Origin of the sequence: uncultured Thiodictyon sp., from assembly GCF_903946935.1 — a bacterium.
Taxonomy (GTDB): domain Bacteria; phylum Pseudomonadota; class Gammaproteobacteria; order Chromatiales; family Chromatiaceae; genus Thiodictyon.
Map to the genome: position 1 here is coordinate 1 of NZ_CAJAXH010000015.1, position 56626 is coordinate 56626.

A 56626-nucleotide genomic window follows, 5' to 3' on the forward strand; every position below is an offset into this window, starting at 1 on the left:
AGCATCAACTACTGTTATGCTCGGGAAGCGTCCTTGCTGCTGTATATCACAAATTCAGAATTTTTTCAGCCACATTTTCTATGCGTGGCAGATTGGTCGATGCTATGCGATTTTCTTGTTATTTTTCATAAATATAGCGTGTACTAGCTCGAGACGGGCCGCCGCCGGGCTAGGCTGCCGCGGGCCGCTAGTGTGCTAGGCTGGATTAGGATACTAGTGTACTAGACTGAAATCGGTCCAGCCCCCACGCAACCCTTCCCGCCCATGGCTACCGCATCCCGCCGCCAAGACGCTACCCCGTTGAACTGGGGAAGCCTCGAGGATCGCGGCCAGGCTCAACGTTTCCCATCTGCGATCGGCAGATGGGAAAGGAAACGGAAACATCCACGGGACGACCGTTGAACCGGGTACGATGCGCTCCTTTTTCGTTAACGAAAAATTTACATAAGCAGCATGCGGAATAAAGCTTAACTCTGGCTTGTTGCCAAATGCAAGAAGTTTTTTTGATCGTGGCTGGGACGGGTTGCCATCGGGCTGGGGTGCCACCGTCGGCTGTCGGTGCGGCGGTCTTGATCATCCTAGAAAAAGCGGCTGTCACGCCAAGGCGCCAAGCTCGCCAAGGCTTTTCAGTGCGTTATCAGCGTTGCGCGAGTCGCCGGGAGGGTGATCTGGATCGTGGTTCTACCCGATCGTATTGCTTGGCGAGCTTGGCGCCTTGGCGTGAGCAATTCCCGGGTCGTTGGTCCGCGCAGCGGACCCTACGGGCGCGGCGCAAGCCGTAGGGTCCGCTGTGCGGACCAATCGCCTGGCCGAAACGATGATCAAGGCCGGAAAATCTGGCTTGTCTCTGGGCCGGTGTCACGCGCGGCCCCCGTTCAAGCCCGGCACAGTTCGTGGATCGCGATCTCCGGCAGACAGTTGAGTCGGGCCGCGACCACTGAGCTGCCGCAGCCCACCGAGGTGTAGCCGTTCATGTCCCCTTGGGACCAAGGGCCGGCGGCGAGGCGGCGCGGGCAGCGCGCGTCCCAGGTGAGTGCGTAGCCGCCGGGCAGGCAGATCTGGCCGCCGTGGGTGTGACCGCAGAGCATGGCCGCAAAGCCTGCATGGGCCGCATGGCGGTAGACCTCCGGGGTGTGGGAGAGCAGGAGTGAGACGCCGTCTGCCGGGATGTTGGCGGCCGCCTGCTGGAGGTTGTGAACCCGATAGTAGTGTGCGTCGTCGATGCCGGCCAGGTACAGGTGCGCCCCGTCGCGCTCCAGCGCCACCGATTCGTTCAGCAGGACCCGGATCCCCAGGGCCTCCAGCCCCGGTACCATCCGGATGCTGTCGTGGTTGCCGAGTATGGCGTAAAGGGGGCCGTGCAACTCTCTGCAAATGGCGGTCATGCCCGCCAGGGCCGCCAGGTAGGGGCCATAGGTGCGGGCGCGGTAGTCCCCGGTGAAGACGCACAGGTCATAGTTGAGATCATGCACCCGTTCGGTGATGGCGGCCGTGATGCGTGGGTCCATGTCCGCGTGCAGGTCGCTCAGGTGCAGCAGGCGCAGGCCCTCGAATGGCTGCGGCAGGTCGCGCAGGGCCAGGCGGTGGTGGGTGATTCGGATGGCGCTGGTGTTGCCTTGGGCGCGCTCATAGAGGCCCGCCAGCCGCAAGGACGTGCGGATGAATCCGTGGAACGAGTACCAGTTCTCCGGATAGAAAAAGTGCGCGCCCGGGCGGGAGAAGCAGAAGACCTCGTGGTCCTCTTCCAATCCCAGGCGTTGGCGCAGGTGGGTATGGCCAATGCGCTGGGCCAGCGCTTGCAGCTCGGGTGGGGTCTCTGCGTCGCTCGGCCCTGGGGGGCGTCGGGCACCATCTTGCGAAGTCGGGTCGATTCTGGCCATGGGTCCTCAGGCGGCTTGAACACTGAAGGTGGCGCCTCATGCAAGACCCAGGTCCGCGCGGATGACAGTTGGACGCGGGGTAGTCAGGGCGTCGGATGTTACTATAGACGGCCTATGAACACTCTGTTTCCCCTCTTGATCCTGGCGCTGATTGGCTGGTTTTGGCTGGACAGCCTGCGGGTGCGCGAACGCGCGTTGCATCTGTGTCGCAGCGCCTGCGAGCGCCGTGACCTCCAGTTTCTCGACCAGGCCGTGGCCCTGCGGCGTTTGCGTCTGGCGTGGGGTCGCGAGGGCGTCCGGCTGCGTCGGGTCTACCGCTTCGATTTCAGCGAGGAGGGTCTGGGGCGGCGCAGCGGCTATCTGGTGATGCGCGGCATAGGCTTGGAAGAGTTGAGCTTCGGCCTGCCTGATAGTCCCGCAGACACCTAACGAGGATGCCCCCCTATTTGACGATTTTCAACGTGGGGCCGCCACGTCCTTTCCCCTTGCCGGGGCCGGTGCCGTCGCCCTTGGGGCGTTCCGCCGCGCGCAGCGTGGGTACCGCGGTTGGGCCGGGGGGCGCATCGGCGGTGTCGGCGGCGACCGCCGGCTCGTCGGACGGGGGGAAGACCATCCCCTGATGGTTCTCGCGGCTGAAGATGCCGAGGATGGCCTCGCTGGGGAACTCAAGGTTACGGGTCACGCCGCCGAAACGCGCGCTAAAGCGTACCCAATCGTTGTCCATGACCAGCCCATGGACGGCGCTGGGGGCGATATTGAGGACGATCTGACCGTCCTCGGCAAACTCCATCGGCACCCGGGTGCCCGGGTACTGTGTATCCACCAGGACGTGCGGAGTCATCCGGTTGTCCAGAATCCACTCGTAAATGGCGCGCACCAGATAGGGCTTGGTAGAGGTCATGAACCCGTCTTGGTTGTTCATCCGCGACTCCGGGGGCGGCAGTTAGAGGTCAGCGACCAATTCCCGTTCGGCCTCGGTCAGGCTAGCGCGAAAGGCCTCCCAGGCGAAGATCCTGGTCATATAGTTGCGCACTGCCTTGGCCTGTTCCGGTAACTCGATCCCGAGTGCGGGCAGGCGCCATAAGAGCGGCGCGACGCAGCAATCCACCAGCGAGAACTCGTCGCTCATGAAGAACGGGTGGGCGGCAAAGATCGGCGCCGAGGTGATCAGGCTCTCACGCAACGCTTTGCGTGCCTTGGTTTTTTCATCTGCGGTTCCGTTGAAGCCGCGGCCCATCAATTGATACCAGTCGTGCGTGATGCGGTACATGAAGAGCCGCGCATTGGCACGCGAGACCGGGTCGACCGGCAGCAGCGGCGGGTGCGGGAAGCGCTCGTCCAGATACTCCATGATGATGCGCGACTCATAGAGGCGCAGGTCGCGATCGACCAGGGTCGGCACGGTGCCGTAGGGGTTGGCGTCCATGACCTCGTCGGGGAGGTGCTTGGCGTCTACATCCACCACGTCCACCGCGATGCCTTTTTCGGCCAGGACCATCCGGACCCGATGGCAATAAGGACAGAGGGGATCAGAGAATAGGGTCATTACAGCTCGTCTGCTCACGGGCGTCGCCGGCGTTCCATCATTCAGCGCCGAGGCGCGATCCGGCAGCGACCGAAGAACTTAAGGCGCCAACCCATCCAGGTTGCGCAGTGTGGTGTCGGCGGGTGGCTTGCCTCTGCGGCAGCCGCTGCCAAGGGTGACCCTGGCGTGGGCGAGGGGAGGGGGAATGCACGCGCCGTACTTAGAGCGGCAGTATACCGTGTCGGGCCGCGGCCCGAGGGCTTTTTACGGGGGGAACGGCGGGAGACGGCCCCCGGGAACCGGGGGCCGGGCGGGCAAAGTCCGCTAGCAGGCTGTCGGACTTAGTGATGCAACCGATTGAATGCAAAGAGTTTCCTCTTTTGCGCCAAAAAGTCGTTTTCCTGTTTAATCAATCGGTTACGCCATCAAGTCCGACAGGCTGCTAGTGGACGTCCTTCCAGTACTCTTTCTTCATCAGATAGGCGATGACGAAAAAGAAGCCGAGGAACACCAGCACATAGGCGCCGAGGCGCTTGCGCTCCTGTTGGATCGGTTCGCCGACATAGGCCAGGAAGGCGGTGATGTCACGAATCATCGCATCGTACTGCGCCGGCGGCAGGCTGCCGGGCTTGATCGGCTTGACGCCCTCCGCCACCGGGGTCGAGCCCGCGTGGTGTGACATGACGGCCTCCTGATCGCCCCCGAGGTCGCCCAAGACGTTGGGCATGGCCACGTTCGGGAACAGCACGTTGTTGACGCCGTAGGCCCGGGTCGGGTCGAGATAGAAGCTCTTGAGATAGGTGTAGATCCAGTCCGGGGTCCGCCAGCGGGCGACCAGGGTGAGATCGGGCGAGGCGACCCCAAACCACTTCTGGGCATCTGCATCGGTCATGGACCGCTTGATCAGATCGCCCGGCTTGGCGTCGCCGACCAGGAAATACTTGCGCAGGTCGGTGTCGCTGATCCCGATGTCCGCAGCCATGCGGTTATAGCGCATGTACTGGAGCGAATGGCAGCCCGAGCAATAGCTCATATAGTACTTGGCGCCCCGCTGCAGCGACGCCTGGTCGCGCAGGTCGATATTCGACTGTTGCAGTGCCGGCCCGCCGGTGTTGGCGAACCCCAGTACAGGCAGCAGCGCGAGGGCGGCGGTGGCTAACAGCTTTTTCATGCGGTGACCCTCTCCGGAACCGGCTTGACCTTGTCCAAACTGCTGTAGATCGGCATCAGCAGGAAGAACGCGAAATACAGAACGGTGAATATCTGCGACATGACGGTCGCCAGCGCACTCACGGGCATCATACCGAGATAGCCCAGCGCGACGAACGACACCGCGAAGATCCCCAAGGCGATCTTGGACAGCGTGCCCTTGTAACGGATGGACTTGACCGGGCTGCGATCCAGCCAGGGCAGCAGGAACATGATCAGGATCGAGGCGAACATCGCCGCTACACCGGGGAACTGCGAGTCATACATCGGCGGCACGGCGCGCAGGATGGCGTAGAAGGGCGTGAAGTACCACACCGGCGCGATATGCAGCGGGGTCACCATCGGGTTGGCCGGCTGGAAGTTTGCGGCCTCCAGGAAGACGCCGAAAAAGGCCGGGCCGTAGAAGAGGATGATGCTGAAAACGATCAGGAAGCCCGCGACACCAACCGTGTCCTTCACTGAGTAATAGGGGTGGAAGGGGATGCCGTCGCTCGGTGCCTTGTCGCTCCAGCGGTTGCCTTTGGGTCCTTTCTTGATCTCGATGCCGTCGGGGTTGTTGGAGCCGACCGCGTGCAGGGCCACGATATGGATGAAGACCAGGGCCGCCAGGATGAAGGGGACCACAAAGTGGAAGGCGTAGAAGCGGTTGAGGGTCACGTCGGAGATGACATAGTCGCCCCGCACCCAGGTGGAGATGTCAGGGCCATAGCCGGGGATGGCCGCGAACAGGTTCACGATGACCTGGGCGCCCCAGTAGGACATTTGCCCCCACGGCAGCAGGTAGCCGAAGAAGGCGCTGGCCATCATCGCCAGATAGATCACCACGCCGACGATCCACAACAGTTCCCGCGGCTTGCGGTAGGAGCCATAGAGTAGCGCCCGGAACATGTGGAGATAGACGACGATAAAGAAGGCGGAGGCGCCGGTGGAGTGCAGGTAGCGGATCAGCCAGCCCCATTCCACGTCACGCATGATGTACTCGACCGAGGCGAAGGCCTCTGCCGCCGAGGGCTTGTAGCTCATGGCCAGAAACAGCCCGGTCAGGATCTGCATGACCAGGACCAGGATGGCCAGTGAGCCGAAGTAGTACCAAAAATTGAAGTTCTTGGGGGCGTAATACTGGGCGAGATGCTCGTTCCAGACCTTGGTGGCCGGGAAGCGCTGGTCGATCCAGCCCATGAAACCGGTGGTGGTCGTCTCTTCGGCGCTCATTTAGGCAGCTCCTTGATCCTGACCCACTAGAATGGTGGTGTCATTGAGGTACTTGTGGTTCGGGATCACCAGGTTGGTGGGTGCGGGCACGCCCTTGAACACCCGGCCCGCCAAGTCAAACCGGGAGCCGTGGCACGGACAAAAGAACCCGCCCTTCCAGTCCTTGCCGAGATCGTCCGGCGCCATTTCGGGGCGGAAGGTCGGCGAGCAGCCCAGGTGGGTGCAGATGCCGATCGCGACCCAGATCTCGGGCTTGATGGACCGCGTCGGATTCTTGCAGTACTCCGGCTGCTGGGGGACCAGCGAGTTCGGATCGGTCAGCCGCGGGTCCAGGGTTGGCAGGGCGGCCAGCATCTCAGGGGTACGCTTGACGATCCAGATGGGTTTGCCGCGCCACTTGACGCGCAGCAGGGCGCCTGGCTCCAGCTTGCTGATATCGGCCTCGACCGGGGCGCCGGCGGCTCGTGCCTTCGCGCTCGGGTTCATTGATGCGATGAATGGAACGGCCACGAAGCCCGCGCCAACGGCGCCGACTGCTGTGGTCGCGGCGACGAGAACCCGTCGCCTGCTTTGATTTACGCCTGGTGCGCTCATTTCCGACTAACCCCCGGGTGGAGACAGGTGCTGCCGACTCTCCATAAGCCGACATCGCGCGTGTATGTAAGAATATGCGAAATCGCTGTAAAACCGACCGCACATTCTCCGTGATTCGGGCGCCGTAGGTCAAGGCAGAAACCTCAATAACTGCTCTTGCCCGCTGGTTGTTGTCCGGTGGGCATCCCGGGCGGCCGCGGTTGGGCCTGACCGACGGGGTCGGGTCAGGCTGGATTGTCGATTTCCACGTAACTGTGGTCCAGTGCGAACCGCTCCGCCAGGTGACGGCCCAGCGCCTGCACCCCATAGCGTTCGGTCGCGTGGTGGCCGGCGGCGAGATAACAGAGTCCGAGTTCCCGGGCGGTGTGGGTGGTCTGCTCGGAGATCTCGCCGCTGAGGTACGCATCGACCCCCAAGGCCGCGGCCGCCTCGAGATAGCCCTGGCCCCCACCTGTACACCAAGCGATGCGCTCCAGCGGGGTGTCCGAACCCGCCACCAGGGTTGGGGTACGCCCCAGCCGCGTGCCGACGTGCTGGGCCCACAGCGCGGGCGGGGTCGGCTCGCTCAGTCGCCCGGTCCACAGCACCCCATTGGCGAGGCCGGTCGGTTGTGCGTCCAGGACCCCGAGTTGGGCGGCCAAGCGGGCGTTGTTGCCCAGCGTCAGGTGTGCATCCAGGGGCAGGTGGTAGGCGATCAGGCTCGCGCCGCCGCGGATCAGGGTGCGGACGCGCCGCCCCTTCAGTCCGGTGAGACAGGGGTTCTCGCCCTTCCAGAACCACCCATGGTGGACCAGCAGGGCGTCGGCCTGAAGATCCAGTGCGGCCGTGATCAGGGCCAGGCTTGCGGTGACGCCGCTCACCAGCCGCCGGATGGGGCGCTCGCCCTCCACCTGGAGGCCGTTGGGGGCATAGTCGGCGAAATCGGCGGCGGCCAGTAGCTGGTCGCAGTAGGCGGTCAGGGCGTGTGGTTCGATCATCCGAGCCTCTTAGTCGGTCAATTTCCCTGATCGCCGCGCGCTGGCCTTGAGTCCGCGCGGGATGGGACAATGTACTTTGTCAAGTTACGGGGGCGGGTGCGATGTCGGTCCGCCCGAAGGTGCGAAATTCCGGCCTGCCGCCCTCCTGTTCGGAGGCGCTGTGCCTCCACGGGCCAAGGCCAACGTATGCATAATCCAAAATCCCCAATCCTGTTGTTCGCCCTCGTGGGCGCCCTATTGAGCGGCGGCTGCGCCCTGGATCCCGCGATCGGCGAGGTCGCTCCCGAACCCTTGCAACTCGTGCCCGCCTCGTCCAGCGAGATCGACCTAGTCAAGAATACCCCGCCCGTGAAGCCGAACAAGGACCTTCGTTACCAACTTCCCCCGGCGGAGCACCGGGCCTTGACGATCTTTATCGGCTCCCAGAGCTTCGAGTATGTGGAGGGCGATCAGGTCTTCCTGAGCGGGCCGGTTTCCACCGGCACCAAGGAGCACCCGACGCCCACCGGCGACTTTCGCGTGTTGAGCAAAGATATCGATAAGCGATCGGGGAAATATACCAATTATTTCAACGACAATACGCCGATGCCTTACTCGTTGCAGTTCCATGGCCCGTATTTTGTCCATGAGGGCTGGGTCCCCACCCCCACCGTTCCGGATTCGCACGGCTGTATCCGCTTGCGCACCGAGGATGCCCGGTTGTTGTTCGACCGCATCCGGATCGGCGATCGCATCCTGGTCAAAGGGTCGGGGGCCGCCCGGCTCGCCAGCGTCTCGCCGAACCACCCCACGGTGTTCTAGTCCCCGCTCCGAAATCCGGCAATCGCTCACGCCAAGGCGCCAAGCTCGCCAAGAAAGACAATGGGATGCGTTCGGTGTTCAATCACCCCCCGGGTGCGTCGCCGAGCGCCGATAAGGGTTGCAAAACCTTGGCGAGCTTGGCGTCTTGGCGTGACAAAACTGCTTTTTCTACGCTGGTCGATGACCGCGCGCTCTTGGTTTACGCGGCTTGGTCGCCGGTTCCAGGATCATCCCCCGCAGCCGGTATAGGATGTCCAGCGCGGCCTTTGGGGTGAGTTCATCCGGGTCGATCCCGCGCAGCTCGGCGTAGACCGGGTGCTCCGCCGCTGGTTGCGGCGGCGGCGCGACGTCCGCCGCGGGGTCCGGCAGGAACAGCGAGAGCTGCACCGCCCCCTGTTCGGCATGACGGCGGGCGGCGTCCTCCAGCTCCCGCAGGCGCCCGCGGGCGCGGTCGATCACCCCGGGCGGGACCCCGGCCAGGGCGGCGACCGCCAGCCCATAGCTCTGGTTGGCCGGTCCCTCCAACAGTGCGTGCATGAAGACGATGCTGGTGCCGTGCTCCACCGCGTCCAGATGGACATTGGCGATGCCGGGGTATTCGTCCGGCAAGGTCGTCAGCTCGAAATAGTGGGTGGCGAACAGGGTGTAGGCGCGGATGCGGTTGGCTAGTTCCACCGCGGCGGACCAGGCGAGCGAGAGCCCGTCGAAGGTGCTGGTGCCGCGGCCCACCTCGTCCATCAGGACCAGGCTCTGCGCGGTGGCGTTATTCAGGATATTGGCGGTCTCCTCCATCTCCACCATGAAGGTGGAGCGCCCGCCGGCCAGGTCGTCCGCCGCCCCGATGCGCGAGAACACTCGGTCGACCGGCCCCAGGGTGGCGGCGCGGGCCGGGACGAAGCTCCCGGCATAGGCGAGCAGCACGATCAGTGCGCACTGGCGCATATAGGTCGACTTGCCGCCCATGTTGGGTCCGGTGATGACCAGCATGCGGCGGCGGTGGTCGAAGGTGAGTCCATTCGCCACGAACGGGCGGTCGAGCACGCGCTCCACCACCGGGTGGCGGCCGTCGGCGATCTCGATCAGCGGCTCTTGCGTGAACTGGGGGCGCGCCCAGTCCAGGGCCTGCGCCCGTAGCGCCAGATTGACCAGTACGTCGAGTTCGGCGATGGCGGCGGCGCCCAGTTGCAGCGGCCCGAGCGCGTCGCGCAGGGTGGCGAGCAGCCCCTCATAGAGCGCCTTCTCCCGGGCCAGGGCGCGCTCCCGGCTGCCCAGGATCTCGTCCTCGAAGCGCTTGAGTTCGGGCGTGATATAGCGCTCCACGCCCTTGAGGGTCTGGCGGCGCACGAAGTCCGGCGGGACCTGATCGGCGCGCGCCCGGCCAAGCTCGATGTAATAGCCGTGGACGCGGTTGTAGCCGACCTTCAGTGCGGCGATGCCGGTGCGTTCCCGCTCCCGTGTCTCCAGGTCCAGCAGGAACTGGTCCGCGTCGGTCGAGAGTGTCCGCAGTTGATCCAATTCGGCATCGTAGCCCGGGGCGATGACCCCGCCGTCGCGGATCAGCATCGGCGGCTGGGGGAGGATGGCGCGCCCGAGCAGGTCCACCAGGTCCGGGTGCTCGCCGATCTGCGCTTGCAGGTCATTGAGCAGCGGGTCGTCGATGGCCGCCAACCGGGTTCCCAAGTCCGGGCACAGGGCGAATGAGTCGCGCAGGGCCGCCAGATCCCGGGGCCGTGCGGTGTTCAAGGCCACCCGGGCGAGGATGCGCTCCAGGTCGCCGATACCGCTCAGGAGCTCGCGCAGTGGCGTGCCCGCGGCGGTGTCGAGCAGGGCGGCGAGTGCCTGGTGACGCGCGCGCACCGCCGCTTGATCGCGCAGCGGCCGGGCGAGCCAGCGGCGCAGGAGTCGGCTGCCCATGGCGGTGGCGGTGTGGTCCAGCACCCCGGCCAGGGTGTGTTCGGGGTGACCGGACAGGCTCTCGGTGAGCTCCAGGTTGCGGCGGGTGGCCGCGTCGAGGATGACGGCCGCATCCCGGTTCTCCGTGGACAGGCCGCGCAGGTGGGGGAGTGCGGCGCGCTGGGTGTCGCGGACATACTGGAGCAGGCAGCCGGCTGCCCCCACCGCGAGGCGCAGTTGCGCACAGCCGAAGCCGCTGAGGTCGCGGGTACCGAACTGTTCGCACAGCAGCCGCTCGCCGCTGTCCGCATCCAGGTGCCAGGCGGGGCGGCGGGTGAGTCCGCGCTCCAGGCCGAGTGTCGCGGGGAGTCGGCTGTCCTCCGCGAGCAGGGTCTCGGCCGGTCGCAGGCGGGCCAGCTCGCTCCCCAGGGCCTCCTGGGTCCCCAGCTCCAGGACCGTGAAGCGTCCGCTCGACAACTCCAGTGCGGCCAAGCCGTAGCCGCCCTGTTCGTCCTCCGCAATGGCGACCAGCAGGTTGTCCTGGGCCGCATCGAGCAGCGCCTCGTCGGTCAGGGTGCCCGGGGTGACGATCCGCATCACGCGCCGTTCCACCGGCCCTTTGGTCTTGGCCGGGTCCCCGATTTGCTCGCAGATCGCCACCGAGACCCCTTTGCGCACCAGCTTGGCCAGATAGCCCTCGGCGGCGTGATACGGCACCCCGGCCATCGGGATGGGCTGCCCGGCCGAGGCGCCGCGCTTGGTCAGGGTGATGTCCAGCAGGCGCGCCGCCCGCTCCGCGTCCTCAAAAAACAGCTCGTAGAAGTCGCCCATGCGGAAAAAGAGCAGCATCCCCGGGTGCTCGGCCTTGAAGCGCAGATACTGTTGCATTACTGGCGTATGCTGTAGATTATTGTTATTAATTGAAATATTCTCCAATTATCTAACCCGCAGGCGGTTCGTCTGAAAAGATTCGCCCATAGTCGCGCCCGAACACCTACCCGGCGTAGTAAATCGCGATCTTGTTTAACACTTCCTCCCCCAGTCGGCTAGTGAAATGTTGACGGCGACGCACACAAGACGGCTGTTTTCTTGGCTGTAGCCTAAAGCTCGGCCGGTTACCGCGCCCTGTTCCCTGCCTCGCAAGTATCTGACCGTCATCGCCGCAGTGGTATGCCCGGCCAAGTGCCGGGCGTCGCGGCCCTGGCGCTTGGCGGGTAGGTCGTCGAGGTGGGCATCGGCGATTCCGGCCTGGTCGCGCACGTCGAAGCGCGCATGCCGAAATAGGAGCGGGTGCGGCCGTTGCGCTGGCCCAGGACGCAGAGCTTGCGGTTGCTGTGCAGGGCGCGCGGGTCGCCTGGGGACCGCGCTCGGGCAGGCCTGCCTGGACGCGGCCGAGCTGACCGCCGCCCTGGGCGGGCCGATCGCCGGCACCAGGGCACTGCCCTGCCAAATGACAGCATCCCGGCTGGGCTGGCCAATGTCGGCTATGGAACCGGGCGGGCGCTCAAGTAGGCGCTCGACCCCCTCGTCATCCCGGCCGCCGTGGCGATCGGCGGCATGGGCGCCGTGGCGGCCCTCGGCGGGCTGGCCGGCGGGGTGCAGAATACGTCGACGCAATATCTCGGCAACCGGGGAGTGAAACCAAATGGCGTACTCAAGAACGCGACAGCAGGAGCCTTTGGCGCCATGGCAGGAGATGGCGTGGTTCATAATCTTGGTAGTGACACTGTGGGGGAGTTGGTGGGTCGTCGCGGTGCTGGCATTTACGCAAGTAGTGGAATCGAGGCGTTTGCGCAGGATCAAGAGCGAGCGGATGGAGATGTTGTCTATGACCCCCGTCATCCGCAGCGACTCGCCGACGGTGGACCCGTAACCTATGACGACTGGCACCAGGCCGCGGCCAAGCCGGCGCCCCCCGCACCGCTCGCCCCCGGCGCCATCTTCGAGCGCATCGCCCCCGACGGCGCTGGCGAGCGCGTCGTCATCGACCGGCTCAACCCGAGCGACGACCCGCAGCAGGACGACCGGATCTTGCGGGGTGGTGCGGGCGCCATGGCCGTTACCGCGACGCAGTCGCCCCCGACCCCGTGGGAGCGGCTTCCAGGCGCGACGACACCGCCCCGACGTCCAACGCACCCTTCGGCCCCCATGCCACCCTGGAGGAAACCGCCGCCAAGGCCCGCGCCCTGACCGACCAAGAGGCCAGGGCGCAGGCCGCGCGCATGACCATCGACCCCGCGAAGGACGACATCCTCACCGCCATCGCCAAACTAGGCGGGATCAGCCGCACCATGGCGCGGGCGCGCAAGGCGCGCGCCAAGAGGCCGAGCGCGCGGCCCAGGAGGCGGCCGCTGCCGCCTCTGCCGTGCGTGCCGCCTGGGACGCCATGCAGGCCCCGCAGCGCCAAGTCCGTAGCTCGGGTTAGCGAAGCGTAACCCGACGGGCACCTAGAGCAGCTTGACCAAGGCCGCGATGACGGCCGCCTGAGCCAGCATCAGGCCCGCGACCCACTTGATCATATCCACCTTGGATTCGTTGATCGTGCTCTTGAGCCGATACTCCAGCTCGCTCAGGTCGCCTTTGGTGGACAGTTCGGCGTTGCTCTGGGCCACCCTGAAGGCTTCGGCGATGGCTTCGGCCTGGTTCTCGGGGATGCCGGACGCCTGGATGGTTCGCACGAAGAGATGGGTATCGAAGGTCACTGTGGTCATGATGAAATCCTCTGAGCCTTGACCGGAGTATAGGGTCTTGCCCGTTTGCTGCAAAACGCCCGGCGCCCTGAACCGTGAGCGTGTCGAACGGTCGACGGGCGTCCGGTCCTCAGTCATCCCGCGAAATCACCTGCCGCTTCTTCACCATCACCACCGCGGCGGACTTCGGCGCCGCCGCCGGTTTCGCCGCAGGTTCTCCAGCGCCACCGCGCCCCGCGCCGCCCGATCGATGGCGGCCTGCGCCGCCATGCGGCGCGGTGAGTTCAGAGCAGCATGATCAGTGTTGCCACGGCGGCCACCGCCGCTATCATCATGGCCCCGAGCTTGATGGTCAGGCGGTAGTCCAGTTCGCGGATCTCTGACTTGAGTACCGGTTCCAACGCCACGCGACGGGCTATCGTCGCGGTGCGGCCTGACGCGTCGTCGGCGTCGTCAGCGCACCGGCGCGCGACAGGACCTCTTGGGGGTCCACCTGACCTGAATAGCGATAGGGTAGGGTGAGTAGCCCGTCGGCGATGGTCGCCGTCCCCGTCAGGGTCCAATCCAGGGGTGTCTGCTTGGTGGCCAGGGCGGGTAGCATCTGGGTCACGCCAAGCAGGCTGCCAATCACCTCCACGTCGACCGACGCATCGCCCAAGGCGGGGATCTGACGGTCCAGCGCGCTCGCGCCCTGCGCCAGCTCCTGCCCTTCCAGTTTCAGCTTGTAGGTCATGGCCTTGATCGGCAGGGTCCGGTCGTTGGGGTTATGCACTGCCAGCGTTGCCACAAAGACCTGGCGTGCCAGGGTCAATTCCTTGAGCCGCAGCCCGGTCAGGCTCACCTCCGGTGCCTTCCAAGGCTGGGTCAGGGTGGCGCAGCCGGTGAGCAGCGCGGCGCACAGGAGTGCGAGGGCAAGGGCGGATCGTTGCATGGTCGGTCACTCCTCAGGCCAGAAAAATACGTTCCAGGGCGCCCCTGGACACATTCCCGCGCCGGTCTTGCGCTTCGATGAAATAACGCACATCGCCAGCACCGATCGGCAGGTCGGCGGTGAAATAGTCCGCCGTCACCGCGGCCCCGGTCTCGCAGGGATAGGGGCCGTGGTTGTGCATGGTCAAGCGCTGTTCCCCGGTGGCGGTGCGTAGCACCAGTTCGACCCGTGACAGCCCGCAGACATCGGCGACGAAGGCGTGGGCGACGCCTTGGCGCGGCGCATCGCGCAGACACCCCTGGCCCCAGCGCTGGCCGCCCGGATTCTCCGGGGTCACCCACGGCGGAAAGATCGTCGGACCCTGGCGGTCGTGGCCGGTCGCCACCAGCGTATCGAGCGCCGGCTTGAGCAGGCCAAGTCCCAGATTGGCGGCGTTGGTCACCTGCTGGTCCCAACCGTGTTGGCCGGTCCAATACCAGTAACAGCTCGTCTCGGCGGTCAACAGCAGGCGGATGGCGGCGGGGAGGTCCGGATGATCGGGCGCGCTCGCTTCCAGCGTATGCACGGCATTCTGGAAGGCGGTGAGCACCGCCCACGAATTCAAATCGGGCGAGTAAGGCCGATCATAACGGCTGAACCACTTCATGAATTGCGGGTCGCCGTTGTCGGCCCCGGCCCAGGAGCCCGGCTCGATATGGGACACCTGGGTGAGGTCGGGCGGGAAGCGTTGCAGATAATCCTCCACCGTGGTCAGCTCAAAGCGGGTGTCCTGCTGGAGCCATTCGACCAGCCGCGCGGTGTTGTGCCCGTAGTAGCTGTCGGCCCCGCCACCATGATTGTCGCCGTCCGAATGCAGCACGAAAAACGGCGGATGCGCCGGATCGAAGCTGCCGGTGCTGACGATCCGGTCATAGACCTGACCCAGCACATCCGGATATTGCAATGCACCGAAGCCGCCGCGCGCGTCCTCGTTGCCAATATAGCGCTCGGCTGGGACGGCGATGATCTTATGGAGCGTGCCGTCCGGGTCCTCATAGCCTACATATTCCGGCCGCAGCAGGCGTGGTGAAATCTTCGATCCGGCCCAGATATTGGTCAATTGCAACCAATCATCCACTGGCGGGTTGGCCTGCTCGGCGGCATTCGGCGGCAACATGCCCTCATTGATGCCGGCATAGGGGTAGTCGCGACAGGCGCGGAAGCGGTGGATCGAGTCATAGATCAACGCCGTTACGCCAGCCTCGACTAGGGCCGGGATCATGCGTACATGGAAGGCGGTCTCAGGCGGAAACAACACGCGCGACGCCTCGATGCCGAAGGTCTGTTTGATCAGGTCGCGGTGCGAGGCGATCTGGCGCACGATGTCTTGCGCCGGGATCAGCGGCATCAGCGGGTGAAAGAAGCCGAACGCGGAAAAGGCGATGCGCGGGTTATCCAGTTGGGTCTTGGCCGCGGCCAGTTGGCGCAGCGCCGCGTTCCAGCCCGCGAAGCGGCCGCCGCACAGCCCCTCGGCGCCGCAGCGATCCAGTTGTTCGATCAGTGAGCCGCTCCAACTCGTCGACAGCCCGGCATGCGGCAGTGCGCCCTCCATGTATTGCCGCACCGCGGTGGGAATGAAATCCGTATAGTTGCCGCCGCGCGAACCGAAGATACCGTCCTTCTCACCGTCCCAATAGTTGCGGTCGGTGGTGTTGTAATAAGGCTGGTGCATGTGTTTGTGGATGCCGAAGTAGAGCTTTACCTCGGCCCCGCCGGACACCGCCGGACGAATTTCCGCCCTGGGTTGCGGCGGACGGATCAGACGCAACTCCCGGTGTTCCTTGACCCAGTCTTCACCCCGCGCATGCGTAAGGTCGGCCTGGCGACAGCCCTCGACCTGGACGCTGACGCGCTCGCCTTGGAGCGTCCCCGCCGGCACCGCGGCGACATAGTCCTTGTCCTGGCTGGATCGGATGGCATCGCCATTAAGCAGTATTTGTTTCCCGTGTGCATGCAAGATCACCTGGGGAAACGGAATCTCTCCGTCCGCGGTGAAATTGACATCAAACGCGGGCTGGGTGCCGTCGGCCTCGCAGTGAATTTCTTCCGGGCAGTCAATCAGGAGAAAGCGCGTAAAGATTCCCATCAATTGCTCCAGGTCAAAGTCGATTGGTCAACGTAAATCACAAGCGCGTCGGCGCTGAGGTTGGGCAAGTATTCTACGGAGCGGTTTCCCGTAGCCTGGATGGAGCGCAGCGGAATCCAGGGTTCTGCGTTCACCGCACACAATCCACATAATACCGCACATGCCCGTTGAGCCCTTCCTTGACCAAGCCATGAATATCGGTCTCGAAGCCCGGGAACTTTTCGTTGAAGGCGCGGGCAAACTTGAGATAGCGCACGATGGTGGCATTGAACCGCTCGCCGGGGATCAGCAGCGGGATGCCGGGCGGGTAGGGGGTGAGCAGGATGGCGGTGATACGGCCTTCCAGATGGTCGATCTCCACCCGCTCGATCTCGCGGTGGGCCATGCGCGCAAAGGCGTCGGCCGGGCGCATGGCCGGCGCCATCTCAGAGGTATACATCTCGGTGGTGAGTCGAGGGATGTCGTGTTCCTGATAGACCGCGTGGATCTGGTCGCACAAGTTCTTTAGGCCAATGCGCTCATAGCGCGGCTGCTTGGCGACAAAGTCGGGCAAGACGCGCCACAGCGGACGATTGTGATCATAGTCGTCCTTGAATTGCTGGAGCTCGGTGACCATGGTATTCCAGCGGCCCTTGGTGATGCCGATGGTGAACATGATGAAGAACGAATAGAGCCCGGTCTTCTCCACGATGATGCCGTGCTCGACCAGATAGCGGGTGACGATGGCGGCCGGGATGCCCCAGTCGGCGACATTGCCGTCCACGTCCACCCCGGGGGTGATCACGGTCGCCTTGATGGGGTCGAGCATATTGAAGCCGGGGGCCAGGTCGCCGAACCCGTGCCAGCGCTCGCCGGCGCGCAGGATCCAGTCCTCGCGCTCGCCGATGCCTTCCTCTGCCAGCTCATCCGGGCCCCAGACCTTGAACCACCAGGACTCTTCCAACTCCGCGTCGACCTTGCGCATGGCGCGGCGGAAGTCGAGCGCCTCCAGGATCGACTCCTCCACCAGGGCCGGCCCGCCGGGCGGTTCCATCATGGCGGCCGCCACGTCGCACGAGGCGATGATGGCATATTGGGGGCTGGTGGACATGTGCATGAGGAAGGCCTCATTGAACACGTCGCGGTCGAGTTTGTTGTTGTCGCTCTCCTGCACCAGGATCTGCGACGCCTGCGACAGCCCCGCCAGGAGCTTGTGGGTGGACTGGGTGGAGAAGATCATCGAGTCCACGCAGGGGGCTCGGCCCTCGCCGATGGCGTGATAATCGCCGTAAAAATCATGGAAGGCGGCGTGCGGCAGCCAGGCCTCGTCGAAATGCAGGGTGTCGATGTGCCCGTCGAGCATCTCCTTGATGGTCTCGACGTTGTAGCTGACCCCGTCATAGGTGCTCTGGGTGATGGTGAGGATGCGCGGGCGGCTGCCGGTCGTGGCGAAGGGGTTGGCGGCGATCTTGCGCTCGATATTCTCCCAACTGAACTCGGACAGCGGGATGGGGCCGATGATCCCGTAATGGTTGCGCGTCGGCATCAGGAAGACCGGGATGGCCCCGGTGATGGTGATGGCGTGCAGGATCGACTTGTGACAGTTGCGGTCTACCACCACCACATCGCCCGGGGCCACGGTGGAGTGCCAGACGATCTTGTTGGAGGTCGAGGTCCCGTTGGTGACAAAGAACAGGTGATCGGCGTGGAAGATGCGCGCCGCGTTGCGCTCCGAGGCCGCGACGGGGCCGGTGTGATCGAGCAACTGCCCCAGCTCCTCCACCGCGTTGCACACGTCGGCGCGCAGCATGTTCTCGCCGAAGAACTGGTGGAACATCTGCCCGACCGGACTCTTGAGGAAGGCCACACCGCCCGAGTGTCCGGGGCAGTGCCAGGAGTAGGAGCTGTCCGCCGCGTAGTGGGTGAGTGCGCGGAAGAATGGCGGGGCGAGCGAATCCAGATAGTTACGCGCCTCCCGCACGATATAACGGGCCACGAACTCCGGCGTATCCTCAAACATGTGGATGAAGCCGTGCAGCTCGCGCAGCACATCGTTGGGGATGTGGCGCGAGGTGCGGGTCTCACCATAGAGGAAGATGGGGATGTCCGAGTTGCGGAAGCGGATCTCCTGCACGAAGGCGCGCAACTGGGCGATGGCCTCCGCCGTCTCCTCGGGGGAGGAGAACTGCTCGTCGTCGATGGACAGGATAAAGGCGGAGGCGCGCGACTGCTGCTGGGCGAAGGAGGCCACGTCGCCGAAGCTGGTGACGCCGAGCGCCTCGATGCCCTCCCCCTCGATCGCCTTGGCCAGCACCCGCACCCCGGTGCCGCTGGCGTTCTCGGAGCGGAAGTCCTCGTCGACGATGACCACGGGGAAACGGAAGTACATGGGTGACCTTCTGGGGGCGGGGTGAAAAACGCGGCAGTATAGGCCTAAGGGGCAGGCGGTGCGTTACCGTGTGAAGTCGTCGTGCGGTGCGGGCGGCTTCGGGACCGTTGCGCGCTTCACAAGCTGCCGCCTGAGGGGCGTGACTTCAGCCCGATCCCGCCCCTGACGCAGCGCTGCCGACGCAATCGTCCGTCGGCGTGCATCCCGCCCGCCCGATGGGGTATCCTTCGGGCCTACCAAGGAGAACAGTCACAGCAGGCATGAAGCCCGCTTGGAGGGCCGCAAGAAGGCATTGCAGGCGATGCGCCACGTCCGTCGTGCTGGGCGTCGCTTTGATTGTCCCAGTGGGTTTCTGCGTACCCTGCGCCGCGAGGTTATAGAGTGACCCGGCCGCAGCCTTGCGATTCCATCATTCACAGCATCGAATAACCCGGAGAAATATCTGTGAGTATCGACATCAAGAATGCAATTACTTCGGCTCGGGAACATGCCCGTGCGCTATTTGACCAGGAATCGCTGGAGAATCTGGCGCTCGAAGAGGTCGTGTTTGATGACACGAGCAATCAATGGCTCGTGACCCTTGGGTATGATTCGCCGCACAAGCTCAGAAGAAGAACAAACGGACCTGGCCTTTTCCCAACGGTTGAAGAAGAAACCCTTCGGGAATACAAAGTGTTCCGGATCGATCCTGACGATGGCCATCTGATCTCCATCAGCATAAGGGGTCTTTGATGTGCGCCATCATCACCTTGCATCACCACTGAAAGGCATTCTGATCGATGCGAATCTACTGATTGTCTACATCGTTGGCATGCTTGGCCGAGGCGAGGTCGAAAAATTCAAGAGAACAAAGGCTTTCACTACCGATGATGTCCAGGGTATCGACGATCTGGTCAGACAGTTCGGATGGACCTGCACGACGCCGCATGTGATTGCCGAAGTTTCAAACCTGTTGGATTGGCTCGATCCCAAGAAGAGGCAACAAGCAAAGCAATTGCTGGCTCAAGCCGCCTTGACGACTCTCAGTGAGATTTTCATGCTTTCGAAGGAGATCGTTGCAACGCCAGTGTATTTCAAGTTAGGAGTCACCGATGCCGGACTGTTCCTTACGGCGCGAGAACAACGATTGGTCCTCGTCACGGCTGATCTTCCGCTTTATCACTATGCTTCCGAACTCAAAGTGGAAGCAATCAACTTCAATCATATCCGAGAGCAGTGGCTGAGTTGCTGATCCATCTTGCGCGATCAGCTCATTGAGGCGAAAAATCGGTCGGGATTCGAGCCCGAGTGCTGGTAGTCTTGCCTAAATCGACCTATCCACCCACCCATCCAACGTTTGTGAGATCGCACCCATGGCCGGCAGCAGCCTACTCGCACTGATCGACGACATCGCCTCGGTCCTCGACGACATCTCGCTCATGACCAAGGTGGCGGCCAAGAACACGGTCGGCGCACTGGGTGACGACCTGGCGCTCAACGCCCAGCAGGTGGCTGGGGTGCGGGCGGAGCGCGAACTGCCGGTGGTGTGGGCGGTGGCCAAGGGGTCGCTAGTCAACAAGGCGATCCTGGTGCCGGGGGCGCTCGGGATCAGCGCGGTGGCGCCTTGGGCCATCGTGCCGTTGCTGATGGTGGGCGGCGCCTATCTGAGCTTCGAGGCGTTCGAGAAGCTGGCCCACCACTGGCTGGCGGCCAAGGGCGAGGACGCGGCCCACCAGGCGGAGCTGGCGCAGGCACTGCAAGACCCCAATGCCGACCTTGCCGCCCTGGAGCGTGACAAGATCAAGGGCGCGGTGCGCACCGACTTCATCCTCTCCGCCGAGATCATCGTCATCGCCCTGGCAACGGTGGCGGCCGCGCCCTTTGCCGAGCAGGTCGCGGTGCTGGCGGCGATTGCGCTGCTCATGACCATCGGCGTCTATGGTCTGGTGGCGGGGATCGTGAAGTTGGACGATGCCGGGCTCTACCTCAGCCGGGTGGCCGGGGCGGGGGCCTGGGCGGACGCGGTGCGCGGTCTGGGCCGGCTCCTGGTCGCCGCCGCCCCCCGGCTGATGCAGACCCTCTCGGTCGTCGGCACCGCCGCCATGTTCCTGGTCGGCGGCGGCATCATTCGTCACGGTGTCCCCGCCATCCACCATCTGGTCGAATGGGCCACTCAGCTGGCCGGGGGCGTGGCGGGCGTGGGTGCGGTCCTGGCGTTCCTGGCGCCGCTCTTGCTGGATGCCCTGGTGGGCATCCTGACCGGCGCCCTGGTGCTCGCGGTGGTGGTGCCGACCACCAAACTGTGGGGGCTGCTCCGGCGCCGGGCCTGAGGCCGTGGCGCGTGGTGATCGGCGCCCCCCGCCTCACAGGAAGTGACCGATCGCTGAGATGTTCTCGATCTCCTGTTCCACCTGCCGCCGGATCTGACCCTCCAATCCCTCCCGGGCGCCGTCCGCCTGCGCCTTCACCTTATCCGCCACCTGCGCCTTGATGTCGTCGCGCAGGCTGGCGATCTTCGCGTCGGTGAGTGCGCGGGCGATGATCCAGCGCGGCGTGCCCTCCCAGGCCTCGGCGCGGCGCTTGGCCTCCTCCGTGCCGTAACGCGCCACCAGGAAGCCGGCGACCAGACCGATCAGTGCGCCGATCGCCAGACCCAGGTGACCGGACATGATGAGCGCGGTGCCGGCCCCGCCGCTCACCACGGCCGCGAGTACCGTGACCACGGTGGTGGACAGCGCAAAGATGACCCCCTCGATCTCGGCATAGATGTTCGGGTCGGCGATGCTGAGATCGTTGCCCTTGGTCAATGGCCGGCCGTCGTGACTGACCCCCTGGCCGAAGCTCAACCCGTGGCGGCGATACCAGTCGCGCATCAGCTCGGTGGTGTCGGCGGCCACCCCGGTGAGCACCTGGGCGATCGCCGTGGTGACGATCGACTCGATCTGCGGCTGGAAGGCGACGGCCTGCGCGGCGATCTGTTCCTTGAGCGCGGCCACCGAGCCGCCCGTGCGGCGGAAGGCGTGCAGGATGGGCGCGATCCCCTGGTCGAAGAGCCCCACCGCCACCCGCTCGGCGATACGCTCGGCGACCTCGTCGAGGCGCCGTTTCAGCAACGGATCGATGCGCTCGTCGATGAAGCCCGGGAGCTCGGTGTGCAGTGCCGTCTGGGTGGTCGCCAGCCGCGACTGTAGGGCCGGGAGTATCGCCAGGCCCTGGGAGACGGTGACATAGGGTCGGTCGCTGTTGACCAGGCGCGCGGGCTTGGCGAGCTGCGCGAGCTCCTCCGTGATGATCGCGGCGACGAAGGGCCAGGCGCTGCTGCCGCCGGTGAGGATGACACAGGCCGGTTCGTGTTGCCGCACCCGTTCGTGGGCCAGTCCCTGGCGGAGCGTCTGGCGAAACCAGTCGAGCAGGTCGAGCCCCTGGCCGGCGGACTGGAGATGTCCATAGGCATCTGGGTTCATGGCCCGGAGATAGTCGGCGAAGGTGCGCGACGGGCGGTAGTGGCGCGCCCGTGCCAGGAACGCCTCCCAGGTGAGGTCGCTGATGCGTCCGAACTCGCCGATGGATTTGCGGAAGACCTGGGCCGGGTCCATCGCCATGGCCAGCGAGAACTTCTCCTTGGCCTCCCGGCAGCGCACCGCCAGGACAAAGAACTCCGCCCGCTCGCGCTGCATCGCGGCCACCGCGTCCGGGTTCTGCTCGATGAACCATTGGTAGAAGAGGTCATCGAACAGCCGCCCGCCCAGGTGCATATCGCCCCAGGAGTGCATCACCTCCCCTCGCACCAAGAGCGCGAAGTCGCAGGTGCCGCCGCCGAAGTCGACCACCAATGCCCCCTGGAGCGCCTCGGCCGGGGTGATATCCTTGCGATGGAGATGAAAATAGATGGCCCCCTTGGGCTCGTCCACCGTGCGGACCTCACCGAAGCCCGCGTCGCGCGCGGCCGTGCGCAGCACCTCCCGGTACTCCTCCGACGCCTCGCTCGGTGCGCCGAAGATCACCTGGCGTTGCAAGGGGTCGATGTCCTTGTGCTGACGGCGGGCGACATCCAGCACGCCGGACAGGAAGTCGCGGGTGTTGCGGCGCGCCTCCTCGCTGGAGGCCAGGTCCGGCTTGAACTGGGCGCGCAGGTAATAGTCCGGGTGGTCGGCGGCGCCCTCCCCGAACTCCTCCAGTGCCTGGTAGCCGATCAGGGGTGTCTGGTCGTCGCGGTAGAGGATCGCGGTGGCCAGCCCGTCGCGGCCGTCGCCGAAGTCCACCCCGACCGGCTCCTCGCGGTCGCCGGCGCACTTGGTGACATAGGTGTTGGAGGTGCCGAAGTCGATGGCGAGCGTCGGGCGGACCAGCGGCGTGGCGATCCGCAGCGCGTTAGGAACGTTGTTTTCGTACAAGGCCCTTCTCCAATACGGTGTCGTTCTGAATCACCGGCTCGTCCTCGACGATGACGGTGTCGCCCGCCTCGATCAGACCGAAGGGGCGGTAGTGCTCGGCCAGTTCCGGACCCCAGCGCAGCCGACGGCGCTGGGCGCGCTCGGCTGCCGTGAAGCGGGCCGGGTCGGTCAGCCCCGCGAGCCCCAGGCGGCGCGCCTCCAGCAACAGGGCCTCGGCGGCGGCCGGCAGACCCGGCAGGTCGGCGCGGTGCAGGTCCTGGATGGCGCGGGCGAGGTCCGGGTCCAGCACCGGGCCACGGGGTGCCTGGACCGGCGCGGTGGCCAGGCTGCACAGCAGGATCGCCGAGCCATCGACCCATTGCCGGATCAGGTCCTGGATCGACTCCCGGTAGGCACCGCGGTCATATTGGCTGCTGCCCTTGGTGAAGGCGAGCAGGGCGACCACCCCTGGATAGAGCAGGATGCGCCGCAGCAGCCCGACCCCGGCGAGCCGACCCCAGAGACCGACGGCCCCCAGGGTGGCGACGCGCGCGAGATCCAGCGTGCCGGCCAGGCCCAGCAGTGTCGTCAGGGCGACCCGCAGCGCCTTGCTCTCCGCCAGCCGACCGACCGCATACATGGCCCCCGCGGCACCGGCCGGGGCGCCGATCAACATCCCGATGGCCCGGAGATCCAGGCTGAGGTTGAACAAGGTCCCGAAGATCAGCATCCCCAGCAGGCTCCCGCCGCCCGCGGCGATGGCGAGGCGTTGCGCGGAGAGCGAGCGCTCGGTGGTCGGGGGGCCGGGCAACACCCAGGCGGGGTTCAGTCCGTACCAATGGCTGCGCAGGGCCTCGCGGGCGCCGGGCTCCACCGGCGGGAAGGGCAGGGCATCCAGCACCGGCTGCGCGGTGAGCGCGGCGAACACCGTGTCACGCGCGGCGGCGACGGCCCGCCCGACCTGATCCGGGGTCGTTGGTTCGCGGTCTCCCAGGGTCGCAAAAAAGCGCTCGACACCCTGCCTGACGACCTGCTCGCGCAGTCCGCGGTTGGCCGCCATCCACCCGCGGATGGCCTCTTCGATGATGACTGACACGGGATTTTTCCCCCTGTTGGCTAACAACCGTCTTCCGGCCCCGATTTTAGGCCATGGATCACCCCCAAGTTGGGGCTTGCCTGGAAGAAATTAAGGGTATAACCGTCAACTTCCGACCGGCGGCGGTGTGTCGGCCCAGCCAGGCGGCGCCCGGGTCAGGTGGCACTCCTGTACCTAAGCCCGGTCATTGCTCACGCCAAGGCGCCAAGCTCGCCAAGCAAGACAATGCGCTGTGTCGAGTGTCCAGGTCATCCACCGGGTGCATCGTCGAGCATCGATAAGGGAGTGAAAAGCCTTGGCGAGCTTGGCGCCTTGGCGTGACAACTGCGCTTTCTGGCTGGTCGTGAGCGACGCCGGCACCGATTCGTCGCGCCCTTCCCGGTTGGCGCGGTCCTGGTGACGGCCACCAAGGCGGCTTGCTATCGCCTTGCTGGCCACCATCAAGTGGGCGAGCGACCCCGAGTGTTGGTTCGGGGTCTAAGCCCTCAGCCTGCTCGGTCAATCCACAATGCTGACGCTCTCACGTTCCAAGAGTCGGCGGCGCTGTCTCAGCATGCGGGGTCATCATCCTTCTATCGCCCCTTTTGCTTGGACTCCCAGTATTGCTGGCGTTGCTCCGGGGTCACGCCCCATCGCACCCACAAGTCCTCAGCCTTCTGTTGCATCTGCTCCTGCGTCCAGTGCGGGAAGGTTGCCGCTGGGGCCTCCGCTGCCATCGCGGGCGAGCCGCAGAGCAATAGTGCAACCGACAAGGCGGAGGCCGTTATCGTTAGGCGTTTGGTCGTTGAGTGCATCGTCATATCCTCTGAGATTGGGCGTTTCGGACGGCCAAGCATGGCCCCCTGAGCCGCTCATATCCGTTCGCCGCCGCACCTAGACCCAAGGCCCCGCTCTTTTCTCGTGACACCGCTCGGGCGGTGTCACAAGGGTCAACCTATAAAGAGCGGTTGTCACGCCAAGGCGCCAAGCTCGCCAAGGTTTTTCAGTGCGTTATCAGCGTTGCGCCAATCGCCCGGAGGGTGATCTGGATAGCGGATCGACCCGATTGAATTTCTTGGCGAGCTTGGCGTCTTGGCGTGAGCAATTCCAGGGTTTAGGGTCAATGGCCGCCCGCCAGGGCGTCGCGCAGGGCGGCGGCGAGTTGGGCCAGGGGGGCGGGGAGGTCCGGGGGCGGGGGCGGGTTCTCATGGCGGGCGAGGGCCTGAAGGAAGCGGCCGAAGGCGCCCAAGGGGGCCGGGAGCCCGGCGACTTGGGCCAGTGACTCGGCCACATCGGGCGCGTGTGCGCGCTGCTGGGTGCGGGCCTCATAGACGGCCTGGGCTAGGGCGGTCAGGGCCTCCATGGGTTGGCGGTTGGGGGCGCGGCCGGGTCCTGGTCGCGGTCCGGGCCGGCGGCGAGGCGCTCGGCCTCGGCCCGCTTGGCATCGGCCTTGGCCTGCCAGTCGGCGGCGGCGGGGGCGTCGTGGCGGGCGCGGGCGATGGCGGCGAGGTTGGCGTAGACCTTCCAGGTTTTCGGGGTCCACTATAGTGGTCCCAGCAGGTTGACATCGCCCGCCCCGCGGCCCAGATTCCCGCGTCAATCTTCTACACCGGACCCTGCCGATGAAACTATTGGAACAAACCGCCACCCGCTTCGCCGCCCTGGCCCCCGCCTGCGACTATTGGACCCTGCGCCTGGTCGCGGAGTCGTCCGACCATCTGGAGGTCCGCCAGGGGGTGGTGGAGCCCAGCGCACTGGGCGAATCCCTGGGTGCCATGATCACGGTGGTGGCCGGCAGCGGGGTCGGCTATGGGGCGACCAGCGATCTCAGCGACGCCGGCCTGCGGGCGGCGGCCGACCGGGCGCTGGGGTGGGCCGCGGCCCACGTCAGCCTCGGGCTCTTCGATGCGGCCATCTATCCGCGCAGCGACCTGCGGGCGGACTATCGCTCGCAGGTCGCGGAGCCCTGGGAGTCGCTGGGCCTCGCGGACAAGCTCGGCCTGCTCCAGGACGCCAATGAGGCCTTGGCCATCGATGAGCGCATCGTCGACTGGTCCGCCTGGCTCGCCTGGCATCAGGTCCGGCAACTGCTGGTGACGAGCGACGGCGGGCGGGTCGCCCAGGTCTGGGACTATGTGAGCCCGGGGCTGGCGGCAGTCGCTAATGCCGGGACCCAGACCCAACACCGCCACGGCGGCGGGGCGGACTGGGCGCAGCAGGGCGGGCTGGAGCGCATCGCCGCGGTCGGTCTGCTGGCGGACGCGCCGCGGGTGGCGGAGGAGGCCATCGCGCTGCTGACGGCCCCCGAGTGCCCGTCCGATACCCGCGACCTGATCCTGACACCCGGGCAGATGGTGTTGCAGATCCACGAGAGCATCGGCCACCCGCTGGAACTCGATCGCATCCTGGGCGACGAGCGCAACTATGCCGGCACCAGCTTCGTGACCCCGGCGATGTTCGGCACCTATCGCTATGGCTCGCAGTACCTCAACGTCACCTTCGACCCCACGGTCCCCGGTGAGTTGGTGAGCGGTGCGGCGGACGATGAGGGCACTCCGATGCAGCGCGAGTACCTGATCCGCAACGGGCTGCTGGAACGGCCGCTGGGCGGGCGCCTGTCGCAGGCCCGCAGCGGTCTCATGGGGACGGCGAACGCGCGGGCCTGCGGCTGGGACCGCCCGCCCATCGACCGCATGGCCAACCTCAACCTGGAGCCGGGGGAGGGGCGTCTGAACGACCTGATCGCCCGGGTGGAGCGTGGTGTGCTGATGGACACCAATCGCTCCTGGTCGATCGACGACAGCCGCAACAAGTTCCAGTTCGGCTGTGAGTTGGGGCGGCTGATCGTGGACGGCGCGCTGGCGGGGCTGGTGCGTAACCCGGGTTATCGCGGACTTTCGGCGGAGTTCTGGCGCAGCCTCGACGGCGTCGGCGGGCCGGCGACCCTGGAGGTGCGCGGGGTGCAGAACTGCGGTAAGGGCGAGCCCAATCAATCGGTCTATGTGGGACACGCCACCCCGCCCGGGCTGTTCCGTGGCGTGGCGGTCTTTGGGGGTGCGCAATGAATCAGGATGGCTTCTATGGACTGGCCGCCGGGCTGTTCGAGCAACTCGGTGGCGATGAGCACCTGTTTTGCAGCCTGGGGGTCGAGTCGTCCGACTTCGTGCGGCTCAACCACAACCGCATCCGCCAGGCCGGGGCGGTGCGCGCCGCCGCGCTCGGGCTCAATCTGATCGACGGTGAGCGCCAGGCGGAGGCGTCCTGCGACTTGAGCGGCGATCCGGAGGCCGACCTGGCCCGCGCCCGGCAGTTGCTCACGCGGTTGCGCGAGCGCATCGTCCATGTGCCGGAGGACCCCTATCTCAATTACTCGCTGGAGGCCACGGCCAGCGAGCGCCAGGTGGGCGAGGACCCGCCGGATGCGCGTACTGCGGTGGCCGATCTCATCCACGCGGCCAGCGGACTGGACCTCGTCGGCATTTGGGCCTCCGGTGAGATCGGCGAGGGCCTGGCCAGTTCTATCGGTCATCGGCATTGGCACCGCAGCCGCAGCTTCAATCTGGACTTCAGCGGCTATCTGGAGGCGGACAAGGCGGTGAAGGCAAGCTATAGCGGGCTCAATTGGGAGCCCGTGGTGCTGGCCCGCAAGCTGGATGAACTGCGCCAGGGTTTGGAGGTGATGGGGCGGCCCGCGCGGGTCATCGCACCGGGTTCGTATCGGGCCTATCTGGCCCCGTCCGCGGTGGCCGAATTGATGAATATGCTGGCCTGGGGTGGGTTCGACCTCAAGAGCCATCGCACCCGTCAGACCCCCTTGCTCAAGCTGGTCCTGGGTGAGCGCGCATTCGATCCGCGGGTGACCATCCGCGAGGAGCAGGACCGGGGGCTGGCCGCCGACTTTACTGGCGATGGCTTCATCAAGCAGGATCGCGTCACCCTGATCGAGGGCGGGCGCTTCGGCCGCTGCCTGGTCGATGCCCGGGACGCCAAGGAATACGGTGAGCCGGTGAATGCCGCGGGTGGATCGCCGGAGTCGGTGGGGCTGGACCCGGGCGAACTGCCGTCCTGTGAGGTCCTGGCCCGGCTCGACACCGGGTTGTGGATCGGCAACCTCTGGTACTGCAACTGGTCCGACCCCAACGACTGCCGGGTCACCGGCATGACCCGTTTCGGCACCTGGTGGGTGGAGAACGGCGTGATCCAGGCCCCGGTCAAGGTCATGCGCTTCGACGACAGCCTCTACCATCTGCTCGGCGACCGGCTGGAGGGGCTGACCTGCGAGCGTGAACTGTTGATGGACGCGGGGACCTATGAGGGGCGCAGCACCGAGAGCGCGCTCTTGCCGGGGGTGTTGGTGTCGGGCATCGAGTTGGCCCTATAAAAAACGCCCCGCGGCAGTTGCCTGCCGCGGGGCGATGAGTGCGCTTGCTATCAGTTGAAGGTCAATTGCGACGCCATGGTGTTGCCATTGGTTTCCATGTCGATCAGCTCGCCGGTGGCAACGGTGGTCGGGCCCCCCGTGAAGGCGGTGTCGGCCGGGGTCGGGGTGTACCAGACATGATCGCCCAGGGCGAGTCCGCCGTTGACCGACAGGAAATCGCGCCCGATCGAGGTGACGACCGCTAAGGTATAATTATGGAACGAAGCTTATCGGCGCAGAGTCCGACCGTCAAGCTCGACTATGTGTCGCAAGGTTAGGGGGTGCGTCAGCGGGGAGGCTTCTGCGGCAGCGGCATAGGAAAAAAGGCGCCGAACTTGACTCCACCTCGATAACGTTTTGGGCTATTCTTGATCATTTCTGGGTTGCCTGGAATTGGCGAGACGGCGCTCCCGGCGGGTGGCCGGTGCGCCCGTTCGGTCCAGGGAGCGATCCAGCAATGGCCACGACTGCCGTCCTGGCCGGCCGTCTGCCCCCCGCTTGGTGCAGCGAATGACATCGTCGAAATGGAGAGGCCTTGCGTGTCCCCGTATCGCATCATCGTAGCCGCCGTCCCGGCACTCCTATTGGGGGCCCAGTCAAGCCTCGGGTCAAGCCTCGCTTCGAGCCAGTTTCCGGAGCTCAATGGCGACTTTGCGGGGGTCTGCCAAACCGCTTTTGAGCGCTCGCGCCGGCCTTATGTGGAGGATTTGCCGCCGCCCTTGCCGGCGTTCGATCCGCCCGCCTCCGGGATCAAGGGGGCACTCGGTCTGGTCTATGAGGAATACAATTTGATCAAGACCATGGGATGGCTTTACAACAGCAATGTCCTGTGGGTGACGACCCGGCCCCGCGGCAACGTCCATAATCGGGCGCTGGATCTGTGGTACGCCCCCGGCGTGGGGCGCCCCTACCGCCAGGGGGCCTATCGACTGTCCGACTACGACTATCGGTCGCCCGACATTCAGCCGCCCTTGCCGCTCATAATTCCTGACGCGGCGCGGGTCGTTTCCGGTCTGGAGTTCGGGTGGGCCTTTGGTCGATCCGGGAGTTGGCCACAGGTCGGCTATCTGGGGCCCAGTGCCTATGTGCGGTTGGCCGGGCTCGACACCGTGTTCGGCACCAGCCTGCGGTTGACCGGTTATAACATCGGTTTCGTCGAGGCCAAACCGCAGCTCACCAAGGTCGCGGTGCGGCCGCTGCTGTATGGGCGCCTGGCGCTGTTCGGGGTGATCGAGAGTGCGCCCTATACCGCCTGCATGCAGATGGTGGTGACCGCGGATCTGAGTACGCGCGCCCAGATCGGGGTGCGATTCTATCCCCGCGCCGGCCTCAAAGGGTCGCCGCGCGCCAGGGTCAGTCCAATCGCCATGAGCAGTATGTTTTGGAAGGATGAAACCCAGACCCCGCGCGACGGCGCCGACGAGGCCCACGATGCCGATCATCTGGTGGTCTGCGGGCAGCCCGCCGTCCCGCTTCACGGATTCGTCCCCACCACCCTGCTGCGCAAGCGCCCGGCCTTTCGCGATTTCGGCTCGGCCGCCTGTTTTGGGCTCGTGCAACTCGATCGCGACCCCGCCCACTACAAGGCCTACGCCGCGGCCAAGTATGCCCGGCGCGTGAACTTGTGGGTCGACGACGTCCGATCGGACCTGCCCTACGCCATCAAGCTCATGGCCTACGGTACCAACTATGAGGGCGAGGACAATGTCGTCGCCTATGCCGAATTTCTGCGCGACCTGCCGGTCCCCCGGTCGGTCGCGGATGGCGCCACCTTCAGCTACACCCTCACCACCTCGGACTTGCCGCCGCCGCAGCCCGGTCCACGGATCATGTTCGGCGATTCCGATCCGGGCGACCTCATCGGGCAGTCGGTCGCCACGAGCGGGGGGACCCTGGCGGTGGGGGCCCCGGTCATCAAGGGTCGGTTGGGCTCGGTCTATCTGTTCAAGTACACGCCGCTCGGGGTGATTGCGCAGCGCCGGTTGACGCCGCATGACGGCATGGCCGGCGACCAGTTCGGGGCCGCGCTGGCCATGACGAAGGATACCTTGGTGGTGGCGGCGCATGGCGCGGCCTATGTCTTTGTGCGGCGTGGGCAGGATTGGGCGCAGCAGGCCAGGCTCCCGGTGCCCAACGGCGATGGCTTCTCGGCCCTCGGGTATGCGGTTGCCATTTCGGGTGACACGGTCGCGGTCGGGGTCCCGGGAGACGACGGTGACAAGGCTGGACCCATGACCGACTATGGTGCTGTCTATGTCTTCCGGCGCTACGGTGAAACTTGGAGCAGTGAGGCGGTGCTGCGGGCCGCCGACCGGGCGGCCTGGGACCATTTCGGCGCCGCGCTTGCGCTCGATGGCGACCGGCTGGCCATCGGCGCCCCGGGCGACGATTATCCGGGCGCCTGGGAGCAAGGCTCGGTCTACCTGTTCCAACGGTCCGCGAACGGCTGGGCGCAGAGCGCAAAGTTCACCGAACCGGGCGGTTGGCAGGATTATGGGGCCGCGGTCGCCTTGTCCGGCGATCGGCTCCTCGTGGGGGTACCCCGCGCCCATGACAACGCGGCGCGCACCGCCGGGGGCGCCGTGTGCGCCTATACACGCCACCCTGACGCTTGGTCATTGGACGAGTGCCTGCGGCGGGTCGACGGGAAGCAGGGGGATGCGTTCGGTGCCGCCGTAAGTCTCAACGGTCTCACCGCCGTCATCGGTGCCCCCGGTGCATCGGGGGGTCATGGGGCCGCCTGGGTCTATCGCAGCGCGAAGGGTGAGTGGCACCAGGGGACCGAACTCAACGGATTGGCGGGGGTCGGCGGGCAGTTCGGGGCGGCGGTCGCGACCGACGGCACCTCCTTACTGGTCGGCGCTCCGCCGGTCTCCGGTCAGGGCGAGGCCTACGTGTTTCCCGCTGTCCCACTTTAGGGAGCGCTACACCGAGCAGCGTCCCACCCGATAGAGCGGTTTCGTGTCCCAAATCACGCAAGGGGGATGCAAAACGTGTCAGACCTGGGATACCCTAATCACCGAGCCGAGAAAACACCATGAGAGGCCGCCATGACCGACATCGCCCCGCAGACTGACACCGTCCCCCAGGCCGATCCCGCCGCCGATCTGACCCAGCGTATCGGTAACCGCCTGCGTCAGGCGCGCCACGACCAGAAGCTCTCGCTCAGCGAGTTGGCCGAGCGCACCGGCTGTTACTCCAAGTCGCGCATCAGCAACTACGAGCAAGGGTTGCGCCGCATGGGTCTGGAGGAGTCCATGGCCCTGGCAGCGGCCCTGGGCACCGTCAGCGCCACCTGGCTCCTGTGTCTGGACGACAACGCCCCGCTCGACCCCGCGGAGGCCGAACTGATCGCCCGCTACCGCGCGGCCGACGAGGCCGGCCAGGCGAGCCTGCGTGAGTTCGCGCAGTCCCTGCCAGCGGCCAAGCCCAAGCGTGCCAAGAAGGCGTAGGGTGGATCGGGCGCGCCGCCCGGTGCCTTGAGCACGGCGGTCGCCTTGGCCGTTCCCCCTCCCCGCCTTCCCCCGCGAGGGGGGAGGGAGCATTGGACCGCGCTTCCGGCGCGACTTTCATGGTAAGGCTGTCATGGTAAGGCTTGCGTCTTGCCCGCTGGCCGTGATAGCCTTCCGCTTCTTTTTCGGGCCCCCATGTCTTGCCGGTCCCAGTCATTTTTTATCTTTTAGGATCTCTGCCATGTCTCGGGTATGTCAGGTCACCGGTAAGGGACCAATGAGCGGCCATCGTGTGTCGCACGCCAACAACAAGACCAATCGCCGTTTCCTGCCCAACCTGCATTATCATAGGTACTGGGTGGAGAGTGAGAACCGGTGGGTGCGTTTGCGCCTCACCGCCAGCGGGATGCGTCTGATCGACAAGCAAGGCATCGACGTGGTCATTCGTGACCTGCGTGCCCGCGGTCAACAGGTTTAAGGGGAAAGGTCCATGGCCAAGGCAGCACGCGATAAGATCCGGCTCAATTCCAGCGCCGGTACCGGTCACTTCTATACGACCACCAAGAACAAGCGCAATCAGCCGGGCAAGATGGAGATCAAGAAGTTTGATCCAGTCGCCCGAGCGCATGTGTTGTATAAAGAAGGTAAGATCAAGTAGAAAAAAGCCCGCGGTAGCGGGCTTTTTTTGGCCAATGATTAAGGTCCCGAGCATGCAGGACCGCTGGCCGTCGTCGGAGCTGGACTCAACGCGCGACCATCATTGCAACGTGGTCGGCACGGCCGGCATATTCCCCGTCGACCAGAGTTCCCCTTCGATATAGTCCTTCAGCGACGCTATGCTCGGCTCGGTCAATTGATCGAACCAGGATAGGTGCGCCCGCCCCACCTTCGCATCCTCCTGCACCAGCAGATAGTGCCAGGGCTCCGCATCGTGGCTGGCGAGTAGTGCGGCATAGCGCTGCCCGGCCCTGGCCTTGGCCGCGTCGCGCTCATCCAGGCGGCCCTTTACCTCGACGATCAGGTTATGGAAATGCCCGGCCCAGCGCACCCGCAACACGAAGTCCGGGTAGTAATGGGACAGTTGGCCCTGCCAGTCGTATTCGATGCGCAGACCCACCCCCTGACGGTGGTTATAGAGCCACCCGATCAAGTCCGGACAGCGTTCCGCCAGGACGGCGAAGCGCAACTCGTCCGCGCTGTCGAAGGCACCATTGCGAAAAACGCTCTTCTGCGTGTGTTCCAATTCATGCTGCTTGCGCGCCGGATAGGCCTTGAGGTCCGCGCCTCGCACCTCGCGCAGCTCCGCCACCCGCTCGGTCAGCCGCCCGGCAATCGCCTCGCGCAAGGGTGCGCGCAGGGTATCACGCACCCGCGCGATGACCTCCGGTCGCAACAGGTTGCACAGCGCAATGCGCCCGCTCTCGGGACCGGCCTCGATCGCCCGGTCAAATGACAGCGGCAGCCCCAGTGGCAGTCGGAAGGTGCGCCGTTCCAGCGCCTCCTTCACTACCGCCTTGACCGCATTCATATGGATGAAGGCGGCCTGGATATCGCGCAACAGCGGGACGGCATAGGCGACCTCGATGACCTGGTCATAGTCCTTGAAAGAGGGCGCGGCGGACAGGGTGAAATGCTGGCCATCGGCATCCTCTGCCTGCATGGCCTCGCGCAGATAGGTCTGCACCTCCCGGTCATGGAAGTCTTCCACCCAAGGCAGGCGCTGCGTGGCTGGTGTGTCCGCGACCCGAAATCCCGCATGCCAGTCCGCCAGCCGCTCCCGCTCGCCCAGGAAATAGACGAAACGTACATCGCGGGCCGCCCGCTCTTCGGCGGATTCCAGTGGCTCGATCCGTACATATTCGGGCACATGAACGATCTTGTCGGGATCGCGCACCTCCACGATGTCCTTGATCTCCTCAATGATGGCGTCGAATGAGGGATGCTGCATGACATACAGTTCCTCCTTCGCCGCCGTCACCGCCCCGTCCTCGTCCAGCGCCGAGGGGTGCATCCGCCGCAGCCCGCGGCCCAGGGTCTGCTCGGTCAAGGTGCGGCTGTCGCAGGAACGCAGCGGGACGATGACCTTGACGTTGCGCACGTCCCAGCCTTCTTTGAGCATCATCACGCTGACGACGACATTGAATGGATTGGGCAGCCGCCGCCGTTCGCCCCGCTCATCCAGTGCGTTCTGGTCGGGGTCGGGCATCTCGTCGTGGTCCACCGCGTTGACCGCGGCCCGCACCTTCTGCCAGTCCGCGTCGTTCTTTTCTTCCTTGGCGCCGATATGGATCTGAATCACTGTGGAGCGGGGGATGCCGTCTGCATCCGGCTCCACGAAGAGCCGCTCCTGCGTCTGTGGGTCAAGCCAGCCGGTGACGGCACGGGTGCCGGTCAGGTCCTGCCGCGACGCCTCCCCATAGGTGAGGAAGTTCGCGATCTCCTGCCCCTCGTTGCGGTCGGCGCAGAGCAGGAACAGGATTGGCTTGCGCGTATCGCCTTCGCAGCGGAGTTGATCGCGCACCCGCCGCCAGCGCCCGATCCCGGCGCGCAGCAGTGGCTGGTACTTGAGCCAGGCGTCGGGCTGATTGGCGAGCACCACCTCGCCCGCGGCCCCATCCTTACCCGTCACCTTCACCCGCTCCAGCACCGGGTGCTTGACCACGCCGTCGGCGATGGCCTCGCGCAGCGGATAGTCGATGACGGTGTGGCGGAAAGGTCGCGGCGTCCGCGCCTTGACGGATTTGGCCTTGGTCGCCCCGCCTTCCTCCTCATACAGGGTCGCCGAGAGGTCCACTTGCAGCCCCAGGCCGCAGCGCTGATGCAGGGTGCGCAGACTACGGACCCACGCCATGGATTCGGGCTCCTCCCCATTGCCCATCCCCACCGCGCGCTTGTTGGCCGCCGTCTTCTCAAAGCGCTGATGGGCCGGCTCGTCGCCCACATGGTGGGCCTCGTCATTGATGACCAGGAACCCGGGGCCGCGGCGCAGCCGCGCGATGAGCGGGGTGCACTCGGACTCCAGTCGCTTGGGCTCCGGGGTCTCGAACAGCAATTGCATCTGCCGGCCGCCGGACGACTGGGGGCCTGGCCAGGGCGGCGGCGGTTCATCCACCCGCAGCAGTTGATGGATATTGGTCACGATCAGGGCCGGCTCGGTGGGGTCCAGGCGCTGCGGCACCGTCTCCGGACCATAGACCGGCAAGTGCCAATCCGGCTCCAGGATGGGCGGGATCACCGGATCGGCGCGGAACACGCTGGGTCTGTCCTGGGGAAAAAAGTCGAATAGCAACCGCTCTTTCACAAAGAGCCCGGGGGCGATCACCAGCACCTGCGGACCGAGATCCAGATGTTCTGTTCCCTCCCGCAGTGCGTTGAGCGTCGACCAAGCGATCAGCAGGCTCATGATCTTGGTCTTGCCCGAGCCGGTGGCGAGTTGGCCGCCGAGCTTTGGCCAAGGGTCCACGCCGGTGAAGCCCCGCTGTTCCCCGAACCGGTCATAGAGCCCGTCGACGTTGCGGACGCCCAGGACCTCATGCAGATAGATCAGGGTCTCCACACAGCGGCGCTGGTGCGGCCAGTAGCGGAAGCGGGTCAGTCCGCCCTCTGAACCGTCGCGGGCGAGGGTCGGCAGTTCATGGGGCAGGGCGCGGAACCAATGCTGCAACAGGATCAGCGTGGTCTCGGACACCGGCTGTTCGTCGTCGCCCACCGGTACATAGGCGCCCGGCTGGGTCCAGGCCTCGCCGGCGCGGCCCAAGGCAAAGCCGCGCCAGGCATCGACCCGGGCGCCGATGCGCGCAATCAGTGCTGGTTGCTCCGCCGTCATTGGCCCACCTCCACGTCCACCAGGCTGATTCCGTCGTTGCCGAAGACATCCGTCACCCGGGCGGCGATCTGGTAACGGCCGGGCTGGGCATAGCGGCACTCGGCCGTCAGCACCAGCGGATCGACCCGGCCCTTGCCGCGACGGATGCGGAAGCTCTGCCAATCGGTATCGAACACCGGCCGCCCGTCCGGGCCGATATGGTCCGCATAATCCCAGTCGATCGCCCAGAAGTCGACGAACTGCTGCCAGGTATTGGCTCGCTCCAGCCATTCCAACAGCACCGCCCGGCGCGCCTGCCAGCGTGCCTGTTCGGCCACGGCCTTCTTGCGCTGGGCGGGCGCGAGGCTGTCGGTTACGGGCTTCAACGCCGGCTGCTGACTCAGCAGGAAGCTCTGCACGTCTACCTCGCAGCGCTCCAGGCAGAGCTTCACCAGCGGGCCATCCACCTGGGCGGTGAGGCCGATGGCGAGCGGGGTATAGAAGGCCGGCACCGCCATCGACTCGATGGCCCCGTCGGCGGCGGCCCCGCGTTTCAATCGCAGGGCCACCTGCTCGATGGCCGCGTTGGGGATGATGCGCAGCGTGACCTGCACACCGGTCTGCGCCCGGATGTCCTCGCGCTCCGGGTGCGGCAGGGTATCGAGGTCCGCCGAGAGGATGGTGACAAAGTGGGTATCGGTCTGCGCCGCTTCGCGGGCAATGCCCCAGGCCTGACGCATCGGCACCGGGGCATCCAGCGGCCCCACATGAATCCAGCCCCGGTGGTCACGCCCATGCAGCAGCGCGAAGCCGGAGACCGGCTCACCGCCGAAGACCCGGATCATCTCCGGGCGCCAGGCGGCGGGCTCACCGGCGGCGGTCAGCCAGGCCTCGGCGCGCAGATAGACCCCCATCGACTCCACCGAGAAGGGTCGCACCGCATAGGTGCCCGGGCTGCGCTGCTTCTTCGGCTTGCGTTCGATGTTGCCGCAGTGGTCGCATTCGACATAGTCGTGCTGTTCCTTGGCCGGCGGGCGGGGTTGGCCCTGGAGTTGGATCAGCCGCTTGCGGGCCAGGTGGACGGCATACTTGCCGTTGTCGATACCGATCCAACGCCGCCCCAGGCGTTCGGCCGCCTCCGCGGTGGTGCCGGAACCCATGAAGCAGTCGAGGACCAGGCCGCCCGGGGGGCAGGAGGCGGAGATAATGCGCTCAAGGAGGGCGACCGGTTTTTGGGTGGGATAGCCAAGCGACTCCGTCGCTTGGCTATTGATCGTATTAACATCGGTCCAGATATCCTGCGTCGGTACGCCGGTCATTTCATCCAGAAAACGCTTATAGCGTGGGGTAGCGCCCGGACTCGGTTGTACGACACGTCCCTCGGCGATCAGACGGTGCATCCTTTCTTCCGAAAACCTCCAGTATTTCTTGTGACCAAAGACTTCATAGTAAGGATTTCCCTTGGCAGCCGAAGAACCGCCGGGTGCGTTCAGATCGCCAAGCTGATAGCGGCGGCCAGTCTCGTCTATTAATGAGTAATGACTGCGTATATAGTCTCCGGAGTAGGCAGAATAGATTTGATTCGCATAGCGACTCTCGGTGATGCCATAGATCAAGATGACGTCGTGAATCCTGCCGAAATGGGCGGCACCTTGACCAGCGTCTCCATGGGAGGTTTGCCGTTGCCAAATCACTTCATTAATGAAATTTTCGTACCCGAAAATTTCATCCATCAGCACCTTGACGTAGTGTGCCGCATGCCAATCCAAGTGTACATAGATGCTCCCGCTCGGTGCCAGCAGTTCCTTCAAGAGCTGAAGCCGCGCCCGGATCATCGACAGAAAGCTGTCGAGCCCTTCGCGCCAGGTGTCCTTATAGGCGAGTATTTCAACCAGCGACGGTTCCTTGACCGCCGCGACGCCGGCCTCACCATCTACGTCGATGCTGATGGAGTTGTCCGCCACAAAGTCGCTGTTGACCATGAAGGGCGGGTCGATATAGATCAGGTCGACCTTGCCGCGGTAACGCCAGTCACGGGTCAGGGGGTCCCGCTCCTCCAACAGGGTCTTGAGCGCCACCAGGTTGTCATTGGTCCAGATCAGCCGGTTGACCGGGGCGCGGCTATCGGCGCGGGCCTTGGCGGCGCCCAACCCTTCCAACTCGCCCTGGCGCTCATCGCGACGACTGGCAAGCCCCGGGCTCACCACCTCCAGCACCTGGGTTGGCACCCCGGTGATCGCCGGGCGTGCCTGCATCCCCTGCCAGGCGAGACGCGGCCGGCGCCGCGGCACCTCGCATTGGAGCCAGTCGCCGCCGCTGCCCTGGCCCGCCGCCGCCAGCAATGCGGCGCGTGCCTGCGCTTGTGTCTGCTCACCACCGGCCGCCGCCGGCAACCCGAGGCGGGTGCAGGCGAGCCGTAGGGAGTCCTCGCCTAACTGGTCCAGCACCTGCGTCAGGCCCGGCCGCCCCGGAGCGCTCAACAGCGCCTGGAGTACCCCCATGGCCGTGCGCGGCACCGGGCCGATCGCCAGCGCCTCACCCAGGCGTAGCAGGTCGGTCTCGGTGGCCGAGCCCAGTAATGTGTCCCAAATCTGCATGGCGGCCCTAGTCCTCAGCGTTATCTAGCCGCAGATGGTAACCGACCGGCGGCCGCGGCGGCGTGCTGGACGCCGACCCGGGGCGCATCACCACTGCCGCCCAGATGCTTCGCACTGGAGATCGAGGCTTACCGTGAACGTCGCGGGGCTGGCCAGGACCATGCCTATCAACGATGCGCTGCCCTCCGGCGGGCGCGATTGTTTGTGCCTATGGCTCGGCCGGCGGCCGGACCCATTAAGACGCTATCAAGAGAATTGCAAAAAATTATTCTGTGGCCTTTCAGTCTCGGCTAGGCGAGCTACAATGCTTAGTGCGACCGCAGTATTTTTGGGTCGCACATGAAACGGAGGAATGCCATCATGTCCTTGAATCGTATCGATGCCATCTTGACGGATGAGCAACGCGATCAGGCCAGGGTTGCCTTGAGCCGCCTGACCGAGGCGTTACCCCTCCTCATCGACCTCAGCCCGAAAGAACGCGCTGAAAGCGTCAAGTTCGGAGAAAAAAACCGGTCCTTCGTCGCCAAGGCGCTAGCCATCGCGGAGGGGCATCCGGAGATGCTCCCGGCCAGCTTCAATCTGGCGCAGTTCCGCTGCGACGCGGACCTGGTCGAGCAACTGTATCCATTGTTGTCTGGCGTCGAAGTCCTGTATGGCAAGCTGCAGGACACCTATTTCGCCGCCGGCAGCGATGCCTTCGCCGCCGCGCTGGCGGTCTATCAGTACACCAAGATCCACAATGAGACCACTGGTGCCTTGGAAGATAGCCTGAACGATCTTGGCCGCCGCTTCGTCCACAAGGGCAAGAAGGCAGCCCCTCTCGCCGCGGTGGAATCTCCAGTCCTTCCCGCCTGACGGCGGCGGCCGGATGGTGACAGTGCCCGGCGCGGCATGACGCGCCGGGCCAGCATAGGCAGGCGCGGTGCGCGTCACTGCAAGGTCCAGCCCCAGCCCTAAGCCCTTGATGCCTGCCCGGGGACCATCCACCCCGGAGATCGACCGATGGTTTCGCCAGATAGAGCGATCCATGACGAGGTATCAAGGATGGATGTTGGTGATCGGGCGATCCATGTTGCGCATACAACGATGGATGCTGGAGATAGGACGATCCAGGTTCGAGATGCGACGATGGATGCCGGAGATAGGGCAATCCATGATCGGACGGACAATGCCGGATGCTGGAGAGAGGACGATCCATGTTTGAGATACAACGATGGATGTCGGAGATAGGACGATCGATGATTCAACGGACAGCGATGGATGCCGGACATCGGGCAGCGACTGCCGGAGATAGGACGATCCATGTTGGGACATCCAACGCCGGGTGCCGGAGATAGGACGGGCTATCTCAGACATGCAACGACGGGTGCCGGAGATAGGACGATCCATGTTGGGACATCCAACGCCGGGTGCCGGAGATAGGACGGGCTATCTCAGACATACAACGACGGGTGTCGGAGATGGGGCGATCAAGGGCGGGACATCCAACGCCGGATGCCGGAGATACGATGCACCTAACCACTGGGGGCAACCCGTCGCGGCCGGGGGGCCGCTCCTACAAGGGGTAGGCGCGGTCCCCCGGCCGCGACGGGCGTACGCGCGCGGATCAGCGTTGTGATGCCGCTTAATCTCTGGCGCGGGAAATCTACTGCCCGATCGCCTGACCGGCGATGGCCTTGATCGCCGGGTTTTCCATCAGGCGCTGGGCGCGTGGGTTGTTGCGCAGTGCCTCCACATTGCCGGACATGATCAAGCGGGTGAACTCCGGGTCGGCGAGTGCCGCCTGGACGTCCGGGTCGCTCTGCAGGCGGGTGACGGCCTCCATGGTTTGCGGGTTGCTCAACAATTGCTGCTGGATGGCCGCGAGGTCGGCGGCCTGCGGGTTGGTGCCGGAGCCAGCGCTGGAGGCGGGCGCCGCGGTGGCGGGCGTGGCTGCCGTCGCGCTGGGCGCTGCGCCGGCGCTCGCCGGCCGGATGGCGAGCACCTCCGACTGGGGGATCGTCATCTCACCCAGGGCGGTGCTGCGCACGCGGTAGCCGCCATTCCCGACCCCGATCAACTCGCCGGTGATGACGCTGCCGTCGCGCAGTTCGATCCGGTTCTCGGCGGCGCCGACCAGGCCGGCGCCCAGGATGAGTAAAGCGTACAGCGCAGACAGGGGCGCGCGGGCGCGCCGCGCACGCCACCGCGTGCTGTCGTGAGTAACCGGCTGATGAGCCATGATGTGCCTCGGTGTGGTTGGTTCTTGGTTGGTCCTGGATGGCTTGCACGTGGTCCCGGCCACCCCGCTTAGGGCGAGAGTGTAGGCCGTTTTTGCGACGCGCGAAGGGCCAATTGCGGCGACGGCGGCGGCGGTCGATGTGGCATGCTGCCAGTCCCGACGGCCAGCGACGATCGAACACCAGATGCAACACCAAAACCGCGAACGCTTCCTCTGCGAGATCGAGCGTGTCGTCGCCGAGGCCGGCGGGCACGGCGGGGCCGGGGCCCAGCGCGGCGCACTGCGCCGTCGGCTCGACGGCCTCATCGATTCATTTCTACTGCAATCCCAGCCGATCGCCGGGACCCACGCGACCATCGTACTCGCCGACATTCGCGGCTTTACCGCAATCACGGAGTCCCTGCCCGTGCGTATCGTTATCGGCCTGCTGAACCGTTACTTTTCGACCATGACGGCGGTGGTCGGACGTCATGGGGGCGTCATCGATAAGTTCATGGGCGACTGCGTGATGGTCTTGTTCGGCGCCCCCGAACGCCGCCCCGATGACCTGCTGCGCGCCCTGGCCTGCGCGGTGGAGATGCAGCAGGCGATGGTGGAATTCAATCGTGAGTCGGCGGCGCGCGGGGAGCCCCGGCTCTATGTGGGGATCGCGGTCAACACCGGGGAGATGATGGCCGGCACCTTCGGCTCCCGTCAATACAGCGAGTACACGGTGATTGGCGATACCGTGAACGTGGTGGCGCGTATGGAGCCTTTCAGCCTCCGCGGTCAGGTGCTGCTCAGTCAGACCAGCCTCGCCGGGGCACGCGAGCACGTTGAGATCGCCGGGACCAATGAGGTGCGGGTCAAGGGTAAGTCCCAGCCCGTGCTCCTCTATGAGTTGCGCTCGGTCAACTATCCGCGGCGTTTGGTGGTACCCCAGGTGGAGGTGCGCCGCTCGCCGCGGGTACCAGTGGATTTTCCGCTGGTGTTCAGGCGGGTGGCCGGCAAATGCATCCTGCCTGAGCCGCTGGCCGGGCGGGTGCTGGACCTTGGTTATCACGGTTTGCTGATCGCGTTGCCGACCCGGCTGGCGCCCGGCACCGAGTTGGTCGCCAATTTTGCGCCGTTCCTGCAGGAGGAGGGGATGGGCGACCTCTATGCGCGGGTGGTGCGGGCGGTACCCGGCGCCGACGGATTTGAGATCAGCCTGCAATTCACCAGCGTGGACATCCCCGCCTGCTTGCAGGTCAAACGGTTTGTGGATCGGGTGCTGTGGGGGCGGTGAACCGCCGACAAGGCGGCGGCGGTGCTGTGTCGAGGGTACTCGGAGACCGGTTCGATGGCGTCGATCTTGAGCCGTTTGGGCGAGCCCTCGACGCTTCGGCCGAGCTGCCGTCGGTGCTACTGTCGGCACCAACCAAGACCCCGAGCCGCCGATGACCGACCGCAACCAGGCCGCAGCATCCAGCGACCGCGACAGCCCCTGGAAGGAGGCGCTGGAGCGCTATTTCCCCGACTTCCTGGCGCTCTTGTTCCCGCACATCCATGCCGAGATCGACTGGACGCGCGGGCATAGCTTCCTGCGGTTGATCCGGCTGATGTTATGATCGCGGCTACGACCGCGGCACGGTCCTGGAGCTGTTTCGGGTCATCGACTGGATGATCCGGCTACCCGCGGAGGCCGCGGCCACCTATACTCGGTTAGGTTAGATTTTGGAGCCGTCCATGTCCACCACCGAGCCCGCGATTCGCTGTGTCGGAATCCACAAGACCTACCATACTGGCGAGGTTGAAACGCCCGTGCTGCGCGGTATCGACCTGGAGATCATGCCCGGCGAGGTGACGGTGATCCTCGGCGCCTCGGGCGCCGGTAAGACAACGCTGCTCAATATCATCGGCGGCATCGACCGGCCGACCACCGGCGAGATCTGGTGCGGCGGCGAAAATCTCGCCGGATTCGACGACCGCAGGCTCACCGAGCACCGGCGTCGCAACGTCGGCTTTGTGTTCCAGTTCTACAACCTGGTGCCGACGCTGACCGCGCTGGAAAACGTCCAGACCGCCACCGAGATCGCCGACCGCCCCATGGACCCGGCCGAGGCCCTGGCCCTGGTCGACCTCTCCGATCGGCGCGACCATTTCCCGGCGCAACTCTCCGGCGGCCAGCAGCAGCGGGTCGCCATCGCCCGCGCGCTGGCCAAACGCCCCCTGGTGGTGTTCTGTGACGAACCGACCGGGGCGCTCGATGCGACGACCGGTCGTCATGTGCTCGACCTCTTGCTGCGCATCAACGAGCAGACCGGCGCCACCATCGTCATCGTCACCCACGCGGCGCCGGTGGCCGGGCTCGCCCATGCCGTGCTGCGGCTGGAACTGGACGGTATCCACGCCAGCCGCAACGCCAAGCGCCTGGGTGCCGAGGACATCTCCTGGTGAGCGTACTCGGGCGCAAGCTGCGGCGTGATCTCGTCGCCGCCCGCGGCATGCTGACCGCGGTGGTCGCCGTGGTCGCGCTCGGCATCGGCGCGCTGGTGGGCTTTCAGGCGACCAGCAACAACCTGATGGCGGCCCGCGACGCCTACTACGCCCGGTGCCGGCTCGCGGACTTCTGGATCGACCTCCACAAGGCCCCGCGCACCGTGCTGGCGGAGGTCGCGGACATTGCGGGTGTCGCGGCGTTGCGCGGGCGCATCGCCGCCCCGGTCATCGTCGATCTGGCGCACGTGCCGGAGCCGATCTCCGGCCTCCTGCTCAGCCTGCCGGGGAGCGACGAGGGCGGGGCGGCGGTCATCAACGATATCGTGCTGCGCAGCGGCCGACCCCTGGACCCCCGGCGTGACGACGAGGTCCTGGTCTCGGAGGCCTTCGCCCGGCACCGCGGGCTCGCCGCGGGCGACACCCTGGCGCTGACGATCACCGGGGAGCGGCGGCACCTGCGGATCGTCGGCACCGCGATCTCGGCGGAGTTCGCCGATCTGATCCCGCCCGGCGCCCTGGCCCCGGAGCCGGCCGACTATGGCGTCTTCTACGTCGGCCGCCAGTTCGCCGAGAACGCCACGAACATGGCCGGCGCGGTCAACAGCATCGTCGGCCTCCTGACGCCCGCCGCCCGGGCCGACCCCGAGCCGGTCATGGAGCGCCTCGACCGGGTCCTGGCCCCCTACGGCGTCTTCGCCACGACCCCGCTGGCCCTGCAGTCCTCGAACCTGAACCTGACCGCGGAACTGGGCGGGCTGGCCACGATGGCCACGACCATGCCGCTGATCTTCCTGACCGTGGCCGCGCTGGTGCTCAATGTCTTGATGACGCGCCTGGCCGCCCAGCAGGCGGTCATCGTCGGCACCCTGAAGGCGCTGGGCTGGGCCGATGGTGCGCTGCGCACCCACTTCGTCTCCGTCGGGGTCCTGGTGGGGCTGGTCGGGGGCCTGCTCGGCGGTCTGCTCGGCTGGGGGCTCGCCGCCTGGCTGACCGAGTTCTACCGCGGACTCTTCGCCTTCCCGTCGCTGCCCAACCGGTTCTATCTCGGGTTGATCCTGCTCTCGCTCGCCATTGCCCTGTGCTTCGCCGTGCTCGGGACCCTGCGCGGCGTGCGTCAGGTGACCCGGCTGTCGCCCGCGGAGGCGATGCACCCGCCGCCGCCGCCTGCCGGGGGCAAGATCGTGCTGGAACGCTTCCCGGTCCTCTGGCGGCACCTCGGCTTCTTCTGGCAGATGGCCCTGCGCAACGTCTTCCGCAACCGCGGCCGGTCATTGGTGGGCATCTTCGCCGCCGCCGTCGGTACCTCGCTCCTGGTGTCGACCTTCGGCCTGGTCGAATCGCTGGCCTACATGGTCGGCTTCCAGTTCGACCAGGTCATGGTCGCCGAATACACGCTGAACTTCCGCACCGAACTCGACGGCGGCGCGCTCGACGAGGCCCGGCGCCTGCCTGGGGTCCAGCGCGCCGAACCGGTATTCGCGGTTGCCGGCACTCTCGTCAACGCCAACCACAGCCACAAGGGGGTCGTCGTCGGTCTGCGGGCGGACGCGACCCTGACGGTGCCGCGCGATGGCGACGGCACCCGCGCCGCGGTGCCGGCCCAGGGCCTCCTGATGGCCCGCCGGCTCGCCGCGCAGCTCGGGGTGGGCCTCGGCGACCGGGTCTGGCTGATCCCGACCAAGGGCACCCGCGAACCGCGGTTGGTGCCGATCACGGGCCTCCTGGACAGTCTGTTCGGGCTGGCGGTCTATGCCGACTATGCCTGGCTGAACGCCCTGGTCGGCGAGACCGATGCCCTCTCCGCGGTAAAACTGCGCACCGCCCAGACGCCGGCGGAACGGGCCGCCTTTCTCGCCGAGATCAAACGGATGCCGACGCTCGAGAGCTGCGACGATCTGGCCCGCGAGCGGGCGAACCTGTGGCAGAACTTCGTGGTCAAGCTCGGCGGCATGTCTTACACTATGATCCTGTTCGGGGCCGTGATCTTCTTCGGCGCCATCCTCAACGCCGCGCTGATCGGCCTCATCGAACGCCACCGCGAGCTCGCCACCTACCGGGTACTCGGTTACCGCCCGCGCGAGGTCGGGACCATGCTGCTGCGCGAGTCGCTGCTGCTGAACCTGACCGGCATCGCCCTCGGCCTGCCGCTCGGCTGGTGGATGCTGGTCGGTATGAACGCTCAGTATACGAACGACCTGTACATGATCCCCTCGGTCATCACGCCCACGGGCTGGGCCTGGTCCATCGGGCTCGCCCTCGCCTTCGTGCTCATTTGCCAGTACATCGTCCAGCGCCAGATCGACCGGATGGACTGGCGCGAGGCGCTGGCGATGAAAGAATGACTCGTTCTTGCAAGACCACGACCGCGATTACGACTACGACTACGACTACGACAAAGACTACAAGCGCAGCGCCACGGGCATGCGGCCACGGGTGTTGCTGAGGTCAGCGCCATGCCATCTCTGAAGAAACACTGGATCATCGTCGTACTGCCGATCGCACTGATCGGGGGCCTCGGCGCCTATGCGTTCTTGCAGCCAGGACCGCCGGTCACGGCGGCCCGGGTCGAGCGAGGCACCCTGCGCGCCTATGTCGAGGAACGTGCGAGCACCCATGTGCCGGGGGCCCAGCGCCTGAGCATGCCCGAGGACGGGCGCATCGAGACCATCGACCTGGAGCCCGGGACCCCGGTGGCCGCCGGCGACCTGGTGGCCCGGCTGGCGACCGCGGACCTCGACGACACCGTCGCCGTGGCCCGTGCCGAGTTGGGTCGGATCGACGCGCAACTGGCGGTGCTGCGCGACAACGCCATCGCCAACACCGCGTTAAACGAGGCCGAGGGCTGGATCGCGACCATTGCCAAGCTCGCCGCCGCCGCCGAAGAGGTCATCGCCGCCCACCAGGCCAATGTCGGCTTCAGCGACTGGTGGAAGAGCGCCGAGCAGAAGCTCAAGAAGGTCGGTGCGATCTCCGACGAGCAGCTGCGCCGCGCCCAGACCAACAGTTCCCAGGCGTCGGTCGACCTCGCCGTCAGCAAGCTCGACCATCAGATCGTGCTCGCCATCGGTCAGGTCTTCCAGCTCGGCCCGAAATATATCCACGACTACTTGGATCTGAAGGGGCTCGAGGCAGCCGTGCTGCAGCGCCAGCGCGAGGCGGCCGCCGCCCGCCTGGCCCTGGCCGAGCGGGCGCGCGCCCGCGCCGAGATCCGCGCCCCGGCGGCCGGCATCGTGCTGACCCGGGCCGTACGCGACACCCAGGTCCTGCCCGCGGGCACGGAACTCCTGACCATCGGCGACCTCGCGGCCCTGCACGTGCGTGCCGACCTCCTGAGCCAGGACGCCGGCCGGGTGCGCGAGGGCGACGCGGTGGATATCAGCGGCGTCGCCGGCATGACGCTCACCGGCAAGGTCATCCGCGTCCACCCGCAGGCCTTCACCAAACGCTCGTCGCTGGGGGTCGATCAGCAGCGGGTCAGCGTCGACATCGCCTTCGACGACGGCGAGCTGGCACGGGTGCGGGAGGCCGGCGAACGCCTCGGTGCCGACTACCGTGTCCAGGTGCGCGTCTATACCGACAGCGCCGACCAGGCCCTCATGATCCCGAGTCTGGCCCTGTTCCGCGGCGACGACGGCGGCTGGCGGGTCTACCGGGTCGATGCCGGCACGGCCGTCGAACAGCCGGTCGCCGTGGGCCTGAGCACTCCGGACGCAGTGCAGGTCGTCAAGGGCCTGTCGGGGGGGGATCTCGTCATCGTCTCGCCACCGAAGGACCTCACGGCCGGGACCAGGGTGACACCGGTCGTCGCCGTGCCAGTCGGAGGTTGAGTCCGCACGGGCCCGGAGCGCCTGACGCTAAGGTCCGGCCTGTCCACCACGGGACAGGCGGGCGGAGATATGCATGCCCACAAGCAACGAAATAAAGAACACAACGTAGAACAGACCGATCACGCCTTCGAGAACGGTGAGCGCCTGGGCGGTGTGCGACATGGGCAGGATATCTCCGAAGCCGATGGTCAAGAGGGATATGAAGCTGTAGTAAAACAGCAGGTCGTATAGCTGAACCAGATTGGGGTGTTCGCCATGCACCCCGAAGTTGAAGGAACCGGGTTGCAGGAGCTCCACGTTGATATACAGGGTGTTGAATGCCCCGCCGATGAGGATGTAGGCGCAGAGCCCACCCAGCACACCGTCCAAGGTAATGGAATCGTTCTGCAGGAGGAACGGGACGATGCTGACGATGACCGAGATCACAAAGGCGCAGGTGATAAAATTCAGGATCACCATCGCCAGCTGGCTTTCCGGGTTGAACATGAGCACCAGGTCGCTCGTGATCGTCATGATGAACAGCAGCACGTTGACCCCGAAGAGCCAGTTGCGTCTGATCGAATACACCACGTAGAAGATGAGCAAGAGGTAGACGAGATCGCTCAACACCCCCAGGATCATGCTGTCTTCGAAGATGGGGATGATCGCAAATTCCGCCATCATGTAGGCAAACAACAGGGTGAAGTGACCGTTCCGTGAGGGGTTGTTCGGCCTGATTAAATTCATGAAACGAACCTCGGCGAATGGTGATCGGTGCGTACCGCGCTCAACGCGCACCATGCCATCTTTCGCGGCGGGGGCGCAGCGGTCCCGCGGACGGGGCCCGCCGCCTCGCCGACTTGGGCGGCGCCGCTGCCGCAGGACTGGCAGCGGCGGATTGACGATCAGTGGGCAGCGGACCCGAGCGCACTGTCGGTGGATCTGTGACGGTGTGTCAATCCAGGCCGAGCGCGAAGTCCGCCTTGAACGGGTTTTCCAGCCGCATGGCCCCAACCCGGCGACCGTCTTGCATGTCCTCGGTCAGTAGCCGCGTGACGCCGGCAGCCCTGGCGGCTGCCACCAGCATGGCATCCCAGAAACCGAATCCGTGCGCGTGTGGCTGGACGTCGGCGACGCTGTCGACCAACGGTAAGCTGCGCTCGGCCACCTCGGTAGACTATTGCCAGGGTCCTGAGGGTCAGCAGATGCGCGGCAACTGCTCGCCGGCCAGCCAGTCGACGATCCGGCTGCCGCCGAAGGTGGTCTCCATCTGCACGAAGCGATGGGGGTCTGCCACCACCTCGCCGATCAGGCTGGCCCCTGCCCCCAGTGGGTGTGCGCGCATCACGGCCAGCAGTTCGGCCGCCCGCTCGCCCGGGCAGATGGCCACCAGCTTGCCCTCGTTGGCGACGTAAAGCGGGTCGAGGCCCAGCAGTTCGCAGGCCGCGGACACCTCCGGCCGCACCGGGATGGCGGACTCATGGATACGCATCCCGACCTGGGATTGCTGGGCCAGCTCGTTGAGCGTCGTGGCCAGCCCGCCGCGGGTGGGGTCGCGCAGGCAGTGGATGTCCGGCACCGCGGTCACCATGGCCGCCACCAGGCCGTGCAGGGCGGCGGTATCTGACTCAATTTCCACGTCGAAGCCCAGGTTCTCCCGCCGCGAGAGGATCGCGACCCCATGGTCCCCCAGGGTGCCGCTGACCAGGATGGCGTCCCCGGGGCGCGCCTGGTCGCCGGCGATGGCGATGCCTGCCGGGACCACGCCGACCCCCGTGGTGGTGATGAAGACCCCGTCGCCCTTGCCGCGCTCCACCACCTTGGTGTCCCCGGTGACGACCGGCACCCCGGCCGCGTTGGCGGCCTGCGCCATGCTGGCAACGATGCGTGCCAGGTCCTTGAGTGGATAGCCTTCCTCCAGGATGAACCCGGCGGCCAGATACAGCGGCCGGGCGCCGGCCATGGCCACATCATTGATGGTCCCGTGGACCGACAGGCAGCCGATGTCGCCGCCGGGGAAGAATAGCGGTGAGATTACATGCCCATCGGTACTCATCGCCAGACGACCCGGGGGCGGAGTGAATAGGGCCTGGTCATTGCCCTGGCGCAGCAGTTCATTGTCCAGGTGGGCATAGAAGACCTCGGCGATGAGTTGGGCCATGGCGCGCCCGCCGGCGCCATGACTCATATCGACGGTGCCGTGCTCCAGGTCCAGTCGAATAGCAAAGCGGCGGTTAGTGGTCATTGGGGCTCGTGGTCTCGGTAGTGGATCTGGGGCTGGGGGCGCGGAGCGCCAATCGGATTAGATGCGTGACACCGCCGAGCGGTGTCACGAGTCTATTTAATGATCACGCGGCGACCGAAAGCGCCCGTAGCTCCAATAGGCGGCGCAGGCGCCTTCGGAGGAGACCATGCACGAGCCCATCGGGTTGTCCGGCGTGCAGACGGTGCCGAAGAGCCGGCAGTCGGTGGGTTCCTTGACCCCGCGCAGGATCGCCGGGCATTCGCACCCCTTGACCTCGCGCACCGTACCGATCTCGACCGGAAAGCGCCGCTCCGCGTCCAGGTCCGCGTAGTTGTCGGCAAGCCGCAGTGCGCTGTGGGGGAGCAACCCAAGGCCGCGCCATTCAAAGGTCTCGCGCGGGCTGAACACCTGCGCCATCAGGGCCTGAGCCTTGCGATTGCCCTGCTCGGTGACGGCGCGGGTGTACTGGTTCTCCACCTCGCAGCGCCCCTCATTGAGCTGGCGGATCAGCATCAGGGTGGACTGCATGACGTCTAAGGGCTCGAAACCGGCGATGACGACGGGGGTGCCGAACTCATGCGGCACGAAGGCATAGGGTGCGCTGCCGATCACCGAGCTCACATGGGACGGCCCCAGGATGCCGTCGAGCTGGACGCCGTCCGGACCCGCGGTTGCGAGGATGGTGTGCAGCGCCGGCGGGGTCAGTACATGGTTGCAGAAGATCGAGAAATTCTTGAGTCCCTCGGCGCGGGCCACCTGCGCCGCCACCGCGGTCGGGGGGGTGGTGGTCTCGAAGCCGATGGCGAAGAAGACGACCTGCCGGTGCGGGTCCTCGCGGGCGATGCGCAACGCGTCCGCCGTCGAGTAGATCATGCGGATGTCCGCCCCCGCGGCCTTGGCCTTGAGCAGGCTGCGGCGCTCCCCGGCGGGCACGCGCATCAGGTCGGCATAGGTGCAGAGGGTCACCCGGTGCTCGGTGGCGAGCGCGATGGCCTGGTCGATGCGCGCCATCGGCAGGACACAGACCGGGCAGCCCGGGCCATGGATGAAGCGCACATTCGCCGGCATCAGGTCCGCGATGCCATAGCGGAAGATGGCATGGGTGTGGCCGCCGCAGAACTCCATCAGCCGATACTGGCGGTCGGGGCGTGCCGCCGCCCGGATCGCCGCCGCCAGGCCGCGCGCCAGCTGTTGGTCGCGGAACTCGTCGATATATTTCACGCCGCGTCCTCGTGGGCGGCGTCCACCGGCACCCCGGCCTCCCGCATCAGGGCGAGGGTCTCCTGCGCCTCCTCCTCGCCGATGCGATTCAAGGCATAGCCGACATGGACCAGGACATAGTCGCCCACGGCGGCGTCGTCGATCAGGGCCAGCGAGCAGTCCCTGGTCACGCCCCCTAGGGCGATGCGGGCCGTCTCCCCGGTCGGGTCGATGGCGGTAATGCGGGCGGGAATGGCGAGACACATGGTGGCTGATCCTAACGGTCTAAGCGGTCTGTAAAAAAATTCAGGTCGAAGTCGACACAGGGGTCGACGGCGGTGATGAACAGGCGCGCCAGGGGCTCCAGTTCGGCCGGGGCGGCGTGTTGCACGAGCCCACTGAGACCGGCCGCCACCACCCCCTGCGGGTGAAAGTTCCATTCGGTCGGGGCCAGGATGCGGTATTCGGCGATCTGCTCGTCGGCGAGGCGCACCCGATGGACCAGGAGCCCGCGGGCGGCCTGGACCTGGGCCAGCCCCACGCCCGGGGGCAGGGGGGCGGATGCCGGTGGGGCGCTCTCCCCAGCGGTCGCGGCGAGCCCCCGGGCGACCTCGGTGAGTTGGGCCGCGAGCCGCGGCAGCAGACCATTGCCAAAGCGTTCGGTCAGGTCCAGCACCAGTGGCCAGGCCAACTGCCGGGTGAATGCGCTGGTCTCGCGCGCTTGGCCGTCCCAGTTGGGCCTGGCCACGAAGGCGTCCGCCGCCGGGTCCGCGCCGGCCAGGTGCCGCTCCAGGTCCGGCGCGGGCAGCTCGGGCAGGGCGTCGACGGCGCAGCGCCCGAGCCCGGCCCAGTCCGCGGCGAGGACCCGGCGCACCAGCCGCGCCGCCACCGTCTCGGTGCGCTCGGCCCAGGTCACCAGGGTGGCCAAGCCGTCGACCTGCCCCAGCCAGGTGTCCGGCGCCAGACCGAAGACCCACCGGGCGCCCAGCTCAGCCAGTTGCAGACGCGCGGGAACGGTGGTCGGTGCGGCGCCGACAGTGGCGCGAGCCGCGGGGGTGAGCAGGTCGCCCCCCGCGGTGAGGGTGGCCCGCCAGGCGGCGTCGGCGGCCATAGCCGCCGCCATCGCCGCGGTGTCCGGGGGCTCGCTCAAGGCGCGCGGCCAGTCGAGCAGGATGCGCCACAGGTGCTCCCGCACCGTCTCCACCGCCACCAGTTGCCGCCGCCGCGCCCCGACCGCGGGATCGGTGGTCAGCGCTAGCGCCTGTTCGATCGCCGTCACCCCAGCCGTCGCCTGGGCGGACGCACAGATGCTGAACAGGGCCGGCAGCAGATGCAGCGTCTGCGCGGTGCCGCGGCCCACCAGCAACCGGGCCGCCTGCACCGGCCGGGTCGAGGCGATGCCGACCCCGTCCGCGTGGACTTGGATGAGCAGTTTGCCGGCGGGATTGGTCATCGGGTGAGTGTACCCGAACCAGGGGCTAGAATAACCGCCCCCTGGTCCATCAATGGGCCTTCTGTCACAGGTTGCCTCCCCATGCTTACCAAGGATCAAGTGGACCGTCTGCGCGAGCCGATCCGCTTCGCGGCTGAACTCGCCGGCCGCACGCTCACGATTGAGACCACCTGGGGGCTGTTCTCCCCGCGCGAGATCGACGAGGGCACCCGCCTGCTGCTCGCGCACCTCAAGGTCGCGCCCGCCGCCGACTGTCTGGACCTCGGGTGCGGTTACGGCGCCATCGGGCTGGCGCTCGCGGCCCTGGCGCCCCAGGGCCAGACCCTGATGGTCGACAAGGACTTCGTGGCGGTAGACTGTGCCGAGCGCAACGCCCGGCGCAACCGGCTCGACAACGCGCGGGCGCTGCTCAGTAACGGTTTCGATCGGATACTGCCGGAGCGGCGCTTCGACCTGATTGCGAGCAACATCCCAGCCAAGGTCGGCAAAGAGCTGTTGTCGATCCTGCTGCACGATGCCCGCGACCGGCTGCGCCCCGGCGGCCGGCTCTATGTGGTCACCATCAACGGTCTGCGCGAGTTCATGAAGCGCAACCTCAAGGAGGTCTTCGGCAACTACGACAAGCTCAAGCAGGGCGCCCATTACACGGTGGGGATGGCGCAGCGGATGTCATGATCGGCTAATGGGGGAGATAGCCCGCCTTGGCCATGGCGTCGGTCACTGACTCGATGACCTCTTTGATGGTAGTCTTCTCGGAGCCCGGGTCCATGGTTGCGGAGCGGGTGGACCAGCGCAGTTTCTGGCGGGGGACGTCATAGAGGTTGGTCTCCAGTTGCAACACCGGGAAGTTGGCGTAGTAACCGGGTGCGGTGACATAGTTATAGACACGGCGGTAATAGGGGTAAAGGCTGCCATAGAGGTCGGGATTCACATAGCTGCCAGCCGGGATATAGACGGTCTGGGCACGCTCCCCGACCAGATGGGTGAGGATGACCCCGTCCGCCGCGGACTGTTCGACCGCCTTTTTGACCGCCTTGACATCGCCCAGACCGCCGACGGGCAGCAGGCCGTGACCGGCGCTGGCCTTGACCCCCTGCTTGCGCAACGCGGCGACAAAATTGTCCTCATAGGCGCTGCGGACCCGAGCGTTTGCGGCAATGCCGAAGACCAGGAGATTGTGGTAGGGTTTGGTGGGGGCTGCCGGGTCGCTCCAAGAGGAGGCGATCGGGGGCGAGGAGGAGCAGCCGCCGCCCAAGAGGGCGACGAGCAGGGCCATCAGGGCGATGCCGGTTGTGACTGGACGCATCGGGTCGATCCTTATGCACTGGGTGGGGCGAACCCCGGTCGGGCGGCGAGTTTGACCGCTCAAGGCGATAAAAGGCAAGGCGGTTCGTGATCTGGAGTGGATGTGGTGGGCGATATAATCATCGTTGGTTGTGGATATGTGGGCACGCGGCTGGCGCGCCAATACCTGGGGTTGGGCCAGTCGGTCCTGGGCGTGGTCCGCACCCAGGCCGGGGTGGAGCGGTTGGCCGCGGCCGGGATCGCGGCCCGGCGCGCCGATCTGGCGGGTGAGGGCCTGGACGCACTGCCGCTCGATGGCGCGCTGGTCTTCCACCTGGCACCCCCGCCGGACCAGGGCCGCGAGGACTCGCGAACCCGTCGGCTGGTCGAGGCCTTCACGCGCGCCGGCCAGCCGCAGCGTCTTGTGTATATCAGCACCACCGGGGTCTATGGGGACTGCGGCGGGGCCTGGGTGGACGAGTCTTGGCCCGCTCGGCCCGGGGTCGATCGGTCGTACCGGCGGTGGGACGCCGAAGAGACCCTGCGGCGCTGGAGCGATGCGAGCGGGGGGGAACTCGCGATCCTGCGGGTGGCCGGGATCTACGGCCCGGGGCGCCTGCCGCTGGAGCGTATTCGTCAGGGCGTACCCATGGTGCGGGCGGAGGATTCGCCCTTCAGCAACCGTATCCATGTCGATGACCTGGTCGCGGCCTGCATGCTCGCCATGGAGCGCGGCCAATCCGGTGCGGTCTACAACGCCTGTGACGACTCCCCAAGCAGCATGACCGACTATTTCCTCGCCATCGCGGACGCCGCCGGTCTGCCACGGCCGCCCCTGATCCCGCTGGCGCAGGCGCAGGGCCAGGTCTCGGCGGCCATGCTGTCCTATCTCACCGAATCGCGCCGGCTCAGTAACCGCAAGCTGCGCGAGGAGTTGGGGCTCATCCTGCGCTACCCGAGTCTCGCCGACGGCTTGCCGTCCTGCCTGTGAAGCTCTGCCCGAGGGGCCTCACGCGCTGGTTCGTTCCCGCAGGAGCTTCACCTGGAACAAGGTGTTGCGCTCTTCTTCCTCCAGCGCGGACTGGATGAAGTGGATGGTCCGGCGGTAGCGCGGGATGATGTTGTATTTGAGTGCGTTGACCCGCTTCTGCGCCTTGCGCTGTTCCTCCATCAGGCGGTGCAGGGCGGTCTCTACCTCCGCCAAGCGGGCCAACAGCACCGTGGCGTTGGCCAGGTTGTCGCGGCTGGTGTCGAAGCTCGCGTCGGTGCCGAGCAGCCCCACTGGTTTGAGCGGCAGCCGCTCGGCCGTCACCGCGGGGTATTCCACGCCCAGTGCGCGCCGGGGCAGGATGTCCACTTTGAGCGCCGGCTGCGCCCCCAGTGCCGCCTGGCGGATACTGCGGTTGCCCATGCGCAGGTGGGTGAGGCTCAGGCACCGATAGGCCTCCGCGAGCGCCTCCTGTGCCAGGGCACGCAGGCTTCGATACTCGCCGATGCGCTCATAGACCAGGCGGGTGAGTAGCTCCCGCTTGCGCTCCAGCAGGTCGTGTCCGTCCTCCAGGAAAAGGACCTGCTTCTTGAGCTTGAGCAGGGTGTTCTTGGTGGGCGGGACCTTGATCAGTGGTTGGGTCATGGGGGAAGCGGCAACTGGTTAGTGGTCAGGCGTAGGTCGGGTTAGCGAAGCCTAACCCGACATTTCTGCGCCGCATGTCGGGTTACGGCGCGCGTCAAGTCTTAAGTTCATTCAATCGGCGCAGTGCCCCGCGCGCCTAACCCGACCTACGCGATCTCCCTGTGCTGGCTAAAGACCTTTCCCGAGCGAGCAATTAGCCGCCGCTCCAGTTTGTGCGCTCCTCGATACAATCAGGTCCGCCCTCATCGAATTCACGGCAGATCAGGGGCCGCTGTTCATAAATGCGGCAACGCAGACTGTCGCGATCCAGCGCGGCGCACCAGCCATCTGGCAGGCGGTCCATCGACGCGACACCCCCGGGATTCGAGCGGGTGAAGCGGCGCGGGACGCCGGTTTCGGTGATACACAGGACCTCCAGCCGGCAGCAGATGGCGGCGCAGGTGGCACAGGTGACGGGAGCCTGAGGCGCGGCAGACAAGAGTTCGTCGGATGTCTCGGACATGGATTAGCGGTCGCTACGCTGCCACTCTACGTATTTTTCAGTCCGGATTGAGCATAGTGCGCACTGGGTCACGACTATATTCATCAGTTCGCTTGGATTTGTGCCAATAGTCCGGAAATCGCCCGGCGGACGCGGTCGGATTGGAGAACCTTTGCCACGGCCTCTTCAAATGCCCGTTCGTCGTGGCACTCGATCGGCTCGGCGTCGGCGGTTACCCAGGCAGGGTAAAGTTCAACGCCATGTCCGACTCGGAGGATTTCGTAGGTGTAGTTATTGAGGCTCGGTGCGACGATGCGCATCGCCACCTCAAATCCGGAACTGGCGGGCTGAAATCGAGCTTCCGCATACAGTAGGCCTTTCGTCGCCTGTGCCAGCATTTGCCCCTGTTCCCGCAGGATCGCGACAGGGGCAAGCACCGGTGAGACCTCCGGGAGCGATCCCCAGAGATTCGCAACGGAGCGCATGTTGTCAGGGGTTACCGTTTGGGTAACTGCTTGGGTCATTGTCTTGGCCTCGGTCTAGGTTCTGACGGTAAAGGTGATGGGCAGATGATCTGAGAACTCTCTTGCCAGTCGCCCATTGCGTAACAGGCTTGCGCCGTTGACAGCGGTGATGGTGCTGACGTCGTGATCGCGATAGTCCTCCAGCAAGGCGGGCCGGTACAGGACTTGATCAAAGGTATTCCAATAGTAATTCGTCGGCCGACCCGAATCGTAATAATATGTCCCGGGCGGGCCGCGCGTCTCGTCGCCGAGAAAATTCCACATCGGATTGTAAAAATACCTGCGTTCTTTGCCGTAAACCTTACGCATTTCCCTTTTTGCGATCCGTTTGCACATCACTGCATGCAGCCCTTCGGAGCCGCAGACTCCCGTCTCAAAGGGGTTCATGTTGAGGTCGCCGACAAAGACTGTTCGGGTATGGCCGCGGCGCGCTTCGGCTTCCTGTAGCTGCATGGCGATGCGCGGCATCAGGTGTGACTGATCTGAATCGGACATATGCAACTTGCTGGGATAGTGCGCGGCCACGAGCAGGATTTCTTTCCCGAATGGCGGAGCCACGGCGTGGATCGAGCAGTAGGGCGTATCATCCGAAACCGGCATGATCGCCGCGGGCGGAAGGCGACTGAACAACGAAATTCGCTCGCACAAACTGAAGACACCGCAGAAGGTGCGATGACTATCGCGGTTGAGTGTTGGCAACAAGACTTCTGCCGGCATGCTACATTCCGAGAGCACCAGCAGGTCGACCTCATGTTCATCGCACAGTTGCCGCAGCGGTTCGGCCAGCGGTTTGCCGTTGATGTTACAAAACAGTACTCTTAACATGGCTCAATCTGTCCCAGTATAGTACTTCGCCAGGTCAGTTTCATTCATGCGCGTGAGGCTGTCGCGCGGGAAGGCGCTCATCAGCTCCCAGGCGAGGTTCAGGGTCGCGTCGATTGAGCGCTCCTCGGATTCGCCCTGGCCGACAAAGCGCTGGTCGAAGGCGTCGGCGAAGGCAAGGAAGCGGCGGTCGCGCTCGGAGAGTTCATCCGCGCCGATGATGGATGCCAGGTTGCGGGTTTCCTGGGCGCGCGCATAGAGGGCATAGATCTGCCCGGCGACCCGTGGATGATCCTCGCGGGTGTCGTCCTTGCCGATGCCGTCCTTCATCAGGCGCGAGAGGCTTGGTGAGCAATGCACCGGGGGATAGATGCCCTGGTTGTGCAGTTCGCGCGAGAGTACGATCTGGCCCTCGGTGATATAACCGGTGAGGTCCGGAATGGGGTGGGTGATGTCATCCGAGGGCATGGAAACCACCGGCATCATGGTGATTGAACCGTGGCGTTCATGGATGCGTCCGCAGCGCTCATAGATCTCGGCGAGATCCGAATAGAGATAGCCGGGATAGCCCTTGCGTGCAGGTACGTCGCC

General features: G+C 65.7%; 53 protein-coding genes (1 of these 53 cut by a window edge). 20 read left to right on the top strand and 33 right to left on the bottom strand.

The features are described from left to right. Positions 1–875: 875 nt before the first annotated feature. Positions 876–1880, bottom strand: a complete 1005-nt coding sequence (locus QZX93_RS01390) for a metallophosphoesterase (RefSeq protein WP_295389998.1) — start codon at positions 1878–1880, stop codon at positions 876–878. A gap of 114 nt (positions 1881–1994) precedes the next feature. Here QZX93_RS01390 and QZX93_RS01395 point away from each other — a divergent pair, with 114 nt between their 5' ends. Beyond that, positions 1995–2309, top strand: coding sequence for a DUF3301 domain-containing protein (locus tag QZX93_RS01395; RefSeq protein ID WP_295389999.1), 315 nt, complete (start codon positions 1995–1997; stop codon positions 2307–2309). A 13-nt stretch (positions 2310–2322) separates the two neighbouring features. Here the strand turns inward: QZX93_RS01395 and QZX93_RS01400 are convergent, their stop codons facing one another. The 6 genes from QZX93_RS01400 to QZX93_RS01425 form a co-directional block, all read right to left on the bottom strand. Continuing rightward, positions 2323–2802 carry a ClpXP protease specificity-enhancing factor gene (locus QZX93_RS01400; protein ID WP_295390001.1) on the bottom strand — a complete coding sequence of 160 codons (480 nt, stop codon included), beginning with the start codon at positions 2800–2802 and terminating at the stop codon, positions 2323–2325. Between the two features lie 21 nt (positions 2803–2823). Continuing rightward, on the bottom strand, positions 2824–3426 hold the full coding sequence (locus tag QZX93_RS01405; protein ID WP_295390003.1) for a glutathione S-transferase N-terminal domain-containing protein: 603 nt from the start codon (positions 3424–3426) through the stop codon (positions 2824–2826). A 421-nt stretch (positions 3427–3847) separates the two neighbouring features. Next, positions 3848–4576: a cytochrome c1 gene (locus tag QZX93_RS01410; RefSeq protein WP_295390004.1), complete on the bottom strand. Its 729-nt coding sequence runs from the start codon at positions 4574–4576 to the stop codon at positions 3848–3850. Next, complete coding sequence (locus QZX93_RS01415) at positions 4573–5826, bottom strand: cytochrome b N-terminal domain-containing protein (RefSeq protein ID WP_295390006.1); 1254 nt, start codon at positions 5824–5826, stop codon at positions 4573–4575. Before QZX93_RS01415 ends, QZX93_RS01410 begins: the two co-directional genes overlap by 4 nt. Then, positions 5827–6420, bottom strand: a complete 594-nt coding sequence (petA, locus tag QZX93_RS01420; RefSeq protein WP_295390008.1) for a ubiquinol-cytochrome c reductase iron-sulfur subunit — start codon at positions 6418–6420, stop codon at positions 5827–5829. A gap of 224 nt (positions 6421–6644) precedes the next feature. After that, positions 6645–7397 (bottom strand): Nif3-like dinuclear metal center hexameric protein, encoded by a 753-nt coding sequence (locus tag QZX93_RS01425; RefSeq protein WP_295390010.1) that lies wholly within the window; start codon positions 7395–7397, stop codon positions 6645–6647. A 186-nt stretch (positions 7398–7583) separates the two neighbouring features. Between QZX93_RS01425 and QZX93_RS01430 the strand changes: the two genes are divergently transcribed. Further along, positions 7584–8198 (top strand): L,D-transpeptidase, encoded by a 615-nt coding sequence (locus QZX93_RS01430; protein ID WP_295390012.1) that lies wholly within the window; start codon positions 7584–7586, stop codon positions 8196–8198. Positions 8199–8366: 168 nt separating this feature from the next. Here the strand turns inward: QZX93_RS01430 and mutS are convergent, their stop codons facing one another. Further along, positions 8367–10979 carry a DNA mismatch repair protein MutS gene (gene mutS, locus QZX93_RS01435; protein WP_295390014.1) on the bottom strand — a complete coding sequence of 871 codons (2613 nt, stop codon included), beginning with the start codon at positions 10977–10979 and terminating at the stop codon, positions 8367–8369. 813 nt (positions 10980–11792) lie between these two features. Here mutS and QZX93_RS01440 point away from each other — a divergent pair. Continuing rightward, the gene (locus tag QZX93_RS01440) at positions 11793–12281 is read left to right on the top strand and encodes a hypothetical protein (RefSeq protein ID WP_295390016.1); all 489 of its coding nucleotides are present in this window, start codon (positions 11793–11795) and stop codon (positions 12279–12281) included. Between the two features lie 257 nt (positions 12282–12538). On the opposite strand, the gene QZX93_RS01445 is transcribed toward QZX93_RS01440, so the two are convergent. The 5 genes from QZX93_RS01445 to QZX93_RS01465 all read right to left on the bottom strand — a co-directional run bounded on the left by QZX93_RS01445 (position 12539) and on the right by QZX93_RS01465 (position 18205). After that, positions 12539–12802 (bottom strand): DUF1640 domain-containing protein, encoded by a 264-nt coding sequence (locus QZX93_RS01445; protein ID WP_295390018.1) that lies wholly within the window; start codon positions 12800–12802, stop codon positions 12539–12541. 263 nt (positions 12803–13065) lie between these two features. Beyond that, complete coding sequence (locus QZX93_RS01450) at positions 13066–13188, bottom strand: hypothetical protein (RefSeq protein WP_295390019.1); 123 nt, start codon at positions 13186–13188, stop codon at positions 13066–13068. 8 nt (positions 13189–13196) lie between these two features. Beyond that, positions 13197–13712, bottom strand: a complete 516-nt coding sequence (locus QZX93_RS01455) for an LEA type 2 family protein (RefSeq protein ID WP_295390021.1) — start codon at positions 13710–13712, stop codon at positions 13197–13199. 13 nt (positions 13713–13725) lie between these two features. Next, on the bottom strand, positions 13726–15837 hold the full coding sequence (locus tag QZX93_RS01460; protein ID WP_295390023.1) for a glycosyl hydrolase family 57: 2112 nt from the start codon (positions 15835–15837) through the stop codon (positions 13726–13728). A 130-nt stretch (positions 15838–15967) separates the two neighbouring features. Continuing rightward, positions 15968–18205, bottom strand: a complete 2238-nt coding sequence (locus QZX93_RS01465; RefSeq protein ID WP_295390025.1) for an arginine/lysine/ornithine decarboxylase — start codon at positions 18203–18205, stop codon at positions 15968–15970. Positions 18206–18649: 444 nt separating this feature from the next. Here QZX93_RS01465 and QZX93_RS01470 point away from each other — a divergent pair, with 444 nt between their 5' ends. From QZX93_RS01470 to QZX93_RS01480, 3 genes are all read left to right on the top strand, one after another. Next, positions 18650–18937, top strand: a complete 288-nt coding sequence (locus QZX93_RS01470; RefSeq protein ID WP_295390027.1) for a hypothetical protein — start codon at positions 18650–18652, stop codon at positions 18935–18937. A gap of 1 nt (position 18938) precedes the next feature. Further along, on the top strand, positions 18939–19436 hold the full coding sequence (locus tag QZX93_RS01475; RefSeq protein ID WP_295390029.1) for a PIN domain-containing protein: 498 nt from the start codon (positions 18939–18941) through the stop codon (positions 19434–19436). A gap of 121 nt (positions 19437–19557) precedes the next feature. After that, entirely contained in the window at positions 19558–20514 is a 957-nt protein-coding gene (locus QZX93_RS01480) for a DUF808 domain-containing protein (RefSeq protein WP_295390031.1), read from the top strand. Positions 20515–20547: 33 nt separating this feature from the next. Here the strand turns inward: QZX93_RS01480 and QZX93_RS01485 are convergent, their stop codons facing one another. From QZX93_RS01485 to QZX93_RS01500, 4 genes are all read right to left on the bottom strand, one after another. Continuing rightward, on the bottom strand, positions 20548–22578 hold the full coding sequence (locus QZX93_RS01485) for an Hsp70 family protein (protein WP_295390033.1): 2031 nt from the start codon (positions 22576–22578) through the stop codon (positions 20548–20550). Beyond that, positions 22556–23653: a hypothetical protein gene (locus QZX93_RS01490; protein ID WP_295390035.1), complete on the bottom strand. Its 1098-nt coding sequence runs from the start codon at positions 23651–23653 to the stop codon at positions 22556–22558. Before QZX93_RS01490 ends, QZX93_RS01485 begins: the two co-directional genes overlap by 23 nt. Before the next feature lie 572 nt (positions 23654–24225). Continuing rightward, on the bottom strand, positions 24226–24447 hold the full coding sequence (locus QZX93_RS01495; RefSeq protein ID WP_295390036.1) for a hypothetical protein: 222 nt from the start codon (positions 24445–24447) through the stop codon (positions 24226–24228). A 305-nt stretch (positions 24448–24752) separates the two neighbouring features. Continuing rightward, entirely contained in the window at positions 24753–24995 is a 243-nt protein-coding gene (locus QZX93_RS01500) for a hypothetical protein (protein WP_295390038.1), read from the bottom strand. Positions 24996–25254: 259 nt separating this feature from the next. Here QZX93_RS01500 and QZX93_RS01505 point away from each other — a divergent pair, with 259 nt between their 5' ends. The 6 genes from QZX93_RS01505 (at position 25255) to rpmG (ending at position 32162) form a co-directional block, all read left to right on the top strand. Continuing rightward, positions 25255–26697: a TldD/PmbA family protein gene (locus tag QZX93_RS01505; protein WP_295390040.1), complete on the top strand. Its 1443-nt coding sequence runs from the start codon at positions 25255–25257 to the stop codon at positions 26695–26697. Continuing rightward, entirely contained in the window at positions 26694–28013 is a 1320-nt protein-coding gene (locus QZX93_RS01510) for a metallopeptidase TldD-related protein (protein ID WP_295390042.1), read from the top strand. The genes QZX93_RS01505 and QZX93_RS01510 overlap by 4 nt, the downstream gene beginning before the upstream one ends. 578 nt (positions 28014–28591) lie before the next feature. Beyond that, on the top strand, positions 28592–30970 hold the full coding sequence (locus QZX93_RS01515; RefSeq protein ID WP_295390043.1) for a glucan biosynthesis protein: 2379 nt from the start codon (positions 28592–28594) through the stop codon (positions 30968–30970). A 132-nt stretch (positions 30971–31102) separates the two neighbouring features. After that, a complete protein-coding gene (locus QZX93_RS01520) occupies positions 31103–31504 on the top strand; it encodes a helix-turn-helix transcriptional regulator (RefSeq protein WP_295390044.1) in 402 nt (133 codons plus the stop codon). A 241-nt stretch (positions 31505–31745) separates the two neighbouring features. Next, positions 31746–31982, top strand: coding sequence for a 50S ribosomal protein L28 (rpmB, locus tag QZX93_RS01525; RefSeq protein WP_295390046.1), 237 nt, complete (start codon positions 31746–31748; stop codon positions 31980–31982). A gap of 12 nt (positions 31983–31994) precedes the next feature. Further along, entirely contained in the window at positions 31995–32162 is a 168-nt protein-coding gene (gene rpmG, locus QZX93_RS01530) for a 50S ribosomal protein L33 (RefSeq protein ID WP_295390049.1), read from the top strand. A 99-nt stretch (positions 32163–32261) separates the two neighbouring features. Here the strand turns inward: rpmG and QZX93_RS01535 are convergent, their stop codons facing one another. Beyond that, positions 32262–35330, bottom strand: a complete 3069-nt coding sequence (locus QZX93_RS01535) for a DEAD/DEAH box helicase family protein (protein WP_295390051.1) — start codon at positions 35328–35330, stop codon at positions 32262–32264. Then, on the bottom strand, positions 35327–37906 hold the full coding sequence (locus QZX93_RS01540) for a site-specific DNA-methyltransferase (RefSeq protein WP_295390053.1): 2580 nt from the start codon (positions 37904–37906) through the stop codon (positions 35327–35329). The genes QZX93_RS01535 and QZX93_RS01540 overlap by 4 nt, the downstream gene beginning before the upstream one ends. Before the next feature lie 360 nt (positions 37907–38266). Between QZX93_RS01540 and QZX93_RS01545 the strand changes: the two genes are divergently transcribed. Beyond that, the gene (locus QZX93_RS01545; RefSeq protein WP_295390055.1) at positions 38267–38761 is read left to right on the top strand and encodes a hypothetical protein; all 495 of its coding nucleotides are present in this window, start codon (positions 38267–38269) and stop codon (positions 38759–38761) included. Positions 38762–38944: 183 nt separating this feature from the next. Here QZX93_RS01545 and QZX93_RS01550 read toward each other — a convergent pair whose 3' ends face one another. Next, positions 38945–39295 carry a hypothetical protein gene (locus QZX93_RS01550; RefSeq protein WP_295390057.1) on the bottom strand — a complete coding sequence of 117 codons (351 nt, stop codon included), beginning with the start codon at positions 39293–39295 and terminating at the stop codon, positions 38945–38947. A gap of 256 nt (positions 39296–39551) precedes the next feature. Continuing rightward, entirely contained in the window at positions 39552–40127 is a 576-nt protein-coding gene (locus QZX93_RS01555) for a hypothetical protein (protein WP_295390059.1), read from the bottom strand. A gap of 184 nt (positions 40128–40311) precedes the next feature. On the opposite strand from QZX93_RS01555, the gene QZX93_RS01560 reads away from it, so the two are divergent. The 5 genes from QZX93_RS01560 to QZX93_RS01580 all read left to right on the top strand — a co-directional run bounded on the left by QZX93_RS01560 (position 40312) and on the right by QZX93_RS01580 (position 46414). Beyond that, positions 40312–41394 carry an adenylate/guanylate cyclase domain-containing protein gene (locus QZX93_RS01560; protein ID WP_295390060.1) on the top strand — a complete coding sequence of 361 codons (1083 nt, stop codon included), beginning with the start codon at positions 40312–40314 and terminating at the stop codon, positions 41392–41394. A 151-nt stretch (positions 41395–41545) separates the two neighbouring features. Next, positions 41546–41716, top strand: coding sequence for a hypothetical protein (locus QZX93_RS01565; RefSeq protein WP_295390063.1), 171 nt, complete (start codon positions 41546–41548; stop codon positions 41714–41716). A gap of 118 nt (positions 41717–41834) precedes the next feature. Then, positions 41835–42545 carry an ABC transporter ATP-binding protein gene (locus tag QZX93_RS01570; protein ID WP_295390065.1) on the top strand — a complete coding sequence of 237 codons (711 nt, stop codon included), beginning with the start codon at positions 41835–41837 and terminating at the stop codon, positions 42543–42545. After that, the gene (locus QZX93_RS01575; RefSeq protein ID WP_295390067.1) at positions 42542–44929 is read left to right on the top strand and encodes an ABC transporter permease; all 2388 of its coding nucleotides are present in this window, start codon (positions 42542–42544) and stop codon (positions 44927–44929) included. The genes QZX93_RS01570 and QZX93_RS01575 overlap by 4 nt, the downstream gene beginning before the upstream one ends. A 111-nt stretch (positions 44930–45040) precedes the next feature. Further along, positions 45041–46414: an HlyD family efflux transporter periplasmic adaptor subunit gene (locus tag QZX93_RS01580; protein ID WP_295390069.1), complete on the top strand. Its 1374-nt coding sequence runs from the start codon at positions 45041–45043 to the stop codon at positions 46412–46414. A gap of 27 nt (positions 46415–46441) precedes the next feature. Here the strand turns inward: QZX93_RS01580 and QZX93_RS01585 are convergent, their stop codons facing one another. The 6 genes from QZX93_RS01585 to QZX93_RS01610 form a co-directional block, all read right to left on the bottom strand. Beyond that, positions 46442–47194, bottom strand: a complete 753-nt coding sequence (locus tag QZX93_RS01585) for a potassium channel family protein (RefSeq protein WP_295390071.1) — start codon at positions 47192–47194, stop codon at positions 46442–46444. 154 nt (positions 47195–47348) lie between these two features. After that, on the bottom strand, positions 47349–47540 hold the full coding sequence (locus QZX93_RS01590; protein ID WP_295390073.1) for a hypothetical protein: 192 nt from the start codon (positions 47538–47540) through the stop codon (positions 47349–47351). 51 nt (positions 47541–47591) lie between these two features. Next, a complete protein-coding gene (hypE, locus tag QZX93_RS01595; protein ID WP_295390075.1) occupies positions 47592–48638 on the bottom strand; it encodes a hydrogenase expression/formation protein HypE in 1047 nt (348 codons plus the stop codon). Between the two features lie 96 nt (positions 48639–48734). Continuing rightward, positions 48735–49859 carry a hydrogenase formation protein HypD gene (gene hypD / locus QZX93_RS01600; RefSeq protein WP_295390077.1) on the bottom strand — a complete coding sequence of 375 codons (1125 nt, stop codon included), beginning with the start codon at positions 49857–49859 and terminating at the stop codon, positions 48735–48737. Continuing rightward, positions 49856–50104 (bottom strand): HypC/HybG/HupF family hydrogenase formation chaperone, encoded by a 249-nt coding sequence (locus tag QZX93_RS01605; protein ID WP_295390079.1) that lies wholly within the window; start codon positions 50102–50104, stop codon positions 49856–49858. The genes hypD and QZX93_RS01605 overlap by 4 nt, the downstream gene beginning before the upstream one ends. Before the next feature lie 11 nt (positions 50105–50115). Continuing rightward, positions 50116–51291, bottom strand: a complete 1176-nt coding sequence (locus tag QZX93_RS01610) for a nickel-dependent hydrogenase large subunit (RefSeq protein WP_295390081.1) — start codon at positions 51289–51291, stop codon at positions 50116–50118. 81 nt (positions 51292–51372) lie between these two features. Here QZX93_RS01610 and QZX93_RS01615 point away from each other — a divergent pair, with 81 nt between their 5' ends. Then, positions 51373–51966, top strand: coding sequence for a methyltransferase (locus tag QZX93_RS01615; protein WP_295390083.1), 594 nt, complete (start codon positions 51373–51375; stop codon positions 51964–51966). 4 nt (positions 51967–51970) lie between these two features. On the opposite strand, the gene QZX93_RS01620 is transcribed toward QZX93_RS01615, so the two are convergent. Next, positions 51971–52597, bottom strand: coding sequence for a hypothetical protein (locus QZX93_RS01620; protein ID WP_295390085.1), 627 nt, complete (start codon positions 52595–52597; stop codon positions 51971–51973). A 105-nt stretch (positions 52598–52702) separates the two neighbouring features. Between QZX93_RS01620 and QZX93_RS01625 the strand changes: the two genes are divergently transcribed. Further along, positions 52703–53566, top strand: a complete 864-nt coding sequence (locus QZX93_RS01625) for an SDR family oxidoreductase (RefSeq protein ID WP_295390087.1) — start codon at positions 52703–52705, stop codon at positions 53564–53566. Positions 53567–53584: 18 nt separating this feature from the next. On the opposite strand, the gene QZX93_RS01630 is transcribed toward QZX93_RS01625, so the two are convergent. The 5 genes from QZX93_RS01630 to QZX93_RS01650 all read right to left on the bottom strand — a co-directional run. Further along, entirely contained in the window at positions 53585–54208 is a 624-nt protein-coding gene (locus QZX93_RS01630; protein ID WP_295390089.1) for a V-type ATP synthase subunit D, read from the bottom strand. A 193-nt stretch (positions 54209–54401) separates the two neighbouring features. Continuing rightward, entirely contained in the window at positions 54402–54710 is a 309-nt protein-coding gene (locus tag QZX93_RS01635) for a YkgJ family cysteine cluster protein (protein ID WP_295390091.1), read from the bottom strand. Positions 54711–54793: 83 nt separating this feature from the next. Further along, complete coding sequence (locus tag QZX93_RS01640; RefSeq protein WP_295390093.1) at positions 54794–55213, bottom strand: hypothetical protein; 420 nt, start codon at positions 55211–55213, stop codon at positions 54794–54796. A 15-nt stretch (positions 55214–55228) separates the two neighbouring features. Next, a complete protein-coding gene (locus QZX93_RS01645; protein ID WP_295390095.1) occupies positions 55229–56038 on the bottom strand; it encodes an endonuclease/exonuclease/phosphatase family protein in 810 nt (269 codons plus the stop codon). A 3-nt stretch (positions 56039–56041) separates the two neighbouring features. Then, on the bottom strand, positions 56042–56626 hold the final stretch of the coding sequence (locus QZX93_RS01650) for a V-type ATP synthase subunit B (protein ID WP_295390097.1). It continues 795 nt past the right edge of the window; the window shows 585 of its 1380 coding nt (coding positions 796–1380); its start codon lies off the right edge, out of view; the stop codon is at positions 56042–56044.

Excerpts from the sequence above, each read along its gene's own strand:
- hypE (WP_295390075.1), bottom strand. The coding sequence starts at position 48,638 with ATGACCACTAACCGCCGCTTTGCTATTCGACTGGACCTGGAGCACGGC.
- QZX93_RS01405 (WP_295390003.1), bottom strand. The coding sequence starts at position 3,426 with ATGACCCTATTCTCTGATCCCCTCTGTCCTTATTGCCATCGGGTCCGG.
- QZX93_RS01390 (WP_295389998.1), bottom strand. The coding sequence starts at position 1,880 with ATGGCCAGAATCGACCCGACTTCGCAAGATGGTGCCCGACGCCCCCCA.
- QZX93_RS01410 (WP_295390004.1), bottom strand. The coding sequence starts at position 4,576 with ATGAAAAAGCTGTTAGCCACCGCCGCCCTCGCGCTGCTGCCTGTACTG.
- QZX93_RS01615 (WP_295390083.1), top strand. The coding sequence starts at position 51,373 with ATGCTTACCAAGGATCAAGTGGACCGTCTGCGCGAGCCGATCCGCTTC.
- QZX93_RS01400 (WP_295390001.1), bottom strand. The coding sequence starts at position 2,802 with ATGAACAACCAAGACGGGTTCATGACCTCTACCAAGCCCTATCTGGTG.
- QZX93_RS01415 (WP_295390006.1), bottom strand. The coding sequence starts at position 5,826 with ATGAGCGCCGAAGAGACGACCACCACCGGTTTCATGGGCTGGATCGAC.
- QZX93_RS01640 (WP_295390093.1), bottom strand. The coding sequence starts at position 55,213 with ATGACCCAAGCAGTTACCCAAACGGTAACCCCTGACAACATGCGCTCC.
- QZX93_RS01560 (WP_295390060.1), top strand. The coding sequence starts at position 40,312 with ATGCAACACCAAAACCGCGAACGCTTCCTCTGCGAGATCGAGCGTGTC.
- mutS (WP_295390014.1), bottom strand. The coding sequence starts at position 10,979 with ATGCAACAGTATCTGCGCTTCAAGGCCGAGCACCCGGGGATGCTGCTC.
- QZX93_RS01445 (WP_295390018.1), bottom strand. The coding sequence starts at position 12,802 with ATGACCACAGTGACCTTCGATACCCATCTCTTCGTGCGAACCATCCAG.
- QZX93_RS01630 (WP_295390089.1), bottom strand. The coding sequence starts at position 54,208 with ATGACCCAACCACTGATCAAGGTCCCGCCCACCAAGAACACCCTGCTC.
- QZX93_RS01580 (WP_295390069.1), top strand. The coding sequence starts at position 45,041 with ATGCCATCTCTGAAGAAACACTGGATCATCGTCGTACTGCCGATCGCA.
- QZX93_RS01610 (WP_295390081.1), bottom strand. The coding sequence starts at position 51,291 with ATGACCAATCCCGCCGGCAAACTGCTCATCCAAGTCCACGCGGACGGG.
- QZX93_RS01540 (WP_295390053.1), bottom strand. The coding sequence starts at position 37,906 with ATGCAGATTTGGGACACATTACTGGGCTCGGCCACCGAGACCGACCTG.
- QZX93_RS01430 (WP_295390012.1), top strand. The coding sequence starts at position 7,584 with ATGCATAATCCAAAATCCCCAATCCTGTTGTTCGCCCTCGTGGGCGCC.
- petA (WP_295390008.1), bottom strand. The coding sequence starts at position 6,420 with ATGAGCGCACCAGGCGTAAATCAAAGCAGGCGACGGGTTCTCGTCGCC.
- QZX93_RS01570 (WP_295390065.1), top strand. The coding sequence starts at position 41,835 with ATGTCCACCACCGAGCCCGCGATTCGCTGTGTCGGAATCCACAAGACC.
- rpmB (WP_295390046.1), top strand. The coding sequence starts at position 31,746 with ATGTCTCGGGTATGTCAGGTCACCGGTAAGGGACCAATGAGCGGCCAT.
- QZX93_RS01555 (WP_295390059.1), bottom strand. The coding sequence starts at position 40,127 with ATGGCTCATCAGCCGGTTACTCACGACAGCACGCGGTGGCGTGCGCGG.
- QZX93_RS01425 (WP_295390010.1), bottom strand. The coding sequence starts at position 7,397 with ATGATCGAACCACACGCCCTGACCGCCTACTGCGACCAGCTACTGGCC.
- QZX93_RS01520 (WP_295390044.1), top strand. The coding sequence starts at position 31,103 with ATGACCGACATCGCCCCGCAGACTGACACCGTCCCCCAGGCCGATCCC.
- QZX93_RS01550 (WP_295390057.1), bottom strand. The coding sequence starts at position 39,295 with ATGGATCGTCCTATCTCCGGCACCCGTCGTTGCATGTCTGAGATAGCC.
- QZX93_RS01505 (WP_295390040.1), top strand. The coding sequence starts at position 25,255 with ATGAAACTATTGGAACAAACCGCCACCCGCTTCGCCGCCCTGGCCCCC.
- QZX93_RS01635 (WP_295390091.1), bottom strand. The coding sequence starts at position 54,710 with ATGTCCGAGACATCCGACGAACTCTTGTCTGCCGCGCCTCAGGCTCCC.
- rpmG (WP_295390049.1), top strand. The coding sequence starts at position 31,995 with ATGGCCAAGGCAGCACGCGATAAGATCCGGCTCAATTCCAGCGCCGGT.
- QZX93_RS01480 (WP_295390031.1), top strand. The coding sequence starts at position 19,558 with ATGGCCGGCAGCAGCCTACTCGCACTGATCGACGACATCGCCTCGGTC.
- QZX93_RS01565 (WP_295390063.1), top strand. The coding sequence starts at position 41,546 with ATGACCGACCGCAACCAGGCCGCAGCATCCAGCGACCGCGACAGCCCC.
- QZX93_RS01495 (WP_295390036.1), bottom strand. The coding sequence starts at position 24,447 with ATGCACTCAACGACCAAACGCCTAACGATAACGGCCTCCGCCTTGTCG.
- QZX93_RS01510 (WP_295390042.1), top strand. The coding sequence starts at position 26,694 with ATGAATCAGGATGGCTTCTATGGACTGGCCGCCGGGCTGTTCGAGCAA.
- QZX93_RS01465 (WP_295390025.1), bottom strand. The coding sequence starts at position 18,205 with ATGTACTTCCGTTTCCCCGTGGTCATCGTCGACGAGGACTTCCGCTCC.
- QZX93_RS01500 (WP_295390038.1), bottom strand. The coding sequence starts at position 24,995 with ATGGAGGCCCTGACCGCCCTAGCCCAGGCCGTCTATGAGGCCCGCACC.
- QZX93_RS01455 (WP_295390021.1), bottom strand. The coding sequence starts at position 13,712 with ATGCAACGATCCGCCCTTGCCCTCGCACTCCTGTGCGCCGCGCTGCTC.
- QZX93_RS01585 (WP_295390071.1), bottom strand. The coding sequence starts at position 47,194 with ATGGTGCGCGTTGAGCGCGGTACGCACCGATCACCATTCGCCGAGGTT.
- QZX93_RS01545 (WP_295390055.1), top strand. The coding sequence starts at position 38,267 with ATGTCCTTGAATCGTATCGATGCCATCTTGACGGATGAGCAACGCGAT.
- QZX93_RS01395 (WP_295389999.1), top strand. The coding sequence starts at position 1,995 with ATGAACACTCTGTTTCCCCTCTTGATCCTGGCGCTGATTGGCTGGTTT.
- QZX93_RS01620 (WP_295390085.1), bottom strand. The coding sequence starts at position 52,597 with ATGCGTCCAGTCACAACCGGCATCGCCCTGATGGCCCTGCTCGTCGCC.
- QZX93_RS01460 (WP_295390023.1), bottom strand. The coding sequence starts at position 15,837 with ATGGGAATCTTTACGCGCTTTCTCCTGATTGACTGCCCGGAAGAAATT.
- QZX93_RS01535 (WP_295390051.1), bottom strand. The coding sequence starts at position 35,330 with ATGACGGCGGAGCAACCAGCACTGATTGCGCGCATCGGCGCCCGGGTC.
- QZX93_RS01605 (WP_295390079.1), bottom strand. The coding sequence starts at position 50,104 with ATGTGTCTCGCCATTCCCGCCCGCATTACCGCCATCGACCCGACCGGG.
- QZX93_RS01645 (WP_295390095.1), bottom strand. The coding sequence starts at position 56,038 with ATGTTAAGAGTACTGTTTTGTAACATCAACGGCAAACCGCTGGCCGAA.